Raw genomic sequence first — 57,671 nt, forward strand, 5'->3', positions numbered from 1 at the left:
TGTCGCCAGTGGCGACACTTAGTTCAAAATTCATACAAACTGTCGCCTGGGGCGACACTTAGTTCAAAATTCATACAAACTGTCGCCAGTGGCGACACTTAGTTCAAAATTTACACAAACTGTCGCCAGTGGCGACACGGGTTAATTTTTGTACACGGTTCAAAAATGACACAAATTACGTTCTTACCATCTGTGCCAATTTTTTAATAAAATCCTGAGATACCTGAGTATTCTTATCAGGAATCGTGCTACTTAAAACTCGTTTAGCAGGATGAGACACCTCTCTCATACTCCCTGGATGCTCAATCTGTGGCGATTTGTTTATCAAGTAGGGTTTAAATAGCCCTGCTTTTGCTTTGTAAATCAAGCTTGTTAAATATCCCACGGGTTTTTTCACACTACCTTGAGAAATTCGCTGTTCGGCTTCAAACAGTACCGCTTTACGCAATTCATCGCTTAATCCCTCCAACTCTTTCGCAATAGTATTTTTTTCTAAAATACTTAATTGCAAATTCTCTAATGATAAATCTGTACTTGTACTGTACTTAATACTATTAGTACTAGTACTGTACTGGCAATCTACTGAGTTCCAATTTGGAACTTCTTTTGAAATCAATGAGTTATAATTACTCCTCTTACTGAGTTCCATATTGGAACTCGGCGATTTATCTGTTTTTTGACTGAGTTCCATATTGGAACTTGGTAAATTGTCTATTTTTTGACTGAGTTCCATATTGGAACTCAAGATGTCTTTCTGAACATTTTCTATTGCTTCAGCGATATTTGGGGTCAGCTCAGTTATTTGTCTCGGTTTCACAAATCCTTCTTTAAAATGTAAATAACGCTCTGTAATGACTCCTAAATGAGAAACAAAGTGACTTAATGACTGTTGTGCTTCAATTTCGCCTATGATTGCATCTGCCACTTCTTTAATGAGTGGATCACTATGTTTTTTCGATTTTTCAAGTAGTCGTAAATAATCACCATTAATTTGCAAACAATCCGAAATACTTAATGGTTCATCATTCATTACATAAACATTACCAAGAATTTGTCCTCTCTCGTTACGTACCGTCTCACATAAAGTAAGCCATCGAGTGAGTCTTAATAGTAAAAGTGTTTGGCTAATTGTTTTACGAGATAAGGTTTTATTTTGAAACGCTCTATCTGATAGCCAATATCCAAGCTCCTCATAAGAGGGAAATGCAGCACCTTGAAATTGTTGTGCATTTAGCTTGATCATTTGCCAAGCAGTCTTCGCTCTAGGCGTCAAATATTTATCCGTCAATAATCTTAATGGAACCGTTTCGTGGCGATTACCGATAAAGAGTAATCCCTGAAACTGTCCATTTTCTTCAGAATTCTGTTCTTTCCTTTCAGATAATTTTTTTCTTGCAAATTCTGTTTGATGATTTATACTTTTCTGCAATTCCATTCTGGTTCTCCAAAGAAGAGTTCGGTTGGATATGTAAAGGAACATCAAAAGCGAGAATTCGTACTTCTCGCTTTTTTATTGGTATTACTTCACGCTATGTAATCGACGTTCTTTTTCCCATTGTGAAACAAGACGATAAATTTCGGTTAAACTTGTGTCACTTTCTTCCGCTATCAGTATTAATAGATCTAATGATTCGCTTGAATCCTCTTCAGTCTTATGGCGTTGCCAGAGTTCCCAAATTTTTGCTTCTTCTTCCTCATTTGCATTGGGTTTTCTACCCATATTTTCTTTAATACCTAATAACTTCCGTCTTGCAGACACTTCTGCAGAACTCCAGCCAAAGAATATATGGATCATCTCGGAAGAAATGCCTAGAGTCAGTGCTCGGTCAATTTGGTTCCGTTGTCGAGAAGCCTCACGTACTGTTTCCAATAATGACCAAAATACAGAGTGATCAATTTGAATTTTGGCGAAAGACGCTTTACTTTCACTCATATCAAGAATTTCTTGTGTTGATAAATTCGTAATCTCTGCAAGTTCGGATTCATCAAAACCAAATTGTTGGCAATAATTAACTTCCCCTCTTCTGATACGAATTAGGATCTCTGAGAGAATAGCTTGATTTAACGTTGTATTAAGCATTTTGTCCTCCTTGATGAGATTCTTGTTTTAAATGACGAACTAGGCGAATTAAACGAAATATTCGCACTAACATTAAATCTGAAATAGCTGCTGAATGAGATAAATCACCCAATAATAAATCTGATGATAAGATACATTGGTGATTTTCATTATTTTCTATAGCAACCCTATTCGTTGCTAACATTGAAAGAAGACTATGAATAGTTTTCTGTAGTGGTGAGGGTTCACTAATATCTAGCGGTAGCACATCAAAGCTATAATCAACAGGTTCATAAACAATGTGTTGTACGAGGTGAGCTAAACCACATTCTTCAGCAATATCTAAAGCGATAGAATAAGCATCCATTTTATGCTTACGGCTAGGGTGAATTTTCCAAAGATTAGTAATTGGTTGACGTCCCGTATTGGCAAACTCTAATGCATTTGTAACCGCTTCTTCCATACGTTTCGCTTCAGGCACAATACCAAATCCAGCTAAATGGTTGGTAATTGCATTTTCCATTTCTACCGCAGAAATGTTGCCAATGCCTAATGGTGGTAATTGATCTTCTTGATGAATGTTAGTAATGTTGTTGTGTTCAATATTTTCTTCATCCATTGTTTCTATCGAATGCAATTCAGCAGGAACAGAAATGCTAGATGGATTATGCTCTTCGTTGCTAGTTGCTTGTCTAGGCTGCTGAGTTTTCGCTACTGCTTTACTTTCTAACAGTTCGTGGTGCTCTTGGATATGCTGTTCACACTCCGCTGCTTTTTGAGTGATCTCAGCTTGTTTCTCTATCAATTTTTGGAGTTTACGCTCTTCAAGATCAATCTCGAGTTTTAATGCATCATAGGAAACTTGATAATTTAAGTCTTCGACCATTTTGCCAATAAGGTTATCTTGCAAGTCACTGATGGAGAAATTAGCAACATCCTCATCAAAAGGAGATAATGTATCCATCCAAATCTCATCAAAAGATGGGGAACTAGAAGATTCTACTTGATACTTATCCCAAGAAATTTTTGCTTTATTATGAATACTGACTAGTTTATCAATCTGAGGTTTCCCTAACCCATTCAATAGAATATTGGGAATATGAGGGTATAGATATGTTAAGCATTGCTCCATTCGAGCAATAATTTGATGTGAAATCGGATACCCATTTTCACCCAATTTCTCTGCTAGTTTTCGATGTGAAAAATACTCTTGATATTTTTCCTCATATAGTTTTTTAACTTCCCGAATACCCAATGCTTTCTCAATGAAAGTTAGATCACCTCGGATATCATTTTCAGCCAAATGCCCAATCAAAATATTTAACTTGGAGTTAATATCATCAATATCACCATTCCAAGGCTTGAACACACACTCAATAGACCAAAAACGACTATCTTGTGTTTCTTGGAATAGTTCTTTGAGAGCTTGTAAACGAGTATTACCACCATCAGCAATCGTATAGAAATCATCACCAGGTCGCTGAGTTACATTTGGAGCGTGATCTAATCCTCTTGCTTTAATTGAGGCTTTTATCTCGTCAAATGCAGGGTTTTTAGTTCTTCGAGGATTGCCTTCATACGGACGTAACTTATCCAATGTCACAACAATCAGTTGTTTCTGTGTCGGCATTGACGGCATTGTTTGGTTATAACTTGGTGAAATATTTTGAATAGCGGGCTTCAATAATTGCTCACGCATATTATTTCTACGTTCTTCAGTGGAACGATGGCTAATTAAAGGATTTTTATTATTTTTCATATCTATTTACTCTTAATTCGTTCATATTCATCTTCTGGAATACTGTCAAAGCGAGAATATTCGCCACGAAAGCGGGAAAATATTGTTCCAATTGGACCATTACGTTGTTTACCAATAATGATTTCAGCGATACCAGGGAGATCTGAGTTATCGTGATAAACTTCATCTCTATAGATAAAAAGCAACACGTCAGCATCTTGTTCTAATGAGCCTGATTCTCTTAAATCTGAATTTAATGGGCGTTTATCTGCTCGCTGTTCTAAATTTCGATTTAATTGAGAAAGGGCAATAACAGGGCATCCAATTTCTTTCGCCAAATTTTTCAAGGAACGAGATATTTCGCTGATTTCTAAATGACGGTTTTGGCTGTTTTTAAGTGAGGGTACAGACATTAATTGAAGATAATCGACTATCACAATGGATGGCTGACCATATTTACGCATATTCCGTCTAACACGAGTACGGAGCATCTGAGGAGTAAGATAACTACTGTCATCAATCAATAGTTTATCTTCCCAATTGTCTCGGATGTATTCCATCGACATTGCCACACGAGCCCAATCTTCATCATCCATTAATATGGCTTGACGAATTTTGGTTAAACTTAAGTTTGCTCTCATCGCCAAAAACCTTTCCATTATTTGCTCTGCAGGCATTTCAAGACTGTAGTACTGGACTGGTTTATTGATAGTTTCTAATGCACTATTAGCAAAACAGAGCGATAGAGCTGTTTTTCCCATAGAAGGGCGAGCGGCAAGAATAATTAGGTCCCCTGATTGAGCACCTGATGTATTTGAATCAAGCTGAGTAATACCGAAAGGGACACCTGTCACAAGACTTTTATCTTGGCAACATCTCTCCATCTTAGTTACAACAGACTGCATTGCTTTAATAACCGATACGTTTGTTAAATCTGCATCAACATTAAGCGTAATTTCCGTTAATGCTTTCTCTGTTTGTTCAATGAGATCATCTAAACTCTCTTGCGAATAGATTTTGTTTGTCTCTGCTCGCAATGTGTTACCTAATGCATTTAACTGTCTGACTTGGCTATCTCTTTTTACAATATGAGCATAGCTTTCAATACTCGATGTACTAGGCGTATTTTTGACAAGTTCAGCGAGATAGGCTAGCCCTCCGACTTTTTCAAGCAATTCTTTATCCTTGTCTTTTAATACTTGCTCCATCGTAATGATATCTACAGGTACATTTCTTTCACATAAAGACTGGATAGCAGAAAAAATGATTTTATGTGCAAAAAGGTAAAAATTGCTTTCATTGACAATAGGCGTAATTTCATCCCACTTTTCGTTAGCTAATAACAAGCCACCGATAACAGCTTGCTCAGCCGATAAAGAATAATGAGATGATTCGGGCAAGGTTGTGACCATTCTTTTCTCCTTACTCGTTCTCTAATTGAGCGGACCATTGAGGAAATAAAATCGAACAAAGTTTACGAATATTTTCACTCTCAATTTTACTGTGACGATGTACAGGTAAAGCACGACTCGCAGCCTCACGATAGGCAACTCGGTTTGGGATTTCAAAGTTAATTAATTCAATATGAGGGTTTTCATCGGATAGCTTCGAAAAAATATCATAAAGATTTGTCACAATATCTTTAGCATCACGAGTATGATCAAGACAATTGATAACAGCTTTTAATGGTGGAAGGCTAATCCCATAGTTAGTGAAGATACTGAGTGATTCATAGAGATTAATTGTTCCTCTCACAAATTCTCTCGCTGAAACTAATTCAGGTTTGATTGGGGAAATGACAAGATCACTAGCAAGAACAGTCATATCGACAGTAATCCCCCGAGTACCTCGAGTATCTATGATGATAAGATCATAGCCTTTAATGTTTTTAATCAACTCTCTAAATTTAAGTACTCCTCCAGGAAGTCCGTTTAACTCTGTCGTTAAGCGGTCTCTAGGGTCATTGGATTGGATAATATCAAGATTCTCAAATTCTGTTTGAGTAATAATTTGTTCAATCGGTAAATCAGGGCGATTAAAGAGTTCATAAACACCGAATAGCGATTGATTGGAAATGTGGTAATAAGACGATAAGGTTGGTTGTATGTCAGTATCAATCATTAGTGTTCTAATACCGTGATCAGCACAAAATGCCCCGATATTTGCCACATTAGTTGATTTTGTTACTCCACCTTTAGTTGAAATCATAGATACAACAAAAGGATTTTTTTGATTGGAAGATAGATTTTGCATAAGTGGTCCTCTACCAGTTAAAAAATTAATTAACTTAATAGAGCCTATGCTCTTGGACATTAGTAATTTCACTCTTAATTGGTGCCTGAGGTCGGACTCGAACCGACACGATTATTCATCGGCGGATTTTGAATCCGCTACGTCTACCAATTTCGTCACTCAGGCGAGTGTCTTTACTAATTTTGTGATTACCAATATGACTAAATCACGCAGATGATTTTGAATCCGCTACGTCTACCAATTTCGTCACACTGGCTTTAAGAAGTGATAACGGATGCAATTATAGAAACCTAACTATCTTTATGCAAGCAAGAAATGTCGAGAATAATTCAGTTGTAGTTATTTTCGACATTATTGAGTAAAAATCCCGATTAAAATAGAGATAAAGATTCCTAACCCCACATAATTATTATTCAAAAATGCTTTAAAACAAGCATTTCGTTCACGCTGTTTAGTCAATTTACATTGATAAATAAAAAGAGTCGCTGTAAATGCGAGCGCAATAAAATAAGCGGTTGGATAGCCTTGACATTTTCCAAATAAAGTTAAGAGAATTAAAGTAATGAACTGCAATAGTGCAATAACTTTATTATCATATTGTGCAAATAAAATAGCCGTAGATTTTACGCCAATGCGTAAGTCATCATCACGATCAACCATTGCATATTGCGTATCATAAGCCACTGTCCAAGCTAAATTAGCAAAAAAGAGTAACCAACATTCAAGGGGGAGGCTCTGATTTACTGCACCGAAAGCCATCGGGATAGACCACCCAAATGCCATTCCTAACACAAACTGAGGCAAATGCGTGTAGCGTTTCATAAAAGGGTAAATAATAGCTAGTCCTGCGGCAATAAAAGATAATACGATAGTATAAAAATTTAATTGTAAAACTAATAAAAACGCAATAAAAAGTAATGTAGCAAACAATATCTTAGCTTCTTTTGCTGTGGCTCGCCCTGTGGCAAGTGGGCGTTGAGATGTGCGTTTAACGTTGCCGTCAATATGTCTATCAGCGTAGTCGTTGATAACACAGCCAGCTGCACGCATCACAATCACGCCTAATATGAAGACAATTAAAATAGATAAAGGGGGAATACCTTTAGCAGCGGTAAATAAAGCCCATAACGTTGGCCATAATAGTAATAATGTGCCAATAGGCTTATCTAAACGCATTAGCTGAGCGTACGCAAGCCACTTATCTCGAGTAAAATGATTTTTCATTATTGTTCGTTACAGATATAAACTGCCACATCACTATGGCTTAAATAATGTTGTAATTCTAAAGGTAACGGGCGATCAGTAAATAAATAATTTACCTCTTTGATATCGCCTAATCGCACAATTGCATTGCGTGTAAATTTAGAGTGATCAGTGACTAATACGATATTGCGAGCATTACGCATTAAAGCTCGTTTAACTTGCACTTCGTGGTAATCATAATCCATCATTGAACCATCTGACTCCACTGCACTAATGCCTAAAATACAGTAATCTAAACGAAATTGATTGATAAAGTTTACTGTCGCTTCGCCAATAATACCACCATCAGCACGTAATTCACCGCCAGCGATAGTGACTTGGCAATCATCTTTTTGTAATAAGATATGTGCGGCATTTAAGTTATTAGTCACTACTCTTAAACCTTTATGATTAAGCAATGAGTAAGCCACCGCTTCAGGCGTTGTGCCAATATCAATAAACAGCGATGCACCATTTGGAATCATATCAGCAACCTTTTTCCCGATTCGACTTTTTTGCTCTGAGAAAAATTGTTTACGCTCACTATAATCGCTATTTTCTGTATTAGATGGAGAGGCTGCTCCACCATGATGACGACGAATAAGATTCTTTTCTGCTAAATCATTTAAATCACGACGAATAGTCTGTGAACTCACATTTAAAATATTAACAAGTTCTTCAGTGCTGACATACCCTGATTGATTGACCAGTTCAATAATCTTTTGATGACGAATAGACTGTTTCATTTTCTTCACCTGCTTGTAATTTGCAAAATTTTGCCTAAATCAGACCGCTTACAAGCGGTCTGATGACAGCGAAATTTTACAATTTTTCGACTAATTCCACAGCATAGCCAATATAGCTTGCAGGAGTCATCTGTTTTAAACGATCTTTTTCGTGCTGTGGTAGTTCTAAGCCATCAATAAATTGACGCATTGCTTCGCCATCAACACGCTTACCACGAGTCAATTCTTTTAATTTTTCGTATGGTTTTTCAATACCATAACGACGCATTACGGTTTGAATTGGCTCTGCTAACACTTCCCAGTTTTGATCTAATTCATCACGTAAGTGCTGTTCATTTACTTCTAATTTGCTGATACCTTTTAAGGTTGCAGCATAAGCAATTAGCGCATAGCCTAAGCCAACCCCTAGGTTACGCAATACCGTTGAATCCGTTAAATCACGTTGCCAACGTGAGATTGGTAATTTCTGTCCTAAATGGCTCATTACAGCATTCGCTAAACCTAAATTCCCTTCTGAGTTTTCAAAATCAATTGGATTTACTTTATGTGGCATTGTAGAAGAGCCGATTTCACCTGCGATTGTGCGTTGTTTGAAGTGATTTAAAGCAATATAGCCCCACATATCACGGTCAAAATCAATAATGATCGTATTAAAACGAGCTACGCAATCGAAAAATTCGGCAATGTAATCGTGTGGTTCAATTTGCGTGGTATATGGGTTCCAAGTTACCCCAAGCGATTCAATAAACTCTTGGCTGAAAGTATGCCAATCAATTTCAGGGTAAGCAGAAAGGTGAGCATTGTAGTTACCTACTGCACCGTTGATTTTCGCTAAAATTTCTAAGTTTTCGAGCTGTTTATATTGACGTTGTAAACGATATGCTACGTTCGCCATCTCTTTACCGATGGTACTTGGGCTGGCAGGTTGTCCGTGTGTACGAGAAAGTAATGGAATATCTTTATAGCGGATTGCTAATTCTTTGATTGCATCAATCACTTTCTTCCATTCTGGTAATAACACTTCTTCTTTCGCTGTTTTGAGCATCAGCGCGTGAGATGTATTATTTATATCTTCTGAAGTACAAGCAAAGTGAATAAACTCACTTACTTTCGCTAATTCAGGTAAGGCTTCGCTTTTCTCTTTTAAGAAATACTCCACCGCTTTTACATCGTGGTTAGTGGTACGTTCGATAGTTTTGATACGTTCTGCATCTTCAAGAGAGAAATTCGCAACAATTTGGTTTAAGTAATCGTTTGCTTCTTGAGATAAAGCTGAAACTTCTTGAATTTGAGCGTGAGATGCCAGTTTTTGTAACCAGCGAACTTCCACCGTAACGCGGAATTTGAGTAAACCAAATTCACTAAAAATAGGACGTAATGCCGTTGCTTTATCTTGGTAACGACCATCAATCGGGGATAATGCAGTAAGTGCATTGAGTTGCATAAAATGTTCTCCAGTTATAACGATGAATATAAAGATTGAGTTGCATTAAGAATTTTTTTACGAGAGAAGAATAACTGCCAACGACTTCCCCCGACTTGTTGCCACAGAATAGCTGCACGAATACCAGCTAATAATGTGGCACGAATGCGATTTTGAATATCAGGGCGAGAAAGCAGATCTTGACGACCAAATACTTGAATTCGAGAGCCTAGCGGACTAATCAAATCGCTATAAATACTCGCCATATTTGCAATCATCTGCTCGTGTAAAATATCATTGTCATATAATGATAATTGACGCTCAAGTTGGAGCAAACGCTGTGCTAGTTCACTTTTAGTTTGGGGATTTTTATCTAGTTTTTGACTTAATGCTAGAATGCCAACCCAATAACGCCCAATTTCAGTATCTAACTTCCCTTGTTTACCACCAAATTGAGCTATTACAGTTTCAAAACCAAGCTTTAAATGTTTGAGGTCATTATCAAATACGGCAACGGTTGAATCTGGTTGTAAAACGAGTAGACTTTTTAAAGATTGAGCAAGACTTTCTCTGTCTGCACTACCTTGATGTGCAAAATTTTGGACTAAACTCGCCGCTTGGCAAACACCTGCTAGGGCAATACTAATATCTGAATAATTCGCCATTTTCTATGTAATTTTCTTTGTGGTTTTATTTATCGCTATGTTGATAATTGTGTTTAAAAACGATCACTAGATGTTATAAATTGCTAAGGAATATAGCATTTTTTCAAGTCTTTTTGAATGCTTTTATTTTATTATCAATTCTCTCCTATTTTTCCCTTGTATTTCCAAAATAAGCCCCCATAATGAGCGAATTACATTTTTCGGAGAGTAAAGAAAATGGCAAGAAAAAAGAAACCGATTGAATTACCGTTATTACCATTGCGTGATGTTGTGGTGTTCCCATTTATGGTAATGCCGTTATTTGTAGGACGAGATAAATCTATCCAAGCCTTACGAGCAGCTATGGAAACCAATAAACAACTCTTCTTGGTTACACAAAAAGACCCTAATAAAGAAGATCCAACAGTTGAAGATATCTATGATGTAGGGGTAATGGCAAACATTATCCAAATGTTAAATTTACCCGATGGCACAGTAAAAGTCTTGGTTGAAGGGCAAGTAAGAGCGAAAGCTGAGCATATTCACGATGATGAAAATGGTTTTTGGGCGGGTGTTACACCGTTAATGTCTGAATCTCAAGAAGATAACGATGAATTAAAAGCGATTGCGAAAACAGCATTAACAGAATTTGAAAATTACGTTAAAAGTAATAAAAAGGTGCCGGCAGAAATTCTGCCAAAGCTACAAAAAATCACCTTTGAAGAGCGTTTGGCTGACACAATGGCTGCCAATTTAGTCGCTCAAGTAAAACAAAAACAAGCACTACTTGAAGAAGTAAACTTAATTGCTCGTTTTGAAGCTTTGTTGGTTGCAATGGCAACAGAGATGGATACGTTAGAAATGGAAGGACGTATTCGTAATCGTGTAAAACAACAAATGGAAAAAAATCAGCGTGATTATTATCTCAATGAGCAGATCAAAGCGATCCAAAAAGAGCTTGGCAATGGCGAAGAACAAGAACAGAGTGAATTAGATAAATTAAAAGCAAAAATTGAAGAAGCAAAACTGCCTGCTGAAGTAAAAGAAAAGGTAGAGAGCGAATTTAATAAACTCAAAGCAATGCCACAAAGTTCTTCTGAAGCGACTGTTGTGCGTGGTTACATCGACTGGATTTTGCAAATGCCTTGGCATAAGCGGTCAGTTGTGAAAAAAGATTTGCAAAAAGCCCAAGAAGTATTAGACAAAGACCATTATGGCTTAGAACGTGTGAAAGAACGTATTTTAGAGTATCTTGCGGTGCAAAGCCGTTTGAATAAGCTAAAAGGCCCAATTCTTTGCTTAGTTGGACCACCAGGAGTAGGGAAAACATCTTTAGGACAATCTATTGCCAATGCCACTGGGCGTAAGTATGTGCGTATGGCATTAGGTGGCGTGCGTGATGAAGCCGAAATTCGTGGACACCGCCGTACTTATATTGGCTCAATGCCTGGTCAGTTAATGATGAAAATGGCAAAAGTTGGCGTGCGTAACCCGCTCTTTTTATTAGATGAAATTGATAAAATGGCACAGGATATGCGTGGTGACCCTGCATCAGCGCTATTAGAAGTGCTTGATCCTGAACAGAACAAAGCCTTTAACGACCACTATTTAGAAGTTGATTACGATCTCTCCGATGTAATGTTTGTAGCAACTTCTAACTCAATGCATATTCCCCCTGCATTATTAGATCGTATGGAAGTTATTCGTCTTTCTGGCTATACCGAAGATGAAAAAATGCATATAGCGAAAGAGCATCTTATTGCAAAACAGAAAGAAAGTAATGGTATCAAAGACAATGAATTGACGATTGAAGACAGTGCACTTCTTGGTATTATCCGCTATTACACTCGTGAAGCTGGTGTGCGTAACCTTGAGAGAGAAATCGCTAAAATTTGCCGTAAAGCAGTAAAAGCGCTCGTGATTGATAAAAAACTCAAATCGATTACAGTAAATCAAGATAATCTTAAAGATTATCTGGGTGTACAGCGTTTTGACTACGGTAAAATGGATAACCAAAATCGTATTGGTGAAGTAACAGGCTTAGCTTGGACAGAAGTAGGTGGCGATTTATTAACCATTGAAACAGCATCAGTAACAGGTAAAGGCAAATTCTCTTACACTGGCTCACTAGGCGATGTAATGAAAGAGTCAATTCAGGCCGCAATGATGGTGGTACGAGCAAGAGCAGAAAAATTAGGCATTGCAGAAGATTTCTATGAAAAACGAGATATTCACGTTCACGTGCCTGAAGGTGCAACACCTAAAGATGGGCCAAGTGCAGGTATTGCAATGTGTACCGCATTGATTTCTAGCTTAACAGGCAACCCTGTGCGTGCTGATGTGGCAATGACAGGTGAAATTACTTTACGCGGAAAAGTGTTACCAATTGGTGGCTTAAAAGAGAAACTATTGGCAGCACATCGTGGTGGCATAAAAACAGTGATTATTCCAAAAGAAAATGAAAAAGATTTGGAAGAAATCCCTGAAAATGCTAAATCAGCCTTAGCCATTCACCCTGTTGAAACTATTGATGAAGTGTTAGCGATAGCATTAGAAAATCCACCAACAGGAATTGAAATTATTCCACCAAGTACAAAAAGTATTAAAGTGAAGAAAACCAAATCTTCATCTGTGATGCAGTAGTAAACTAGAAATATTAGACAGCCAAAAGGCGTATGGAACAAAATTAGTTGATAAAGCTGGTATTTTCAAAAATGTATCGCTTCTTTTCTCTTTATCTAAACGTTTTACGGCTTCTATTAGCAAGTTAGGTTTAATCGCGGTTACTGGCAAATTACCTAACTTGTTAAAAAATATTTATCCAATTACAACTAGTTATTTTCCATTCTCGAGATTCAGTTTCTAACTTCTTTTCAGCTTTTCTACCGTCAGATTTAATAAAACCTGTTTGCTAGCTTATACTGTTTCTCAAGGGATATTTGTTGGCAACGTAATAGTGCTTCGATATTTTGAGCTAAAGCAAGATGGGGGAATATAAAATTTAATAAATCAAATAGTTATATTGTATAAACACAACAAAAAATTCCCAGTCGTAAGACTAGGGATTGGAATTTGGTGCGACTAGCTGGACTCGAACCAGTGACCCCCACCATGTCAAGGTGGTGCTCTAACCAACTGAGCTATAGTCGCATTTGGTAACTAAAAACGAGGCTAATTCTAATGAAAAAAGTAAACTTAGGCAATAGTTTACCTTTTCATTTGCTTGTTTTTAATCCATATTTAGCGAGTTAAACGCGGCTGTGTGTAGATAGCTTTATCTTCCCAACGTAATAGAGTGAGATGATTCCCCCAAACACAGCCTGTATCTAGTGCATAAATGTTTGGTGGTGTTGCATAACCAATTAAACTCGCCCAATGCCCGAAAATAATAGGGTATTGTTGGTAAAGTGGGTTATCTAGTTCAAACCAAGGTTTTAATTCGCTAGGAGCTTGTTCAACAGGTAATTTACATTCAAAATCTAACCGCTTGTCTGGGTAACAAAAACGCATGCGAGTAAATGCGTTGATAATATAACGCCAGCGTGCTACCCCAGTTAAATTATCGTTCCAGCTATCGGGTTGGCTATCATACATTTGGGCGAGAAGCTCAACATAATTCTCACTCTTTAATATATCTTCGACTTCATTAGCACAAGCAAAAGTCGTTTGAAGATCCCATTCAGGACTAATCCCAGCGTGAGCAATAATAAATTTATGCGCTGGGTGTTGAGCAACAAGCGGTCGGTTTCGCAACCAATTTTGTAATTCCTCGCGATCTTCGGCCATAAAAATGGCATCGACGTTATCTTTTGGTTTTACCTTTTTAATGCCTTGTAAAGTTGCCAATAAATGCAGATCGTGGTTGCCTAATACCACTGTGGCTTTTTCACTTAAATCTTTGACAAATCGTAGGCAAGCAAGGGAATTTTCACCACGAGCAATTAAATCCCCGGTTAGCCATAATTCATCGTGAGTGGGTTCAAAATTAACTTGTTTCAGTAATGCTTGAAATTCATCAAAACAACCATGCAAATCGCCAATAAGATAAGTAGCCATAATGTAATAAGAAAAAAAGAGATAGAGCGGAGTATTTTAGGCAACAAGCGGTAAGATAGATAGAAAAATTTTCAAAATTTATTGAGATAAGATTGCAATTCACTTAAATTTAAATAAGAATACTTATCGTTTATTTTAAAAGGAAAAGTTCAAAATGATGTTAAGAAAAAAGCAAATTGCTGTTTTTATCGCTTCCGCTTTGGCTCTAAATAGTGCCCTTGCAGAGCAAATGGGAGTATTACCTGAAATCAAAGTGACTGAAAGTGTTGTAGATACAGAAATTACTAATACTCAGATCAACAAACAAGCTATTCAACGTAAACAGCCAAGTGATCTTAAAGCTTTATTTGCTAACCAACTCGATGCGCAAGTTAACGATTTACAAAATAGTCGTGCAGGTAATGATGGTGTGAATGTGAGAGGATTACAAGGAAATCGAGTTGCGATGAGCATTGATGGTGTTCCACTCCCTGAAACTCAAGAAAACAAATTATTTGTTGCACTAGGACAAGATTTTGGAGCAGGGAATAGTGTTGAACCTACATCACTACGTTCTGCGACAGTACAACATAGTGGTTCTTTCCAGTCATTGTCAGGCAGTGTAAGTTTTGCAACATTAGAAGCAAACGATGTTATCCAATCTGGTAACGTTGGTGGTTTCGTAGCAACGGGTTATGATAGTTCAGATAGATCTATTTATGGTTCTGTTGCAGGTGCAGCCAAAAATGAAAATTATCAAGGTCTTGTATTAACCACTGCTCGTTGGGGAAATGAAAAAGGGAACAATGGTAAAGTTGGTGGAGAGGGTGATACTCGTACCAAGCCTAATCCTGTAGATTACAAAAATAGTTATGTTCTAGTTAAAAACGCTTATCGTTTGAATGATCAAAACCAATTCAAATTAACTTTCGAGCATCAACAAAAAATTAAAGACACCTCTCTATTATCTAACAATGGTTCTTCTATTGATAGGGCAGCAGGTGAACAGCTTTCAGGCTTTACTGAAGATAAGACTCGTCGTTCTAGAATATCTCTAGGACATCAATATCAAAATGATAGCGGTTTTATCAATACAATAGATAGCAATATTTATTATCAAAATGCGATGACACAAAATTATCGTGAACGTGAATCTATTCGCTCTTCTCGTGTTGAAAATGGTAAATATAGTAATAAAAACTTTGGAATAAGTTCTAATTTTATCAGTTTAGTGGATGCAACTATTCCAAATGCTATTCGTTATGGATTTGCTTATCATTACTCACATATTAAAAGTGATTTAGTTTGTTCAACTTGCTCAAAATCACTAACTTTTGATCCTGTTGCAGATACAAAACAATCTAAAACACACTTCTACATTGAAGATGAAATTGCATTAAATAACTTCACTATCATTCCGCATTTAGGCGTATTACATTATCGTTTAAATCCATCTAAATCAGGTTATGTTCAAGCTGCTGCACAACATACTGAGGTAAAATCACAGAAACAAACAGTATTCCTACCAAAAATCACGCTAGCTTGGAAAATGAATGAAATATTCCAACCATATTTCCAATATTCTCGAGGCGTTAAAACACCGTCTGCTCAACAATTAACCTCATCTTTTGGTAATACGGTGGTAGCTGGAGGGCGTATTATTCGTCAATATGCTGTGGTAGGTAATGCAAATCTACGTCCTGAAACAGCAGATAACTTTAGTTTAGGTGTCAAAGGTAAATCAGATAATATTCAATATCACGTTGTAGGTTATTACAATAAATATCGTAATTTTATTGATTCGATGTCTAGTGCAGTTGGTAATTTTAATCCGTTTATTCAATACCATAATTTAGATAAAGCTCGTATTTATGGTGTTACTGCAGATGCAAAATGGTCTTGGAATAATTTCTTTATTTCAGGTGGACTGGCTTATGCAAAAGGTAAATCTGATCAGAAGGGTAAAAAATCACCAATTAATACCATCCAGCCGTTGAAATTAAAAGCAGGCTTAGGTTATGAAGGTCAACAATTTGGTACAGATATTCAACTTACTCACATTAGTGCGAAATCGAATAAAGATATCAATGGTAAAATTTATAATCCAACTACTTCGGTTAATATTATTGATTTAGGTGCTTACTGGAAACCAGTTAAGAATTTAACTTTATCAGCTAATGTGAATAACGTTTTCAATAAAAAATATTGGAATTGGTCTGATATTTCATATTTTGCAGTTCAAAGCTCTTCTGCATCAGCAGATCGTACAGCAACTTTAAATAAACAAAATGTGGATACCTATTCAGCATTGGGTCGTAATTTTAATGTCGGTGTACGTTATGAATTTTAGTTTTGCTTAATTATAAAATAAGGCTTTCATTGAAAGCCTTATTTTTTAGGTACAAGCGGTAAGGTAGATAGAAAAATTTGCAAAATTTTAAGCCTATCTGACCGCTTGTTAGGTTAAATCACTAATTCACCGACGATAGAACGAGTTTCAATACGGACTTCTTTAAGTTTAATTTTAACCTGTTGTCCGATTTGATAGCTTTTTTCGCCTTTGATGTAAAGCGCGATTTCTTCTGGGTTATAGAGCATTTCTTCTTTATTTGGGTGGATAGTCGAGAATGGCACAAAAATAGATGCCCCATTTTCGAGTACTTTTACACGCAATCCACCACGAGACACATCGTGAATTTCTCCTTCAAATTCAATGTTTTTCTCAACCATTGGGGCAAGATAACGAGCATATAACCAATCCGCAATATCTCGCTCAACCATTCGGTTTTGTTTACGGGCTTCTTGTAAACGCACTAAAATGCTTTCATCAACCGCAGTTGGATTTTCTTGAGCTAATACTTGTTTGATTAAGCGGTGATTAACCATATCGCCATATTTACGGATAGGCGATGTCCACGTCGCATAGTGGCTAATTCCTAAGCCTAGGTGTGGAGCACATTCTGTTTTAAATTCCGCAAAAGTGAGATAGCGGCGTAAACGCATTTCTAAGAAATTCTCAGGGAACTGTTCAATATCACGACGCATTTCACAATAGCCTTCTAGAGTAGCAAGACTCTCAGGGGCATATCGTTGAGATAGCTCTTTATAATTTTGCTCATTACCAAGGGTGTCCAGTAAGAATTTCTGCACTAATTCAAGGTTTTTAATATCAAATCCAGAGTGAGTATTGAATACGCCAGTGTGAGCATATTTATCCAAATACTGTGCGGCACAAATATTGGCTAAAATCATTGATTCTTCAATCATTTGATTTGCGATGCGGCGATATTCAACGTGAATATCACGCACAGAACCATCTTCGTTGAGCTCAAAATAGTAGTCGCCTTGCTCTTTGAATAAGAGGGCATTTTTACTACGCCAATCAATTCGAGCGAGAGTAAACTGATGTAACCAGTTAATTTGTTGTTCAATTTGCTCAGTTTCTGGTCGCCAGTGGTTATCGACTTTCTCAATAAAATCAGAAACATCGTTGTAGGCCAATTTTGCTTTTGATTCTACCCAAGCAGATGTAAAGCGAGTTTCGCCTGAGATATTTCCTTGTAAATCGACTTCAATATAAGCCACTAATGCAGGGCGTTTCTCATTTGGCACTAATGAACAAAGTTCGTCAGAAAGCTCGCGTGGTAACATTGGGATATTAAACCCGGGCAAATAGTTGGTAAAACAACGTTGGCGAGCGGCTTTTTCAATATTGGAATCAAGCGGAATATAAGCGGTTGGGTCGGCAATCGCAACTACTAAACGCCAGCCGGTTTGTTCTCCGTTTTGTTCGATCGGCTCGATGTAAAGGGCATCGTCCATGTCTTGCGTACTTGGCGAGTCGATTGTCGTAAAGTAAAGATCAGTGAGATCTTCACGTTCTAAGCTATCCGCTAAAGTGTAAGATTTCTCGCCAGCAACGGGCTCTCTAGGTTGCTCGTGGCGAGCTAAAGTTACCCACCAAGGTGCGAAGTTATCATCGGCTTTACAAATAAATTGAGTCACTTGAGCGAAGAAGAAACGATCATCACGCAGTGGGTGTGTTTTTAATTGTGCGACAACCCAATCATTTTCCGCTAATTTATGCTCAACTTTTTTGTGAGTGTTGGCAGGAATAAGAGATTTAATGCTTGGGTGATCGACAGCAAGTTGTAGTTTGCCATCTTTATTAAATTTTACTTGGGCAATAAAGCGATCTAGCATCGGTTCAAGGAGAGAATCCACTTCAACTTGTTCTTTATCGCCATCACGTTTTACCACGGCACGAATTTTATCGCCGTGCATAATTTTTTTCATTTCTTGGGGCGGAATGAAATAGCTGTTTTTATCACATTCTAAAAAACCGTAGCTTTTATCTGTAGTTTTAACGACACCTTCAACATATTCTTTACTTGCTTCAATTTGTTGTTTTAATTGGGCTAAAAGGGGGTTATTTTGAAACATTTTGTATTTATCCAGAAAATAATAAACCACGGAAACTCTAACGTACTTTTACAAAAAAATCGCTCAATCGGACCGCTTGCAAAGGTTAAATTTTCCGTGGTAAAAAAATGGCAGATTATTCTGCGTCTAAATCGCCCATTGCGACAATGCTAAAACCTGCATCAACGTGAACAACTTCACCTGTAATACCGCCTGCTAAATCAGAGCATAAGAATGCAGCAGAATTACCTACATCTTCAATGGTTACTGTACGGCGTAATGGTGCTGTTTTTTCAAAGTTAGATAACATTTTTTTGAAGTCTTTAATACCTGATGCCGCAAGCGTGCGGATTGGACCTGCAGAAATCGCATTAACACGAATACCATCTTTACCTAAAGTTGCTGCCATTACACGAGTACTTGCTTCAAGTGATGCTTTAGCTAAACACATTACATTGTAGTTTGGAATTGCACGCTCTGCCCCTAAGTAAGAAAGGGTTAAAAGTGCTGAATTTGGGTTTAACATTGCACGAGCTTCTTTTGCCATTGCAACAAAGCTATATGCACTGATGTCGTGGGCAATTTGGAAACCTTCACGAGTTGCAGCATTCACATAATCGCCATCTAATTGATCTGCTGGAGCAAAACCAATTGAGTGAACAAAACCATCAAATTTTTCCCAATGTTTGCTTAACTGCTTAAAACATTCTTTAATGTTTTCATCCGTTGCAACATCCATTGGTAGTACAATATCTGAACCAAATTCTTTCGCAAATTCTTCAACTCGACCTTTTAATTTATCATTTAAGTAGGTAAAAGCTAATTCCGCACCTTCACGTTTCATTGCACTTGCAATACCGTAAGCGATAGAACGGTTGCTTGCTAATCCTGTAATTAAAATGCGTTTGCCTGCTAAAAAGCCCATAAATAATTCCTCTATATTAGTGATAAAATAGCTCAAAATGAGCAAAACGGACAAATTATAACGAAATTTTACCCTTTCGGGAAATATAAGCGGTCAGATCGGAGTAGTTTTTTGCAAAGCGAATCATTTGTTCTATTACTTATTTACAAAAATTTCACTTTTCCCTTGAAATCAGGGATTTCGGTCTTATTATACTCAGATCAAAGAAATGAAAGAGAAAAAGAATGGGAAAAAAACGGAGTGCAAGTTCATCACGTTGGCTTGCAGAGCATTTTAAAGATCAATTTGTGCAAAAAGCACATAAACAAAAATTACGCTCAAGAGCGTATTTTAAGCTAGATGAAATTCAACAAACCGACCGCTTGTTTAAAAATGGAATGACAGTCGTTGATTTGGGCGCTGCTCCTGGCGGTTGGTCGCAATATGTGGTTACACAAATTGGCAGTAAAGGGCGAGTGATTGCTTGTGATATTTTGGATATGAACCCGATTGCTGGGGTTGATTTTTTACAAGGCGACTTTCGTGAAGAAAGTGTATTGAATGCCTTATTAGAGCGAGTTGGGGAAGATAAAGTTGATGTGGTAATGTCAGATATGGCTCCGAATTTTAGTGGTATGCCATCGGTTGATATTCCTAGAGCAATGTATTTGGTTGAGTTGGCGTTAGATATGTGTCGCCAAGTATTAGCACCAAAAGGCAGTTTTGTGGTCAAAGTATTCCAAGGCGAAGGTTTTGATAACTATTTGCGTGAAATCAGAGCGTTATTCAGCGTGGTAAAAGTGCGTAAACCTGAAGCATCTCGAGACCGCTCGCGTGAAGTTTATATTGTCGCTACAGGCTATAAAGGATAGGTGGAATATCCTTTCATTTTATAGTAATCTTTACAGAATTTTTTAATCCTAAAAAGAGGTAAAACCTTGAACGATATGTTTAAAAATATTCTACTTTGGGTAGTGATTGGCTTAACGCTAATGACTGCATTCCAAGGTTTTAATACGAATTTTGGCAGTACAAACACTGTCGAATATTCGACATTTATCAATGACTTAAAAGAAAACCGTTTAAAATCGGTCAACTTTAAGAATAATGATGAAGTAATAACCGTAACCAAATCGAATGGTTCAGAATATCAAACCGTAATGCCGATTTATGATCGAGATTTATTAAACGATCTTTTAAATAAAAATATTACGGTTGTAGGTGAGCCAGCAGAACGTCGTGGGTTGTTATCTCAAATCTTGATTTCTTGGTTCCCGATGTTATTGCTTATCGGTTTCTGGGTCTTCTATATGCGTCAAATGCAAGGTGGTGGCAGAGGCGGTGCGATGAGCTTTGGTAAGAGCAAAGCGAAAATGATCGCACCTGATCAAATTAAAACCACTTTTGCTGATGTGGCAGGTTGTGATGAAGCAAAAGAAGAAGTTGCGGAAGTGGTCGATTTCTTGCGTGACCCAAGTAAATTCCAAAAACTTGGTGGACGTATTCCGAAAGGGATTTTAATGGTTGGACCACCGGGAACAGGTAAAACCTTATTAGCGAAAGCTATCGCAGGTGAAGCCAAAGTACCTTTCTTCACAATGGCAGGTTCAGATTTCGTTGAAATGTTTGTTGGGGTCGGTGCATCTCGTGTACGTGATCTTTTCGATCAAGCGAAGAAAAATGCGCCTTGTATCATTTTCATTGATGAAATTGATGCCGTAGGACGTAAACGTGGTGGTGCGGGTTTTAGTGGCGGACACGATGAACGTGAACAAACATTAAACCAAATGCTGGTGGAAATGGATGGTTTTGAAGGCTCAGAAGGGATTATCATTATCGCAGCAACTAACCGAGCGGATGTGTTAGATAACGCATTAACTCGTCCAGGGCGTTTTGACCGTCAAGTGATGGTTGGATTACCTGATGTGAAAGGGCGTGAGCAGATCTTAAAAGTTCATATGAGAAAAGTACCTCTTGCGCCTGATGTTGATCCGATGATTATTGCTCGTGGTACTCCAGGATATTCTGGTGCAGAGTTAGCAAACTTAGTGAACGAAGCAGCTTTATTCTCTGCTCGTGCTAACCAACGAGTTGTTACAATGAATGACTTTGAAAAGGCTAAAGATAAAATCAATATGGGTCCAGAACGCCGTTCAATGATTATGACTGACGAGCAAAAAATCTCAACAGCATATCACGAGGCAGGACACGCTATTGTAGGTTATTTGATGCCTGAACATGATCCAGTGCACAAAGTAACAATTATTCCACGTGGACGTGCGTTAGGTGTCACATTCTTCTTACCTGAAGGCGATAAAATCAGTATTAGCCAAAAACAATTAGAAGGCAAATTAGCAAGCACCTATGGTGGACGTTTAGCCGAAGAGCTTATCTATGGCAAAGAGAATATTTCCACTGGTGCATCAAGTGATATTCAAGTTGCATCGAATATTGCTCGTAGAATGGTGACTGAATGGGGCTTTTCTGAAAACCTTGGACCTATCTTATATAAAGAAGAAGAGGGTTTTGGTGCACCAAAAGTGGTATCAGAAGCGACAGCAAAACTGATTGATGAAGAAGTGCGTAAAATTGTTGAGCGTAACTATGAACGTGCAAAACAAGTATTGATTGATAATATGGATATTTTACACGCAATGAAAGATGCGTTAATGAAATATGAAACAATCGATATGCCACAGATCAAAAACTTAATGGAACGCAAACCTGTTGGTGAACCAGCGGGTTGGAATGATAGTAGCGATAACACGCCACCATCTTCTTCCGATGAAAAACCATCAGAAACTAAAGTTGATGATACTTTCTCTGAAGCAGAACCTACCGATAAGAATGTCGGTACTGTGTCAGACAGTGAAGCTGATGTTAAATAATCAATAAATGAACATAAAACCGAAAACCGAGCAGATAAATTGCTCGGTTTTTTATTTTTAGTCAGTAGAAATTATCTCTATTTTAAAATGTGATCTAATCAGCAAATTTACAAAAAATTTTACTAATCGTACCGCTTTTCATTGACTTACCGAGTAATACAAATTACCTTTGGTTAAAGATTTGTTAATAAAATGTTATTTACAATAGTGATAGAATAAGGGGGAACTATGTCATTTCACGTTACACAACCAAAAGCTGGAGAAGCCATTCAACTAAATGAAGATGGCTCTTTAATTGTGCCCGATCATCTAATCATTCCATTTATTGAAGGTGATGGTATAGGCGTAGATGTTACACCAGCTATGAAAACGGTGATTGATGCAGCTGTTGAGAAAGCATATCAGGGTAAGCGTAAAATTGAATGGTTAGAAATTTATGCAGGCGAAAAAGCTAATCAAAAATATGGTGAAAACGTTTGGTTGCCTGATGAAACATTAGATTTAATTAAACAATATCATATTGCGATTAAAGGCCCTTTGATGACACCAGTCGGTGGTGGTATTCGTTCATTAAATGTGGCAATGCGTCAAGGGTTAGATCTCTATAATTGCTTGCGTCCGATTCGTTATTATGAAGGCACGCCAAGCCCTGTGAAGCACCCTGAATTAGTTGATATGGTGATTTTTCGTGAAAACTCCGAAGATATTTACGCGGGTGTAGAATGGGTGGCTGCTTCGGCAGAAGCAGATAAAGTGATCACATTTTTACAACAAGAAATGGGGGTGAAGAAAATTCGTTTCCCTCAAGAGTGTGGCATTGGTATTAAACCTGTTTCTAAACAAGGTACGCAACGTTTGGTGAGAGCTGCATTACAGTATGTTATTGATAACAATAGAGATTCACTTACTCTCGTGCATAAAGGTAATATTATGAAATTTACCGAAGGAGCATTTAAAGAGTGGGGCTACCAAGTTGCAAAAGAGTTTGGGGCAGAGCCTATTGATAATGGACCTTGGCATCGTTTAGTTAATCCGAAAACAGGCAAAGAGATTATTATTAAAGATTCTATTGCTGATGCATTTTTACAAGAAATTCTGTTACACCCGACAGAGTATGATGTTATTGCTACCTTAAACCTAAATGGCGACTATATTTCCGATGCGTTAGCTGCTCAAGTAGGCGGAATTGGGATCTCGCCAGGGGCGAACATTGGTTTTGAGGCAGCTATTTTTGAAGCAACACACGGTACAGCACCTAAAATTGCGGGGCAAAATAAAGCAAACCCGGGGTCAATTATTTTAAGTGGTGAAATGATGTTACGCCATTTAGGTTGGACAGAAGCAGCGGATCTTGTTGTGAATGCGGTATCTAAAACGATTGCTAATAAAACAGTTACCTTTGATTTTGCAGAAACCTTAGACGGAGCAACATTACGCTCTACATCGGAATTTGCACAAGATATTGTAAATAATTTATAAAATCTGACCGCTTGAAAATAATAAGTTCATACAAAGAAATAAAATTTCTAGTGTATGAACTTTTTTATTACTCAATGCTCTTATAGAGTAATTTTACTTTATAGGAGTTATTATGTTTTCTATTTTCAAACGCTTTAGTTTATCTTCAACCCAATTAGTTATTATCCTTTCTCTTTATTTCGCAACAATTTTGAATTATGCATTTTATAGAGAAGTTATTTCATTACAATCTTTTAATGTTAACTTACCTGAAACTTATTTTGTTCTAACTATTCCATTAGTTTTATTCTGTGCTTTAATTATTGTTATTCAAATACTATCGTTGCCAATACTTCACAAAGTAATTATTCCTTTTTTATTAATTATTAGTTCCGCTATTAGTTATAATGAGATATTTTTCAGTATCTTTTTTGATAAAGATATGCTTGATAATGTATTGCAAACCAATACTGCTGAAAGTATGCGTATGATGACAACTTCATATATTAGCTGGATTGTTATCTTAGGGATTATTCCATCATTATTGTATATTGCTACAAAAGTTAAATATAAATCTTTTTTAAGAGAAATAATGACAAGAATTGCTACCATTCTATTAAGTATGTTAATTATTTTAGGTGTGGCAAAATTCTTTTATCAGGATTATGCATCTTTTTTTCGTAATAATAAAAATGTAGCACATTTAATATTACCTTCAAATTTCGTTGCATCAAGTATTAAGAAAATACGTCATTTACAACGTGAGAATATTCCTTATACTCAAATTGATGTTGATGCTCAGCAAGAGAAACCAGATAATTATCGTCACGTTACCGTCTTAATTGTTGGAGAAACGACTCGGGCTCAAAATTGGGGGTTAAATGGCTATAAACGTCAAACTACACCGTTATTAGCTAAACGAGGAGAGGAAATTTTTAATTTCTCAAAAGTATCTAGTTGTGGTACAGCGACAGCAATATCAGTACCTTGTATGTTTTCGGCATTTACTCGAGAAAATTATGATGCTGCAAAAGCAGCGAAACAAGATAATATTTTAGATATTTTACAACGATCTAATATTGATTTAATGTGGATTGATAATAATAGTGATTGTAAGGGAGTATGCGAGAGAATTCCGAATAAAACAGTTATTAACCTAAATTTACCTGAATTTTGTCGTAATGGTGAATGCTTAGATAATATTATGTTACCAGAATTAGATAAAGTTTTAGATGAGCAGAATGAAAAAGATTTAGTCGTTATTCTTCATACAATCGGAAGTCACGGTCCAACTTATTATGAACGTTACACTAAAGAATATAGACATTTTGAACCAACTTGCGATACTAATGAAATTAACCGTTGTAATGATCAGCAATTAGTGAATACTTATGACAACACCATTGTGTATCAAGACCAATTTATTGATAAAGTTATTCAGCGTTTAGAAAATAAAGATAATTGGGAAAGTGCTGTATTCTATGTTTCAGATCACGGTGAGTCTTTAGGGGAAAGTGGCATTTATTTACACGGTGCACCTTATTCTATTGCGCCAGATTATCAAACAAAAGTTCCTATGATAATGTGGTTTTCAAAAGCATTTTTAAAGAATGAACCTTTTGATTTTGAGTGCTTAAGAGAAAATAGCCAAAAACAAAATTACTCACACGATAATCTATTTCATACAATGTTTAGTTTAATGGATATGGATACTGATTTAGGATCTTATAATGTGCATTTAGATATATTAGCTCAATGCAAAAAATAGTATACTTTTAAAGTAGTTTTGAAGCCATTCACATCATTGAATGGCTTTTCTTTTTGAACAAATTTGCCAAATGTTACAAAATTTTGTGATTTTGTTATCAAATTGTAAAATTTAATCTTGCCTTTTTATTTTCTAGCATTATGATGAAGACATCTCTCATAGATTATTTTTGAAGTGGAGATTTTCTTATGTCTTTCTTAAATGATTACCGTAAACTTGTGGCAGAACGTGAAGCATTGGGGGTTGTACCTTTACCACTCAATGCAGAGCAAACTGCTGAACTTATTGAATTACTCAAAAATCCTATTCAATCTGAAGCCACTTTTCTGCTTGAATTATTTGAAAATCGTATTCCAGCAGGGGTAGATGAAGCTGCTTATGTTAAAGCCTCTTTTTTAGCATCTATTATCAAAGATGAAGTGCAATCGCCCTTAATTTCACCGCAGAGAGCGGTTGAATTACTTGGCACAATGCAAGGTGGTTATAACATTCAACCTTTATTAGATGCGTTAGATAACCAAAGGTTAGCCCCTTTTGCTGTTACTGCATTATCTAATACTTTATTGATGTTTGATAATTTCCACGATGTTGCAGAAAAAGCGAAACAAGGCAACCAATTTGCACAGCAAGTCTTGCAGTCTTGGGCTGATGCTGAGTGGTTTTTATCTCGTCCAAAATTAGCTGAAAAACTAACGCTAACTGTATTTAAAGTAACAGGGGAAACCAATACGGACGATTTATCGCCAGCTCAAGATGCGTGGTCTCGCCCTGATATTCCACTGCACGCTTTAGCAATGCTAAAAAATGAGCGTGATGGTATTGAACCTGATCAGGCTGGTGTTGTAGGTCCAATGCAACAAATTGCACAGTTAAAAGAGAAAGGATTTCCGCTTGTCTATGTGGGAGATGTAGTGGGAACAGGCTCTTCACGCAAATCAGCAACTAACTCAGTACTTTGGTTAATGGGGGATGATATTCCTTACATTCCAAATAAACGGGCTGGTGGCGTGGTCTTAGGCGGTAAAATTGCTCCAATTTTTTTCAATACAATGGAAGATGCAGGCTCTTTACCGATTGAAGTTGATGTTAGCCAACTTAATATGGGCGATGTGATCGACCTTTATCCCTATCAAGGCAAAATTTGTAAACACAATAGCGATGAAGTATTGGCGACCTTTACTTTAAAAACAGACGTTTTGCTTGATGAAGTGCGTGCTGGTGGGCGTATTCCGTTGATTATCGGACGTGGTTTAACACATAAAGCAAGAACTGAATTAGGCTTACCTGAAAGCGATGTTTTTGTGAAACCAAAAGCAACGCAAGACTCGACTAAAGGTTATACCTTAGCTCAAAAAATGGTAGGAAGAGCTTGTGGTGTAGAAGGTATTAGAGCAGGGCAGTATTGCGAACCAAGAATGACAAGCGTTGGTTCTCAGGATACCACAGGGCCAATGACGCGTGATGAATTAAAAGATCTCGCTTGTTTAGGGTTCTCCGCAGATTTAGTAATGCAATCTTTCTGCCATACAGCAGCTTATCCAAAACCTGTTGATGTAGTAACGCATCATACATTACCTGATTTTATTATGAACCGAGCGGGTGTTTCGTTACGCCCTGGCGATGGGGTTATTCATTCGTGGCTAAATCGAATGTTACTACCAGACACAGTGGGGACAGGTGGCGATTCTCACACTCGTTTTCCTATTGGGATCTCATTTCCTGCTGGTTCTGGCTTGGTTGCTTTTGCCGCTGCAACAGGCGTTATGCCACTGGATATGCCCGAATCTGTCCTTGTTCGTTTCAAAGGCGAATTACAAGCAGGCATCACATTACGCGATTTAGTTCACGCCATTCCTTATTATGCCATTCAACAAGGTTTACTAACCGTTGAAAAAGCGGGTAAAAAGAATATTTTTTCGGGGCGAATTCTTGAAATTGAAGGGTTAGAGCACCTGAAAGTAGAACAAGCCTTTGAATTATCCGATGCATCAGCTGAACGTTCTGCCGCGGCTTGTACCATTAAATTAGATAAAGAGCCTGTGATCGAATATCTCAACTCAAACATTGTGTTACTCAAATGGATGATTTCGGAAGGTTACGGTGATGTGCGTACTTTAGAACGCCGTATCAACGCAATGCAGGCTTGGATAGATAACCCACAATTATTGGAAGCAGATGACGATGCAGAATATGCAGCGGTTATTGAGATTGATTTGAATGAAATCAAAGAACCGATTGTCTGTGCACCGAACGATCCTGATGATGCGAGAAAACTTTCAGATGTACAAGGCGATAAAGTTGATGAAGTCTTTATTGGTTCTTGTATGACAAATATCGGGCATTTCCGAGCAGCAGGTAAACTATTAAGTCAATCTACGGCAATGTTACCGACACGCTTATGGGTTGTGCCACCAACAAGAATGGATGCAGCTTTGCTAACGGAAGAAGGCTATTACAGCATCTATGGTAAAAGCGGGGCAAGGGTTGAAATTCCAGGTTGTTCACTTTGTATGGGAAATCAAGCAAGAGTGGCAGATGGCTCAACGGTTGTTTCAACTTCTACTCGTAACTTCCCAAATCGTATGGGAAAAGGAGCATTTGTTTATCTAGCATCAGCAGAACTTTCGGCGGTTTGTGCCTTACTGGGTAGAATTCCGACACTAGATGAATATTTAAGTTATGTACACAGTTTGGATAACGATAAAGAAGATACCTATCGTTATATGAATTTCAACGAAATCAATAGCTATATGAAAAAAGCTGATGAAGTTATCTTCCAGACTGTCGCATAGCAAATAAAAGACAAGGCAAGCGGTCGGATTATTGCAAAATTTTACTCATAACTTACCGCTTGAAAATAACAATAAACAGGGGGAATGAATATGCCTAAACTACATCCAACTTTAACCGCAGAGTTACAACTCAGTGATGGACGTAAATTTAGTTTGCCAGTGTATCAAAGTAACTTAGGTTATGATGCAATCGGAGTGGAATCATTACAAAAAGAGAAATTATTCACCTACGATCAGGGGCTAACTTCTACGGCGTTATGTGAATCTAGCATTACTTATATTGATGGTGATCAGGGGATCTTGTTGCATCGTGGCTACCCGATTGATGAATTAGCATTGCGTAAAAGCTACCTTGATGTTGCTTATTTATTATTAAATGGTGAATTACCAAATACAGAAGAGCTAGACGCATTTAAAAAAGAGATCAGCTCACATTATATGGTGAATGAACAATTTACCCGATTGTTTCAAGGTTTCCGCCGAGATTCGCACCCAATGGCGGTGATGTGTGCAGCAAGTAGTGCATTAGCGGCTTTCTATCACGATATTTTAGAAGATAGTCAAAAATCTCGTGATAAAACTGCGATTCGTTTGTTGGCTAAAATGCCAACATTAGCTGCGATGTGTTATAAATACAGCATCGGTCGTCCATTTATGTATCCGCAAAATAATCTCTCTTATGCAGGAAACTTCTTGTATATGATGTTTGCGACCCCTTGTGAGCCTTATGTGGTAAATCCTGTATTAGAACGTGCGATGGATCGTATCTTTACCTTACACGCAGACCACGAACAAAATGCCTCGACATCTTCAGTGCGAAGTGTGGCATCATCTGGCCCTAATCCATTTGCTTGTATTGCTGCTGGTATTGCATCTCTTTGGGGACCTGCACATGGTGGTGCAAATGAAGCCTGTATCAAAATGCTAGAAGAAATTGGCACAGTTGATCGTATTCCAGAATTTATTGCTCGAGCTAAAGATAAAAATGATCCATTCCGTTTAATGGGCTTTGGGCATCGAGTGTATAAAAATTATGACCCTAGAGCGAAAGTAATGCGTGAAACTTGCCATGAAGTGCTTAAAGAGCTGGGTGTTACTACACCATTACTTGAAGTGGCAATGGAATTAGAACGTATCGCCTTAAGTGATCCATACTTTATTGAACGTAAACTTTATCCAAATGTCGATTTCTATTCAGGAATCATTTTACAAGCAATCGGTATTCCAACCTCAATGTTTACGGTTATTTTTGCTTTAGCAAGAACAGTAGGGTGGATTGCAAACTGGAAAGAAATGTGCGAAGAAAGCCTGAAAATTGTCCGCCCAAGACAAATTTATACAGGTTATACAGAGCGTCATATTGATAAATAACTAAATTAGAAAAGGCATAGTGGGAAACTATGCCTTTACATTACAAGTGGACTTATTTTTTAGTAATTGCCCCTAAAATTCCACGCATAATTTGTTTTGTGACTTGGTTACGAAGATTACGTCCAACAGACTGAGCAACGCTACCAACAACTTTTTCTGCAATAGATTGTTCGCTTTTCTTTTTCGTACCAAAAATGCTACCTAAAATGCCATTTAAGAAACCATTTTCTTCTTCCTTCGCTTCTTGTTCTGCTTGCTGTTGAGCCTGAACTTGTTGGTTTAATAGCTCAAAAGCAGATTCGTTATCAACAAATTGGCTATAATGAAGGTAGAGATCATCTTGTTTCACTAGAGATAGACGCTCTTGTTCCGATATTGGTTTAAGTTGGCTTTGTGGTGGGTAGATATAGGCAATTTCCACAGGCGTTGGCATACCTTTTTCATCTAAAACAGAGACTAACGCTTCTCCAACACCAAGTTGGGTAATGGCTTCCACCACATTGACAGATGGATTTGCTCGGAAAGTTTCAGCCGCAGATTTTACTGCTTTTTGATCTTTCGGTGTAAAGGCACGTAATGCGTGCTGAACACGATTACCAAGCTGTCCTAATACCGATTCTGGTAAATCTAATGGATTTTGTGTCACAAAATAAACCCCCACCCCTTTAGAGCGGATTAAACGTACAACTTGTTCAATTTTATCGACTAATACTTTTGGTGCACCATCAAACATTAAATGTGCTTCGTCAAAGAATAATACAAATTTAGGTTTATCAGGATCGCCGACTTCAGGAAGTTGCTCAAATAGCTCTGCCATAAACCAAAGTAAGAATGCACCATACATTCTTGGTGAGTTAATCAGTTTTTCGGAATTGAGTACGTTAATAACACCACGACCGTCACGCGTTTGCATCCAGTCATTCAAGTCTAGAGCAGGTTCGCCAAATAGATTACTTGCTCCTTCATTTTCCAGTGTGAGTAATGCTCTTTGAATAGCTCCAACACTTGCAGCAGAAACATTACCATATTCAACTTGGAATACTTTAGCGTTTTCCGCCACAAATTTTAGCATGGCACGCAGATCTTTGAGATCAATTAACAGTAATCCTTTGTCGTCGGCAACGCGGAATACTAAATTTAACAAGCCTTCTTGAGTGTCGTTTAGGTTAAGTAAACGAGCTAATAACATTGGTCCCATTTCGGAAATGGTGGTGCGTAATGGAATACCACTTTGACCAAAAACATCCCAAAAGGAAACGGGGAAACCGCTTAAGTAATCTTCGCCACCAAGTTGGAATTGCTCAATACGTTCTGCAATTTTCCCTTGGAAACTGCCCGCTTGTACTAAACCTGAGAGATCGCCTTTTACATCAACAAGAAAGACAGGAATGCCAGCATTACTGAATGATTCTGCTAATTTGCGTAAGGTAACGGTTTTACCTGTTCCTGTTGCTCCTGCAATTAAGCCGTGGCGGTTTGCCATTTTGGCAACGAGCGATAACTCTTTGCCTTCTTTAGATTGAGCGATTGGGTAATTCATAGAATTGCTCCTTGAGCGTTATAAAAATTAAGTTAGGCTTTTTTCTTTTTAGCCTGTCTTTTTGAAGGCTGCTTATTATCATTAATACCGATGTTAAAGCCACGTTCCCAGTTTGATTTAAAGTGGCTTGGTAATTGTTTGATGCTAAATTGGCAATAATTTACTCGTTGATTAAACATTTCATTTTTTTGCTGTGTAAAAGATTTCCCAACGCGGTAGCCATCTAAATACCAATCATCAGAATCCTTACAGTCAGTTGTATTGATTCGTTTTGTTGGGATATTATTAGATAAAGACTGGTTATGTGTAGCGACCCCTACGTTTTGCTTTTCAGTGTTGCTATAACAAGCGGTTAGTAAGCAAGTAAAGGTTGCAATTAAAGTCGTTTTAAATTTATTCGTCATATTGTGGTTGTATTTAAGATAAAGAAATAGCCACAGAGATAAAATATCTCTATGGCTTAATAGCATTATTTTTTCCAATTATTCGATTTTGATGAGCTTTTATTTCGTGTTGGTTTTGGCAATGCAAGTAAAGCTTCTTTATCGTATTGACTAACAGGAATACGATGTCCGATATATTCTTCAATTGCAGGTAAATTCATCGCATAGCGTTCGCAAGCAAAACTAATTGAAGAACCGCTTTCCCCAGCACGCCCCGTACGCCCGATACGATGTACATAATCTTCACGATCATCAGGTAAATCATAATTGAAAACGTGGGTAACATCAGAAATATGTAAGCCTCTTGCTGCTACATCTGTTGCGACTAAAATATCTAAATCGCCTTGGGTAAAACTATCAAGCAGTGCAAGGCGTTTTTTCTGTGGAATATCGCCAGTCAATAAGCCAACACGATGTCCATCTGCATTTAAATAGCTCCAAATTTCTTCACATTTATGTTTAGTATTAGCAAACACAATACAACGTTCTGGCCATTCTTCTTCCATCAACGTGAGTAAAAGAGCCATTTTATCTTCATTAGAAGGGTAAAATAGTTCTTCTTTAATACGATGGCCTGTACGTTGAAGGGGTTCAATTTCTACATATTCAGCATTGTGCATATCTTCAAACGCTAATTCTCGTACACGATGAGAAAGTGTCGCAGAAAAGAGCATTGTCAGGCGATTTTCAGGAGAAGGGCATTTTCGCATTAGATAGCGAATATCTTTGATAAACCCAAGATCAAACATACGATCTGCCTCATCTAGCACCACAACTTGTACATAATTTAGGTCAATAATACCTTGTTTGACATAATCAATAATACGTCCAGTCGTACCGACTAAAATATCAACACCTTTTTCAATTGCTTGAATTTGTTTATCGTAACCATCGCCACCATAAGCTAGTGCCAGTTTAAATTCAGTATGACTAACAAGAATTTCTGCATCTGATGCAATTTGCACTGCTAATTCGCGTGTAGGTGCTAAAATCAATGCTCGTGGTTGGTTTGGTTTTGTTGGAATATATTGAGAAAGCAAGTGGTGAAAGGTTGCCACAAGAAAGGCAAGAGTTTTTCCTGTCCCTGTTTGTGCTTGCCCTGCAATATCTTGCCCTACTAATGTGTAAGGTAAGGTTTTGGCTTGAATTGGTGTACAAAATTCAAAGCCTTTATCATCAAGTGCTGCAAGCACTCGATCGTGAATAGGGAAATCAATAAAACGTTGTTCTGTAAGATGTTTAGACATCGTATTCTCCCGTTGTGATAAGCGGGGAGATTTATCGAAAATTTTGCAAAAAATCTCGCTAAACTCACCGCTTAAAAACACTGATTTTAAGGATAAAAAATTTTTGAGAAGATACCATAAATGCGTTAATTTTAGTAGAATCTTTAATAATTTCTCACGCAATTTCAATAATCAGGAGCTTTTATGACTGCAAACACACAACCAAATCTGAAAAATCGTCATTTTTTACGTTTGATGGATTTTACACCAGATGAAATTCTTTATTTACTTGAACTTGCCGCAAGATTGAAAGCAGATAAAAAAGCGGGAACGGAAAAACAGACATTAAAAGGCAAAAATATTGCATTAATTTTTGAAAAAAGCTCAACTCGCACTCGTTGTGCTTTTGAAGTTGGGGCATTTGATCAAGGGGCAAACGTGAGTTATATCGGGCCAAGTGGATCACAAATTGGGCACAAAGAATCAATGAAAGATACGGCTCGTGTATTAGGTCGAATGTATGATGGTATTCAATATCGCGGTTATGGACAGGAATTAGTCCAAACATTAGCGGATTATTCAGGTGTACCTGTGTGGAACGGTTTAACCGATGAGTTTCACCCAACTCAAATTTTAGCGGACTTTTTAACAATGCAAGAACATTCAACTAAACCGCTAAATCAGATTAAACTCGCTTATTTAGGCGATGCTCGTAACAATATGGGGAACTCTTTTGTAGAAGGGGCTGCATTGATGGGGGTTGATCTTCGTTTAGTTGCTCCAAAGCAATTCTTCCCAGAACAAGCGTTACTTGATGAAGTCACAGAAATGGCCGCAAAAACAGGAGCAAAAATCACTTGTACGGAAGACGTGGCAGAAGGGGTTAAAGATGTCGATTTCGTTTATACCGATGTGTGGGTATCTATGGGCGAGCCAGAATCGGTGTGGGAAGCTCGTATCAATCTAATGAAACCTTATCAAGTTAATAGTGAATTGATGCAAAAAACGGGTAACCCTGATGTGAAGTTCTTACATTGCTTGCCAGCGTTCCACGATGATCAAACTACAGTTGGGAAAGAAATTGCGCAAAAATATGGGATGAATGGCTTAGAAGTAACCGATGAAGTGTTTGAATCTGATGCCTCTATCGTCTTTGACGAAGCAGAGAATAGAATGCATACCATCAAGGCTGTAATGGTAGCAACATTAGGTAATGAGTAGTTATTCGGAAAATTAGTATATTTCGATTATACTGGTGCATATTTTTAATAGGACTACATATGAAAAAACTCACTAAACTCCTTTCACTTACTACTTTGATTGTACTTACAGGCTGTAACTCTATCTATAACGCTCCAACGGAAGTAGCAAAACCAGAGGTTGCGATTTCTCACAGCGATCCTCAATGGCAACAACATTTAGCTCAATTACAGAAAATTAAAGGTTATTCAGCCAAAGGGCAATTTGGTTATATTTCGCCCGAAGAGCGTTTTTCATCGCATTTTGACTGGCAATATAAAACACCAACGAATTTTGGGCTGACGATGTCATCAAATCTTTCAAGTAAATCGTTAAAATTGCAACGTAATGAATTGGGAATGACGGTTTCAGATAGCGAAGGGCGTAGCCGTACTGAATCGGATATTGATCTGTTAATGAAAGAAATCATCGGCGTGTCTTTTCCTATCGATCAATTTGCCTACTGGGTGAAAGGTCAGCCTGAAAAACATTCTAACTATATTGTCAATGAAAAACGTCAGCTATCGCAATTTGATTATCCTGTGAATGGTTCCGTTTGGAAAGCCACTTTTGTTGAATATCACGAAGATCGCCAACCTAATCTGCCTAAGCTGATTGTGCTCCAAAATGGTAAGCAAACTTTAAAAATTCGTATTGATAACTGGGCCTACTAATGACCGAACGTTTTTCTTTTCCTAGCCCAGCTAAACTCAATTTATTTTTATATATCACGAGCAAGCGGGCAGATGGCTATCACGAATTGCAAACGCTATTTCAGTTTTTAGATTTTGGTGATGACATTGAGATTGAGATTAGTCAAGATCCTGAAATTGTTCTTACCGAAATACTTGAGAACGTGCCTGTTGAGCAGAATTTAATTTATCGAGCTGCAAAACTTTTGCAACAACAGACCGCTTGTTCTCTTGGGGCAAAAATCCGCTTAACCAAGCGATTACCGATGGGCGGAGGCGTTGGTGGTGGATCATCAAATGCTGCCACTATTTTGGTCGCACTAAATCAATTATGGCAAACCGGGCTATCCTTAGAGCAACTGGCTGAAATTGGCTTATCTCTAGGGGCTGATGTGCCGATTTTTGTACGAGGTTTTGCCGCTTTTGCTGAAGGCGTAGGGGAAAAACTGACACAGTGCAATCCTGTGGAAAAATGGTATCTGGTGCTTAAACCCGATGTGTCTATTTCAACGGCCTTAATTTTTCAGCACCCAGATTTACCGAGAAATACACCGAAACGAAGTTTGAGCGAATTATTATCGACAAATTGGGCAAACGATTGCGAAAAAGTTGTCCGAGATCATTATTCAGAGGTTGATGATCTACTCGCTTGGTTGGTACAATATGCACCATCTCGGCTGACGGGCACAGGTGCTTGTGTCTTTGCCGAATTTGATAGTAAAGAAGAAGCATTAAACGTTTTCGATCAGAAACCAAAACATATTCAAGGTTTTGTCGCAAAAGGGCAAAATATTTCTCCTTTACACCAAAAACTGAATTTATTTCCTAATGCTTAATTTATAACCTAGAGGTTCCCCAACAATGCCTGATATTAAACTCTTCGCAGGAAACGCTACACCAGAATTAGCAAAACGAATTGCTGAACGTCTTTATATTTCCCTTGGCGATGCAACCGTTGGTCGTTTTAGTGACGGCGAAATCCAAGTACAAATCAATGAGAATGTACGCGGTGGGGATATTTTTATTGTGCAATCAACCTGTGCACCAACAAATGACAATTTAATGGAACTCGTCGTAATGGTTGATGCACTACGACGTGCATCGGCGGGTCGTATCACTGCGGTTATTCCCTATTTTGGTTATGCTCGACAAGATCGTCGTGTTCGTTCAGCACGTGTGCCGATTACCGCTAAAGTCGTTGCTGATTTCCTATCAAGTGTTGGTGTGGATCGTGTTTTAACCTGTGATTTACACGCAGAACAAATCCAAGGTTTCTTTGATGTTCCTGTTGATAACGTATTTGGTTCACCTGTTCTACTTGATGATATTTTGAAAAAAACCGATCTTGTGAACCCAATCGTAGTATCTCCTGATATTGGTGGTGTTGTTCGTGCAAGAGCGGTCGCTAAATTATTAAATGATGCAGATATGGCAATCATTGACAAACGTCGTCCAAAAGCAAATGTGTCACAAGTTATGCACATTATTGGTGATGTTGCTGGACGTGATTGTATCTTAGTTGATGATATGATCGATACAGGGGGTACATTAGTCAAAGCGGCAGAAGCATTGAAAGAGCGTGGTGCAAGACGTGTATTTGCGTACGCAACGCACGCTGTATTCTCTGGGGCAGCTGCGAAAAATCTTGCAAATGAAGCTTTAGATGAGATTGTGATTACGGATACGATTCCACTTTCAGCAGAAATTCGTGCATTAAATAAAGTACGCGTATTAACCCTTTCAGGAATGCTTGCTGAAGCAATTCGCCGTATTAGCAACGAAGAATCTATTTCAGCAATGTTTAGTCATTAATTGCTATTTGCTAAGCCCAGTCGAATGATTGGGCTTTTTTACATCAAGCGGTCAGATATTGAGAATTTTTTGCAAATGATTTATCCCTTAATTCGTAAAGCGCTGTTTGCAATAGACGCAGAACAGGCGCATCGTTTTTCCATTCAAGCGTTAAAATTATTGAGACATCTCCCAAATTGTCGTAAGCTCCCTGATAATCCTGTCAATGTAATGGGATTAACCTTTAAAAATCCGATTGGTTTGGCTGCAGGTGCTGATAAAAATGGAGAAGCGATTGATGGGTTTGCCCAATTAGGTTTTGGATTTATTGAAGTCGGCACGGTTACGCCAGTAGCACAAGATGGAAATCCACGCCCACGCCAATTCCGTTTACCTGAGGCAGAAGGCATCATTAATCGTAATGGTTTCAATAATTTAGGCGTTGATGTACTCGTTGAGAATGTTAAAAAAGCAAAATATAACGGCGTATTAGGGATTAACATCGGTAAAAATGCGACAACACCTATTGAAAATAGCCTTGATGATTATCTTATCTGTTTACGCAAGGTGTACTCATATGCAAGTTATATTACTGTAAATATTTCATCACCGAATACGAAAAATCTACGCTCACTCCAATACGGTGAAGCTCTTGATGATTTACTGCAAGCCTTAAAAGCAGAACAACAGGCGCTTTCGCAAAAAAATGGGGCTTACAAACCGCTTGTATTGAAAATTGCACCTGATTTGAATAATGATGAAATAGCCTCAGTTGCTGATAGTCTTGTCAGACACAAAATTGACGGGGTCATTGCTGGCAATACCACCTTATCTCGTGAAAGCGTAGCGGGTTTACCTAATGCGGAACAGCAAGGTGGACTAAGTGGAAAACCACTTTGTCAATTAAGTACTCAAGTTATTCACCAACTTAGCCAAGAACTACAAGGAAAACTCCCAATTATTGGCAGTGGTGGGATTCACTCCGTTGCATCGGGACAAGAAAAAATTGACGTCGGGGCAAACTTATTGCAACTTTATTCTGCGATGGTTTATCAAGGGCCGAAATTGATTGAGCAGTTGGTAAGGAATATCCAACTAAAAGATTAAAGACCGTATTACCCCGAATAACTCGGGGTAATATCATTTTGCTAAATATCTGTCTTTTCTTTAAATTCACAAAGATCTTCAATAATACAAGAGCCACAACGAGGTTTTCTTGCAATGCAAGTATAGCGACCGTGTAGGATTAACCAGTGGTGAACATCAACTTTAAATTCATCAGGAACTACTTTAAGTAATTTTTCTTCGACTTTTACCACGTCTTTTCCTGGAGCAAAGTTAGTGCGATTGGAGACTCGGAAAATATGGGTATCTACCGCAATAGTAGGCTGACCGAAGGCGGTATTTAAAACCACATTGGCGGTTTTTCTGCCTACGCCTGCAAGTGCTTCAAGTTCTTCTCGTGTTTGTGGTACTTCACCATTATGTTTTTCCAATAAATCACGACAGGTTTTAATAATATTTTCTGCCTTACTGTTAAATAGCCCAATGGTTTTAATGTATTCTTTTAGCCCATCTAAGCCAAGATCTAAAATAGCTTGTGGCGTATTCGCCACAGGGTAGAGCTTTGCAGTGGCTTTATTCACTCCCACATCAGTGGCTTGTGCGGAAAGTATAACCGCAATCAATAATTCAAAAGGGTTGTTGTAGTTTAATTCGGTTGTCGGGTGTGGATTTTGTTCTCGTAATCTTGTTAAAATTTCTACACGTTTTTCTTTATTCATTAAAAATATCCCTGATCCCACAGCATTTTGCAGACCATAATAAATGACATTGTTACAATAAGCGGTCGGATAATGTGTTTACCTTTCGTTACCACCATTCTTGCACCAATGTTCCCACCAATAAATTGCCCAACTAACATCACAAAGCCGACTTTCCATAAGATAGCCCCACCTAAAATAAAGAAGATCAGCGATGCAAAATTAGAGGTAAAGTTAAGAATTTTAGCGTGAGCCACGCCTTTTGTTAAATTAAAACCAAGTAATAATACAAAAGCTAAAGTAAAAAATGAACCTGTTGCAGGCCCAAACATACCATCATAAAAGCCAATACCTAATGCAGCAGTAAAAGCAAATAATGGATAGCTAATTCGTTGTTTGCGATCTTCATCGCCCAAACTTGGGCTAAATAAAAAATAGCCACCGATAATAAAAACTAAAAAAGGTAAAATCGTTTTAAGCTGTTCCACATCTAGCATTTGTACAAAAACAGCACCGAGTGATGCCCCAAAAAAAGTCAGCAAAATAAGCAAACGAATCTGTTTTACTTCAACTGCTTTTTGACGAATAAAATAGAGAGATGCTGAAAAAGAACCGCCACAGGCTTGTAGTTTATTTGTGCCTAATGCCATTGCAGGCGGAACGCCTACGGCAAGCAAGGCGGGAATGGTAATTAAACCACCTCCACCAGCGATCGCATCAATAGTACCTGCCACCAATGCCGCGGTAAACAGTAGAGCCAAAACATCAAATGTGAGTTCCATTTTCTCTCCTTATTTTACTTTTATCTAAGCATAAACGACCATTTCATCACGATGAATCGCTACTGAACCAAATTCATAGCCTAAAATGGTTTCGATTTCATTAGATTTTTTACTCTTAATACGTTGCAACGCATCACTGTTATAGCGACTAATGCCTAAGGCTAATAATTTACCATTACGGTTGGTGATTTTAACTACTTCACCACGCGCAAATTGTCCGTCAATATGCTGAATACCAGCAGGAAGAAGGGATTTATGTTGAGCTAATAGGGCATTTTCTGCACCTTCATCAACTATAAGGATACCTGCTGGTGGTGCACCAAATAACCACTGTTTTCGTCCTTCTAATTTATCCTGTTGAGCGAGAAAACGTGTGCCGATCCCATCTCCTTGAGCCAATTTAACAATCACATTCTCCAGCTCGCCAGAGGCAATCAAAGTTTCAACGCCAGAACGCGTTGCAATATCTGCGGCAATAACTTTTGTGCTCATTCCTCCTGTGCCGAGTGTTGTTCCACTACCACCTGCCATTTGGCGAATTTCTGGGGTGATTTTATCCACAACCGCAATACGTTGAGCATTTGGATTCTTTCTCGGATCACTATCATATAGCCCTTGTTGATCCGTTAATAAAATTAACTGTTCCGCTTGAGCAAGAATGGCCACTAATGCCGACAAATTGTCGTTATCGCCAATTCTAAATTCTGCCGTAGCGACTGCATCATTTTCGTTGATAATTGGGATAATTTGCTGATCGAGTAGGACATTTAGCGTATCTCTTGCATTCAGAAAGTGCTCTTTGTTTTCAATATCTGCCCGAGTTAATAGCACTTGACCAATTTTGATGTTGTAGATAGAAAATAAACTTTCCCACACTTGAATAAGCTGGCTTTGTCCAACAGCAGCTAATAGCTGTTTAGAAGCAAGGGTTTGAGGAAGTTCCCGATGGTTGAGATAATCACGTCCAGCCGCCACCGCCCCAGAAGAGACAACAATCAAGCGAAAACCTTGTTGATGTAATGTCGCCAGTTGTTTAACAATTTCTAACATATGTGGGCGACTTAAACTTTTTGTACCGTGAGTGAGCGTGCTTGTTCCGAGTTTAATAACGATAGTTTTATTCATAACAATTTGTAAAAAATGAAGGAAACTAACCGCTATTATCAGATAAATCGCCTTATTTTGCTATGAGTATAAAAGATTATTTATAACAATGGGTTATATTGACAGAGAGAATGTGATGTTTCAGTACATTATCTCGACTTATAAAGCCACTATTACTGCTATCGGTTCAGCCGAGGAGATAGAGGCGAAATTTGCTAAATATTTCGGTATAATGAGCCTAAATTGTTATTATTGAAAGAGATCTAAATGGCTACTATCGCACAAAACCCACTCGTTTTAGTGGACGGTTCGTCCTATCTTTATCGTGCATTTCACGCATTTCCACCATTAACCAATAAACAAGGTGAGCCAACCGGGGCAATGTATGGCGTATTAAATATGTTAAAAAGTTTGATTGCACAGGTTGAACCTAGCCATATTGCTGTGGTTTTTGATGCGAAAGGGAAAACATTTCGAGATGAATTATTTGAACAATATAAATCTCACCGACCACCAATGCCTGATGAATTACGTTCTCAAATTCAACCTCTACACGCAATGATCAAAGCCTTAGGCATTCCTTTGCTTTCTATTGAAGGCGTTGAAGCTGATGATGTGATTGGTACATTAGCGGTACAAGCCGCTCAAACAGGTAAGAATGTGTTAATCAGCACAGGCGATAAGGATATGGCACAACTGGTGAACGATCATATTATGTTGATCAACACAATGAACAATACGTTACTTGATAGAGATGGCGTTATTGAGAAATATGGTATTCCGCCAGAGCTAATTATTGATTACTTAGCCCTACTTGGCGATTCATCGGATAATATTCCCGGTGTAAAAGGGGTGGGTGAGAAGACCGCTATCGCTTTACTGCAAGGAATTGGCTCAATGCAAACAATCTATGCCAATTTAGATAAGGTTGCAGAACTCTCTTTTCGTGGAGCTAAAACCTTTGCACCGAAGTTAGCCGCAGAAAAAGAGACTGCCGATCTCTCATATCTACTGGCTACGATTAAAACTGATGTTCCCCTTGATGTGACTCACGATCAATTACTCACACAGCCACAACAGCGAGATCAGCTTGTGGAATTGTTTGGTCGTTACGAATTTAAGCGTTGGTTAAACGAAGTGATGGATAATACTAATCCTGTTACCCAAACAGCACCCGAAAAAATACCAAACCAATATCAAGCCACTCAAGCGGTCAGTTCCGAACAGCAATTTGCAAAAATTGAGATTGATCGTACCGCTTATCAATGTGTCAAGACAGAAACGCAGTTTGCTCAATGGCTTGAAAAATTACAAAAAGCGAAAGTGATTGCGGTCGATACCGAAACCAATAGTTTAGATCCAATGTCAGCGGAATTAGTCGGAATCTCTTTTGGGCTAGAAAATGGCGAGGCTTGCTACATTCCTCTTGCCCATAAAGGTATTAGCAAGCCAGCACAAACTGATTTATTTGGTGATGAAAGCCAAGCAGAGCAGAGTGAATTGGCTTTATTACCTGAACAACTGGATAAAAAACAGTGTCTTGCTCAGTTAAAACCTATTTTAGAAAACCCAAGCATTCAAAAAGTGGGACAAAATATTAAATACGATTTAACTATTTTTGCACGCAATGGTATTGAACTACAAGGCATCGCATTCGATACAATGTTAGAATCCTACACCTTAAATAGTACAGGCAGACATAATATGGACGATCTTGCTGAACGTTATTTAGGGCATCAAACCATTCCTTTTGAAGAGATTGCAGGAAAAGGCAAAAATCAGAAAACCTTTGATCTGATTTCATTAGAACAAGCCACAGAATATGCTGCTGAAGATGCGGATATTACAATGAAATTGCATCAAGTACTTAGTCAGGAACTGAGCAAAGAACCTGAATTATTGAAACTATTTGAACAGATTGAAATGCCATTAGTTGCGGTATTATCTCGTGTTGAACGCAATGGCGTATTGATTGATCCGCAATTGCTTCGCACACATTCTATTGAAATTGAACAACGTTTAGCCGAATTAGAACAACAAGTGCATAAAGAAGCAGGCGAAATTTTCAATCTAGCTTCCACCAAACAATTACAAGAAATTCTGTTTACTAAGTTAGGCTTACCTGTGTTGAAGAAGACCCCGAAAGGTGCACCATCAACTAATGAAGAAGTTCTTGAAGAATTAGCACAAATGGGGCATCAAGTACCCGTATTATTGATGGAACATCGTGGGTTAAGTAAATTGAAATCCACTTATGCCGACAAATTGCCACAGATGATTAACGCCACCACAGGACGAGTACATACTTCTTATCATCAAGCGGTAACGGCAACAGGGCGACTTTCTTCTAGTGATCCGAATTTACAAAACATTCCAATCCGCAACGAACAAGGCAGACGTATTCGCCAAGCCTTTATTGCTCGAGAAGGCTATGTAATTTTAGCGGCAGACTATTCGCAAATTGAGCTACGCATAATGGCTCATTTGGCAAAAGATGCCAATATGATTAAAGCCTTTGCGGAAGGGAAAGATATTCACCGATCCACCGCAGCGGAAATTTTTGATGTGCCATTAGAACAAGTAACAAGTGAACAACGCCGTAGTGCCAAAGCAATCAACTTCGGCTTGATCTATGGAATGAGCGATTTTGGTTTATCTAACCAACTGGGTATTGGGCGAGCAGAAGCGAAAAAATATATGGAACTCTATTTCCAACGCTATCCTGCGGTACAGCAATTTATGATGGATATTCGTGAAAAAGCTGCTGAAAAAGGCTATGTCGAAACCTTATTTGGACGTCGTTTATATTTACCCGATATTCAATCAAGTAACCAAATCCGCCGTAAAGCTGCCGAACGTGTGGCAATCAATGCTCCAATGCAAGGAACAGCAGCCGATATTATCAAAGTGGCAATGATCGGTATTGATAATGCAATTCGAGATTGTGATGATATAAAAATGATTATGCAAGTACACGATGAACTTGTATTTGAAGTCAAAGCAGACAGAGTAGAGCATTACAGCCAGCTTATTAAAATTGAAATGGAAAAAGCAATTGCCCTAGAAGTCCCACTAATCGCCGAAGTCGGTATCGGGAAAAACTGGGACGAGGCTCATTAAGCCTTAAATAGCGGTAAGATTGTCATAAATTAAGCTGATCTTACCGCTTGATACACCCTCGATAACGCCCGTGTCCACACGGGTGTTTTCGGATTCTTACAAGCGGTTTAATATGTTCAATTTTTTGCAAAAGATTTTTTGGCACGAGTTTGGAAACTCATGGGGTAGAGGGATTTAATTACATTACCGATTTCAATGGTTTAACTCTGTATCGGATTAACTTGTAAAAATAACCTAAGATCTAACCGCTTATAAGCGGTCAGATATTGAGATAATTTTGCAAGTTTATTTATTCCAAGGCATTTTGGCTAATAGGCGAGCCATTCCACAAAATCCAGTTACCCCTGCAAAGACTAAGCCAGCTCCAATAAATGCTGAAATAGAATAGAACCAAGGGTGGATAAATGTACCCAGTATCATACCTAATAATACGAATGAACCTGCTGTAATGTGTACTTGTCGCATTAAGTCAATAGGTTGCGTGCGATCTAGTATGGTTTCTAGCCCTGCTTGTTTCCAACCATCAATACCATTTTCAAGTAGATATGCATCACAATTATGCTTCTGGGCAACTTCATAAAGTTGTGATTGTGACTGTTTTGTTCTTACGCCTGATTTGCAATGGAAAATAACTACTGCATTTTGGGGAAAATTAGTAATACTTTTTGTTTGTAATTGAGATAAAGGGAAAGAAATTGCTGCCGATATATGTTCACGCTTGTGTTCAGCACTTTCACGAATATCAATCAATATCGCTCCTTGCATACACATTTCTTTTGCTTCTCTTGATGGAATAATTTTCATTTTTTATCCTTTTATATGATTTATTGTTATGATTGATTTATTTTAAATGTTGTTTTGGAATATGTGAATAGGGGGATAAGTTGATAGCGGGTGATTTTTATGTTTTGTGCTCTTACTCACATGTTTTTTATGCATGAATTAGATAATCAATATTTACAAACAGATTATTGAATTTATTGTAAACAAAAATTTCCAAAATGTGAATTTGGCGTTATTATAGTTGTCCATAAGCGGTAAGATTTAGCTTAAAACTTGCAAAAGGATAAACAATGAGACTAGCGATAACTTGTGTAGAGAGAGTAGGCGTAGCCCAAGATATTTTAAGTTTATTAGTAAAAAATCAGATAAATTTAGAAGGTATTGAACTGCAAAAATTTGCGGATAAAGGGGTAGTATATTTACGCACCGAAGCTGTAGATGAAAATGTACAGCCTAAATTACTCAAAGAAATTGCCAAAATCTCAGGCATAACGAAGGTTCAGCATATTCATCATTTACCTCAAGAGCGTAAAAATTTAGAGCTACAAGCGGTATTGGGTGCTTTACCTAATCCTGTTTTATCCATTGATTTACAAGGGAATATTGAGTTTGCTAATCAACAGGCGATCAACTCTTTATTGCCAGCGTATAAACAAAATTTGTCTAAACGTAAGCAAGAAAAATTACAGACACTCAATGGAATCCCCCTAAATGACGTATTAGCCAATTTAAATAAAACAAAGTGGTATAAAGCTTTCCTTGAGCAAGGTGCTACTGCACAGCAAGATACCTTACAGCCGATTTCGAACCCAATTCAATTTGATAATCAGATGTGGCGTATTGATTTACTTCCTATTGAATTATGGGAAACGGATCAAAATCGCCCGTTAGGTTATGTGGTGGCTCTACAATCACAACAAGCAATGCAACTCGATTTACATCAGTTTATGGCTAATCAAACCAGTGAATTTGATGCAATGATCGCAAGTAGCCCTAAAATGAAACTCGTTATTGAACAAGCCAAGAAATTTGCCATATTGAAAGCACCTTTACTGATTCAAGGTGAAACTGGAACAGGTAAAGATTTATTTGCGAAGGCTTGTCATCAATTTAGTTTTAGACGAGATGAACGTTTTATTGCCGTAAACTGTGCAGGCTTGCCCGAAGAAGATGCTGAAAGTGAAATGTTTGGTTACAGTGTTGAAGGCAAAGAAAGAATGGGCTTTTTTGAATATACCAATGGTGGCACTGTTCTGTTAGATAATGTGGCTGAGCTATCCTTAGATATGCAAGCCAAGCTATTGCGTTTTTTAAATGACGGCGTATTTCGTAGAGTGGGTGAAGAGCGTGAAATTCAGGTTGATGTAAGGGTGATTTGTACTACACAAAAACCATTAGCTCAGCTTGTCAGTGAAGGAAAAATACGAGAAGATCTTTATCATCGCTTAAATGTTCTGACATTAAATTTACCGCCATTGCGTGAGCGACAAGCTGATTTGCCTTTACTTGCCGATCATTTTATTAGCCAAATTAGCCAACAACTCGGTATTAAAGAACCGAGCTATGACGAATTTTTCTTGCAAGCGTTACAGCGACACCGTTGGGCAGGAAATTTGAGAGAACTTTATAATGCCATTTATCGTGCTTGTTCATTGGCAAATCAACAACTTCAAGTCAAAGATTTAGATTTGCCTGAAGAGTCCTTGCCGGATGCGGAAATGTTAGATTTAGAACAAGCATCGCTCGATGAATTAGTTAATCAGTTTGAGTCTTCATTATTACGCAAATTCTATGCAGAGTATCCGAGTACGCGGAAACTCGCTCAGCGTTTAGGCATTTCTCACACTGCGGTGGCGAATAAATTACGACAATATGGAATTGGTAAATAATGAGATGCTATCGACAAGCGGTTGCTTTATGCAGTTTTTTTGCAATATTTAGCTTAAATCAAAGCGCTTATTCAGCGCCAAGTATTCCTCAAGAATTGCTCAATAACAGCGTGGTTTATTGTACGGATGGTTCAGATTTTTCGTTTAACCCGCAACGTGCAGAAGTGGGGAGCAATATGAATATTGTAACGGAACAGCTTTACGATAAATTGGTTGAGTTTGACCCAGTTAGCAATAAATTAAAACCCGCACTAGCAGAGCGATTTACGATCAGCGATGACGGTTTAACCATTACATTTTATTTGCGTAAAGATGTATCGTTTCATCATACCCCTTGGTTTACACCAACCCGTAAGCTAAATGCAGAAGATATTGTATTTTCGTTAAATCGAATGATGGCGAAGGAGTTTGAATTACCAGAATTAAGTGCCGAACAGCAAGCGACTTTAGCACGTTATCGTATCAATAATGAAATTGCTGAACGAACCTATTTCCCTTATTTTGACAGTGTGAGGCTAAAACATCGCATTCAAGAAATTACTGCACTTAATAGTCACACTGTAATGATTAAATTGGCGGCTGCGGATAATTCTTTATTGCACCATTTGGCTAGTCAGTATGCCGTTATTTTGTCGAAAGAGTATGCTTTACAACTAAACGCTGATGAAAATCTCGCGCAATTAAACCGCTTTCCTATTGGCACAGGGGTATATCAAGTTGAACGCTATGAGCAAGATGATCACGTTCGTCTCATTCCAAACCCACATTACTGGGGGAAAAAAGCGCATATTGGGCATATGATTGTGGATTTTTCAACGACAGCAACGGGGCGAATGGCAAAATTCTTAAATAAAGAGTGTGATATATCAGCGTTTCCTGAGCCAAGCCAGTTATCCGTTTTAACCGACAAGCAAGCGATTGTGCAAAGTGATGGGGCAAACTTAGCCTATTTAGCCTTTAATTTCCGTCAAGAAAAGATGCGAGATGTTACCTTTCGTCAGCAAATTGCACAAGCCATTGATCGCAAGCGGTTAGCAAAATTACTATTTTATTCAATGGCGGACGTTGCCGACAATGTATTACCTAAAGCGATTTTTCCTGAAACAAATCCAGATGGTTATCTTTATCCGCATATTATTCGCAAAAAATCAGATGAAACTGACCGCTTGAATTTATGGGTGGTGGACGAGAAAAAAGTTTATAATCCCCATCCATTAAAAATGGCGGAGCTAATTCGGGCAGATTTGGCTAAAGTGGGGATTACTGTTAAGGTTCGTCAAGTTAGCCGGGCTTATCTAGTCCAGCAATTAGAGAATAATCAAGCAGACTACGATCTCATTTTAGGTGGTTGGTTGGCGAATAATTTTGATGCTGATGCGTTTTTATCACCTATCCTGAGTTGCGATGCACAAAATGCAGTGACGAATTTATCAAATTGGTGCGATCACGATTTTGATGCATTGTTACAAAGTGCAAGGTTAAGTGAAGATCACTTTGTACAACGGCTACTGTATCGTCAAGCACAAGAATTATTGCAACAGCAATTGCCAATCCTACCGCTTGTGAATACTAAACGGGTATTATTAGTTAGCCCGAAAGTTGCTAAGGTCAATATTAGCCATTTTGGGCAAGTTAAATTAGCAGAAATTCATTTAGCGTTACCTACACATTAGCAGAATATGCCACGAGAAAATTGAAGAATGTTATTTGCATTGATTAGAAAATTATTTTTAACTTTGATTACGCTGATTATTTTATCTTTTATCAGCTACCATATTTTATTACGAGATCCGTTAAATAACTTAGTGGGTAATGATTTCACTGCATATTTCAATTATGTTCAGGCTTTATTACAAGGGGACTGGGGGATTAACCACAACACGGGTGAGCCACTAGCTAAACAGATCTTAAATGTGTTTCCAGCGACGATTTCACTCTGTTTATCGGCAACTTTTTTATCCTTATTGCTAGGCATTCCCTTAGGATTTTTTTCGGCAACACAACGGCAACATTTGGTTGGAAAATTACTTTCAACACTAGGCTCACTCAGTTTAGCAGTGCCTGTGTTTTGGTTAGCAATTTTATTACTCGCTTATGCTTCAATAAATCATTGGGCAATTTCGGCAGTGGGGGAAATTCATCCAATTTATGCGGTGCCAGCAGTTACGGGAGTGACTTTTATTGATATTTTACTCTCTGATTCCCCTTATAAATTAAAAATGATGCAAAGTGCGTTACAACATTTGGCGTTACCTACTTTAATCCTAGCATTACCTGCAACCCTAGAAACGTTACGCATTACAGAGCAAAGGACACTATATGTAATGAAACAGAATTACGTCAAAGTGGCTCGTGTGCGAGGCTGGTCACCATTAAAAATTTGGTGCAATCATATTATTCGCAATACGCTTCCTGCCTTAATTCCAATGATTGCACGCAATGTAACGCTTATTTTTGCTTTTGGAATGTTAATTGAAAATGTAGTGAGCTGGGACGGCGTTGGACGCTGGATGATTAACGCATTATCTATTCAAGATTATCACGCCATTTCTGCAGGGGTAGTGGCAATCGGTTTATTCGTATTATCGGTGGATTTACTAGCAAGCTTAATCACCACGTTATTAGACCCTTCACAGAAGAAAGATTGGTATGCTAAATAATAAAGATCCTGAACAATTTAGAGAGTCTGCCTATTTTACTCAATTTTGGGCGGTGCTGCGCCAAGATACTATTGCATTGGTTAGTGTTAATCTATTTTTTGCATTACTTGGTTTAACATTATTAGGCTACTGGATAGCCCCGTATTCTGCTGAACAACAGTTTGTCGGTTTAGAATTGATGCCACCGTCTTGGAACGATCAAGGGCAAATTAGTCACTTCTTTGGTACTGATGATTTAGGGCGAGATATTTTTAGTCGAATTTTATCGGGGTTCTATTACACTGTAGGCTCAGCTTTGACAATTACGTTGGCGATTGCTGTTATTGGCGGGGTAATTGGTATTTTAGCCGGAGCAAAAAAAGGGAGTTCTTTTTTTATTCTGTCGCATTTGTTTGATACCTTTTTATTTACCCCTATTCTGTTAATTGCGATTATTATCGCCACGCTAATGGAGCCAAGTTTACCGAATGCTATGTTAGCTATTTTTTTGGCGATGCTACCACATTTTATCCATAAAATTTATCAAACTACCCAGCAGGAGCTAAAACGAGAATATGTTGTGACTCTTCGTTTAGAGGGAGCAAAATTTAAAGATTTAGTCAAGGAAGTGATCCTACCAAATTTAACAGTGATTGCAGTGAAAGAGCTGTCTCATATTTTTGTGATCGCAGTATTGGATATTAGTGCATTAAGTTTTATCTCACTGGGGGCAAAAAGTCCAACACCTGAATGGGGTACAATGATTCGAGATTCAATGGAATTAGTTTATATTGCCCCTTGGACAGTGATTCTACCTGGGCTTGCAATCGTCTTTGTGATTTTAATTATTACTCTACTCGGTAATAGTATTGTGCGTGTTTTAGAAAAATATCGGTATTAATTATGGCATTGTTAGATATTCGTCATTTAAGCATTGAAATTGAAACACCAGAAGGGCGAATCAAAATGGTGGACAACGTCAATCTCACCCTTGACAGCGGTGAGATTTGTGGCTTAGTTGGCGAATCAGGTTCAGGTAAGAGTTTAATTGCCAAAGTTATCTGCGGATTGGTTAAAGAAGAGTGGATTATTACCGCTGATCGATTTCGTTTTAATGATGTTGAGCTTTTAAAACTCTCACCATCACAACGTAGGAAGCTAGTGGGTGATGATATTTCAATGATCTTCCAAGATCCACTTTCCTGTTTAGACCCAAGTTTGCCTATTGGTAAACAATTAAGCCAAACTATCCGCTTTAAAGGCAAATGGTGGCAATGGTTCGGCTGGAAAAAACGTAAAGCCATTGAGTTACTACATCGTGTGGGCATTAAAGATCACCAAGATGTAATGCGTAGCTACCCAACGGATTTAACCGAAGGGGAAGCCCAAAAAGTGATGATTGCAATGGCTGTGGCTAATCAGCCCCGTTTATTAGTGGCTGATGAGCCAACAAATACAATGGAAGCCACAACGCAGCTACAAATTTATCGATTGCTTTCCAGTATGAATAAGAATTTAGGCACATCAATCATTTTAGTCAGTAACGATATGTTGAGTATTCAAAAATGGGTTGATTCCTTTAATGTGCTTTATTGCGGTCAAACAGTGGAAATTGCCACGAAAGAAACCATAATGGAAACGCCATTTCACCCTTATACTTCGGTGTTATTACATAGTGTTCCCGATTTTTCTCAGCCTTATCCATTTAAAGGACGACTCAACACCCTAAAAGGTTCTGTGCCAATGCTCAAAGATATGCCAATTGGTTGTCGTCTTGGGCCACGTTGCCCTTTTGCTCAGAAAAAATGTGTGGTGAAACCGCCATTAAGAAAGTTCCGCCAACACGAATTTGCTTGTCATTTCCCGATTAACTTTCGTGAGCAGAATTTCTTGAAGAAATCCGAATTTATTCCTGTGATGGTAAATAATAAGCCTGAGATGAGTGGGTAAAATGATGCCTTTTGCGAAGATTGAAAGCGGTGACTTTATATAAAAATTTTGCAAAATTCTTTGTATATTACACCGCTTGTATCAGGCATAAATTATAAATACGCTTTTTGTTCTTTCATTAACGTGCTAAAAAATTCCATAGCCACTTTAACTTTCGGGGATAGATAGCGGCGGTGTGGGTAGAGCAAACTAATATCCAGTTTTTCCTGTTCCAAATGATTTAAGATTGGAATCAGTTCGCCTGATGCTAACTCGTCTTTTACTAAGAATTTTGGGATCTGAATAATACCCAAGTGTGCTTTTGCAATTTGCACTAGAGCATAACCATTATTGCTATATAGTCGGCTTTGCGGTTTAAATTTAATATGATGTCCGTTCTCATTAAATTGCCAAGTTTGTTGTCCTTCGTAGAGCAGACATTGATGTTGTTGTAATTCTGATGCTGCTTGGGGTTCGCCATATTTAGCTAAATACTGAGGAGAGGCGACAATTAAATGCTCTGCTTGAGCAATACGTTTTGCCACAATAGAACTATCTTCTAGCTTGCCAATGCGTAGCACCAGATCATAACCTTCAGCCACCACATCAACTCGGCGATCATTAAATTCCAAGTTAAGTTGAAGATGGGGATAAGTTTCAATAAATTTGCCTAAATGGGGGGCAATAAAGCGAGAGCCGAAATCCATTGGTACAGAGATCGTAAGCTTGCCTTGTAAGGTGGACGTAATATCGGTTACACAGGCTTCTGCCTCTTTGAGTTCATTTAAAATAGGTAAACAGCGTTGGTAAAATAGTAGTCCAGCTTCTGTCGGGGTAATTTTGCGAGTGGTGCGTTGCAGGAGTCGGACATTCAGATGTGCTTCAAGCTGTGCCACCAATTTACTTGCCATTGCGAGCGAAATTTGTTCTTGTTGAGCAGCTTGGGTGAAACTTTGGGTTTCAATTACTCGACAAAATAAGTTAATTGCGTGTAGTTTATCCATTTTATCCCTTTTGATATTGTATTTTGTAGAAAGCCTTGCTATTGTCTTCATCATTTTATTTTAAAAAGCAATAAATATAAACGAATGAGAAACAATAGTTAGTCTATTGTGTTCATTATTTCTAATTTTGAGAGTATAAACAATTTAGGTGTAACAATGGGAAAATCATTAGTTATTGTTGAGTCGCCAGCCAAAGCCAAAACAATTAATAAATATTTGGGTAGCGATTTTGTGGTGAAATCAAGTGTGGGGCATATCCGAGATTTGCCAACAAGCGGTGCGGAAAAGGAAGAAAAAACCGAAAAAGCCAAACCGATTTCAACCAAAGGAATGAGTGCAGAGCAAAAGGCACGAGTAAAATCTGAAAAAGAACGTACCGCTTTAGTTAAGCGAATGGGGATTGACCCTTACCACGACTGGAAAGCACATTACCAAATTCTACCAGGTAAAGAAAAAGTGGTGTCTGAACTGAAATCACTTGCGAAGAAAGCTGATCATATTTATCTCGCAACCGACTTGGATAGAGAAGGGGAGGCGATTGCGTGGCACTTGCGTGAAGTGATTGGGGGCGATGATGCACGTTTTAGTCGTGTTGTATTTAATGAAATTACCAAAAATGCGATTAAACAAGCCTTTGAAAAGCCAGAACAACTGAATATTGATCGCGTGAACGCACAACAAACCCGCCGTTTTTTAGATCGTGTTGTTGGTTTTATGGTATCACCATTACTATGGAAAAAAGTTGCTCGTGGCTTATCTGCTGGGCGAGTACAATCCGTTGCAGTAAAACTATTGGTAGAGCGTGAGCGAGAAATTAAAGCTTTCCAACCTGAAGAGTTTTGGGAGATTGTAGCAAAAACCACCGCTAAAAATGGTGAGCTTGCTCTTGATTTAACTCACGCTAAAGGTAAGAAATTCTCTGCCAAAAATCAGAAACAGGCAGACCAAGCGGTCAGTTCATTACAAAATTCTGCATTTATTGTCACAGATATTGAGAAAAAACCGACTTCATCAAAAGCCAAAGCGCCTTTTATTACTTCAACGTTACAACAAACTGCAAGTACACGTTTGGGCTTTAGCGTGAAAAAAACAATGATGCTAGCTCAACGCTTATATGAAGCGGGTTACATTACCTATATGCGCACGGATTCAACCAATCTCAGCCAAGATGCACTGACGATGGCGAGAGGGTATATTGAACAAACCTTCGGCAAAGCCTATTTACCAACCAAACCGAATTTCTATGCAAGTAAAGAAAAAGCACAAGAGGCACACGAGGCTATTCGTCCGTCAGATGTTAATGTAAAAATCACTGACTTAAAAGGAATGGAAAAAGATGCAGAGCGTTTATACGATCTAATTTGGCGACAATTCCTTGCTTGTCAAATGACTGCGGCAGAATATGATTCAACGAGTCTTACGGTTACAGCAGGTGAGTATGAATTAAAAACAAAAGGGCGAGTGTTGCGTTTTGATGGTTGGACAAAAGTCTTGCCTATTCAAGGTAAAACTGCTGAAGATCAAGAATTGCCTGAAGTTGCACTAAATGAGGTTTTAAGTCTAAATCAAGTTATTCCAAGCCAACATTTTACTAAACCGCCAGCACGTTATTCAGAGGCGGCATTAGTAAAAGAATTAGAAAAACGGGGGATTGGTCGCCCATCAACTTATGCTGCAATTATCTCAACTATTCAAGAGCGAGGTTATGTGCGAGTTGAAAACCGCCGCTTCTATGCGGAGAAAATGGGGGAGATCGTTACAGATCGTTTAAATGAATCCTTCCAAGATTTAATGAATTACGATTTTACCGCCAATATGGAAGATACTCTCGACCAAATTGCATCAGGAAATAGTAATTGGAAAGAAGAATTAAACCGCTTCTTTAGTGATTTTTCAGAAAAACTGACAACGGCGGAGCTAAACGAATTAGAAGGTGGAATGCGTCCAAACAATTTAGTGGAAACGGATATTCACTGTCCAACTTGCCAACGTTCAATGGCAATTCGTACCGCAAGCACAGGGGTATTTTTAGGCTGTACAGGCTATGCCTTACCACCAAAAGAGCGTTGCAAAACCACAATCAATTTAATTCCAGAAGCCGAATTATTGAATGTGTTAGATGAAGATTCCGAAACTAACGCACTAATGCAACGTAAACGTTGCCCGAAATGTGATACAGCAATGGATAGCTATGTAATTGATCCTGCTCGTAAAATTCATATTTGCGGTAATAACCCGAATTGTGATGGCTATTTAATTGAAGAAGGGACTTTCAAAATTAAAGGCTATGATGGTCCAGTTGTTGAATGCGATAAATGCGGTGCAGATATGCACCTAAAATTAGGGCGTTTTGGAAAATATATGGGCTGTACGCAATGTGATAATACTCGTAAAATTCTGAAAAATGGTGAAGTTGCTCCACCACGAGAAGAGCCCGTTGCTTTCCCAGAATTGAAATGTGAAAAATCAGATGCCTACTTTGTACTGCGTGATGGGGCAAGTGGCGTTTTTATGTCGGCACATAATTTCCCAAAATCTAGAGAAAGTCGCGCACCGAAAGTGGTTGAATTAGCTAAATATCGTGAACGTTTACCAGAGAAATTACAGTATCTTGCAGATGCACCACAAAGAGACCCAGAAGGGAATGAGGCAATTATTCGCTTTAGTCGTAAAGAAAAACGCCAATACGTTACCTCAGAAAAAGAAGGCAAAGCAACCAAATGGATTGTGGATTACCTCGATGGAAAATGGGTAGAACGCAAGAAATAATCTCATTAAACGGCACAATATCTGTGCCGTTTTTTGTTGATCGCGAATGTGTTTTTAAGTTAATAGTTCAACAGTTTGTGCTAAAGCTTGCTACCGTATGGCGTTAGTGTAATTTTTATCAAGATTTTTATTCACATACGTATAAAAGATTTCACCATTCAAAGCATTTCATATTCTCAATTTTCATTCGGTGCAGTTAGTGGTACAATCCTCAACTATTTTTATTAACCGAAGAAGACTTATGAGTCGTACAAAAAAAACACGTCGAATTACCGATATTATGCCTGCAAGAAAAGCAGATAAACCTTTTGAACAGCAAAAAGCCAGCCCCTCAAAGAGCCGAAAACCCAGCCGTTATGAATTGGATCTACAAGCTCGTGAAGAAAAGAAAAAGCGTAAACATAAAGGGTTGCCGTCAGGTTCTCGTGCTAACGAAGGTCTAGAACAGAAAAAAGCAGTTGCAAAAGAAGTTAAAGATCCTCGAATTGGTAGCCGTAAAAAAGTTCCTTTGATGGTGGAATTTGTAAATCAGCCAGAAAAAGGTAAAACGATCAAACCTGTAATATTAGAAGTGGAAAAACCACGTCTTTCACCCGAGTTAGAATTAGAGCAGTTAGAAAATAATGAATGTCTAAATCAATTATTAGATGATTTGGAAGCAGGAAAAACATTATCTGCCGAAGATCAAAAATTTGTTGATGAATGTTTAGATAGAGTTCACGAATTAATGACAGAGTTAGGTATTGAAGACGAAGAAGATGATTCTGAAGCTTTATTACGTCAATTTGAAACAATGGATATAAATAAATTCCGCTAATTTATTAGCATCTAATGTAGAGTTTAACCAATGATGCGTTTTTTCTTAATTATTTTGGCTGTTTTAATTCTTATCTCAATGGCGGGTTATGCGATTTCATTATTGATGAAATTAAATCGTCAGCAAAAGCAATTAAAACAGGCGAAAAATGCTCGTTATATTAATATTTTAGAGAGCATAGATGTAATTGCTCGAGCAATGCTTGTTGAACAGTGTGATTTTTCCGAAGGTGTCTTACGAATAAAGCCTTTACTTGATGTATTAGGCAAGAAATTATCTCAATTTCCTGCGATGTGGGAGTTATATCAAGTGGTGGAGTCAATGCCTATTCTGGAAGAACGTAAAACACTTAAGCGTAATGAACGAATGAAGCTTGATTTAGAGCGTGAAGCAAAAGAAGCGGAATTGGCTGAACAGATTAAAACAGAACTCCAACAGCTATTGGCTGAAATGGAGCAATTTAAACAAGAGTTGAAGTAGGTTATCAATGTCAGAAATTATTTGGGATCTTAATCTCATTCAAAAATATAATCAATCTGGGCCACGCTATACTTCTTACCCGACGGCATTGGAATTTAATGAATCTTATAATGATGATGATTTCCGAATTGCCGCGGCACGCTACCCAGATAAACCGCTTTCCCTTTATGTACATATTCCATTTTGTCATAAACTTTGCTACTTCTGTGCTTGTAATAAAATTATTACTCGCCACCAGCATAAAGTAGATATTTATTTAGATTATTTAGAGAAAGAAATTAAATATCGTGCTGAGCTATTTAAAAATCGCCGAGTAACCCAAATCCACTGGGGTGGCGGTACGCCAACTTATCTCGATGAAGATCAATCTCTTCGCTTAATGGCAATGTTGCGTAAACATTTTGATGTCAGTGAAGATGCGGAAATTAGTATTGAAATGGATCCGCGTGAGATTGAGTTGGAGATGTTAGATCACTTACGTCAAATCGGGTTTAACCGAATTAGTATGGGTATTCAAGATTTCAATAAAGAAGTTCAGAAACTCGTTAATCGTGAACAAGACGAAGACTTTATATTTGCCTTGATGAAACGAGCAAAAGAGTTAGGTTTTACCTCTACTAACATTGATTTAATTTATGGCTTGCCAAAACAGACGGTAGAAAGTTTTCTCTTTACATTAGAGAAAGTGATTGAGCTTAATCCTGATCGAATGAGTGTGTTTAACTATGCACACCTACCAAGTCGATTTGCAGCTCAAATCAAAATTAAAGATGAAATGTTGCCACCACCGCAAACTAAGTTAGATATTTTACAAAAGACAATCGAAACCTTAGGCAAAGCAGGTTATAAATTTATCGGTATGGATCACTTTGCCAAACCTGATGATGAATTAGCGGTTGCTCAAGAGCAAGGGGTATTACATCGTAATTTCCAAGGCTATACCACTCAAGAAGATGCGGATTTACTAGGAATGGGCGTATCTGCGATTAGTTTATTGGGCGATAGTTATGCTCAAAACCATAAAGAACTAAAACAGTATTATGCTGAAGTTGAAAATCGAGGGATTGCTTTGCAAAAAGGGCTTACGATGACAAAAGATGACTGTTTACGCAGAGATGTAATCAAAGCTCTTATTTGTAATTTTAAATTAGATTACGTTCCTTTTGAGCAAGAGTATCAAATTGATTTTAAAACTTATTTTAAAGAAGATTTAGAACTACTTGCTCCATTAGTACAAGATGGTTTATTGGAGATTGGCGAAACAGGGATTAAAGTTTCACCAAAAGGACGATTACTGATCCGTAATATCTGTATGTGTTTTGATATTTATTCAAGACAACAAGCGAGAAGACAACAGTTTTCACGCATTATTTAATTAAACAAGCGGTGAGATTTGTCAAATTTTTTGCAAAACTGACCGCTTGCTGTTCCACAAAATGATAGGACGATATATGAAACAGCACCATTACAATTTACTTTCACTTGCTGTAATGACGGCTTGTTATAGCAATTATGCAATGGCAGAAAAAGAGACAGAGAAACCAACCAATGCTTTACAAGCACAATGTTTGCTTGGTGTTCCACAATTTCACGGCGAAGTTGTGAAAGGTGATCAAACACAATTACCTGTCTATATTGAATCAGATAGCGCTTTAATCAATCAACCTAAAGATGCAACCTACACAGGTGATGTGAATATTCAGCAAGGTAATCGTACGATATCAGCTGAGCAAGTTCGAGTGGAGCAAGATGGTGATAATGCTCGTTATGCTTATTTACAAGGTTCATTTGATTATCGTGACAATATTATCAATGCCAAAGGGCGTGATGCGACAATTAACTTAATGAGTAAAGAGTCTAATTTGGCTAATGCCGATTACCAATTAGTTGGTCGCCAAGGTCGTGGAACAGCTCAGAA

44 protein-coding genes, 2 tRNA genes and 1 pseudogene (1 of these 47 running past the window's edge) are annotated in these 57,671 nt (G+C 38.0%); 25 read left to right on the forward strand and 22 right to left on the reverse strand.

The genetic code is table 11. The annotated features are described in order from the left end of the window. Positions 1–175 precede the first annotated feature (175 nt). The 10 genes from A1D26_RS09560 to hflD form a co-directional block, all read right to left on the reverse strand. The gene (locus tag A1D26_RS09560; protein ID WP_198303109.1) at positions 176–1,435 is read right to left on the reverse strand and encodes an STY4528 family pathogenicity island replication protein; all 1,260 of its coding nucleotides are present in this window, start codon (positions 1,433–1,435) and stop codon (positions 176–178) included. Between the two features lie 84 nt (positions 1,436–1,519). Further along, positions 1,520–2,080: a DUF2857 domain-containing protein gene (locus A1D26_RS05945; protein ID WP_157403144.1), complete on the reverse strand. Its 561-nt coding sequence runs from the start codon at positions 2,078–2,080 to the stop codon at positions 1,520–1,522. Next, positions 2,073–3,818 (reverse strand): ParB family protein, encoded by a 1,746-nt coding sequence (locus tag A1D26_RS05950; RefSeq protein ID WP_157403145.1) that lies wholly within the window; start codon positions 3,816–3,818, stop codon positions 2,073–2,075. Before A1D26_RS05950 ends, A1D26_RS05945 begins: the two co-directional genes overlap by 8 nt. 2 nt (positions 3,819–3,820) lie before the next feature. Then, entirely contained in the window at positions 3,821–5,209 is a 1,389-nt protein-coding gene (gene dnaB, locus A1D26_RS05955; protein ID WP_157403146.1) for a replicative DNA helicase, read from the reverse strand. 10 nt (positions 5,210–5,219) lie between these two features. Further along, the gene (locus A1D26_RS05960) at positions 5,220–6,050 is read right to left on the reverse strand and encodes a ParA family protein (protein ID WP_157403147.1); all 831 of its coding nucleotides are present in this window, start codon (positions 6,048–6,050) and stop codon (positions 5,220–5,222) included. Positions 6,051–6,129: 79 nt separating this feature from the next. Continuing rightward, a tRNA-Leu gene (locus A1D26_RS05965) sits at positions 6,130–6,215 on the reverse strand. Between the two features lie 186 nt (positions 6,216–6,401). Then, positions 6,402–7,274, reverse strand: a complete 873-nt coding sequence (gene ubiA, locus A1D26_RS05970) for a 4-hydroxybenzoate octaprenyltransferase (protein WP_157403148.1) — start codon at positions 7,272–7,274, stop codon at positions 6,402–6,404. Continuing rightward, positions 7,274–8,038 (reverse strand): DeoR/GlpR family transcriptional regulator, encoded by a 765-nt coding sequence (locus A1D26_RS05975; RefSeq protein WP_157403149.1) that lies wholly within the window; start codon positions 8,036–8,038, stop codon positions 7,274–7,276. The genes ubiA and A1D26_RS05975 overlap by 1 nt, the downstream gene beginning before the upstream one ends. Positions 8,039–8,114: 76 nt before the next feature. Further along, positions 8,115–9,482 carry an adenylosuccinate lyase gene (purB, locus tag A1D26_RS05980; protein ID WP_157403150.1) on the reverse strand — a complete coding sequence of 456 codons (1,368 nt, stop codon included), beginning with the start codon at positions 9,480–9,482 and terminating at the stop codon, positions 8,115–8,117. A gap of 14 nt (positions 9,483–9,496) precedes the next feature. Then, positions 9,497–10,126 carry a high frequency lysogenization protein HflD gene (hflD, locus tag A1D26_RS05985; protein WP_157403151.1) on the reverse strand — a complete coding sequence of 210 codons (630 nt, stop codon included), beginning with the start codon at positions 10,124–10,126 and terminating at the stop codon, positions 9,497–9,499. Positions 10,127–10,342: 216 nt separating this feature from the next. Between hflD and lon the strand changes: the two genes are divergently transcribed. Beyond that, the gene (lon, locus tag A1D26_RS05990) at positions 10,343–12,748 is read left to right on the forward strand and encodes an endopeptidase La (RefSeq protein WP_157403152.1); all 2,406 of its coding nucleotides are present in this window, start codon (positions 10,343–10,345) and stop codon (positions 12,746–12,748) included. Between the two features lie 430 nt (positions 12,749–13,178). Here lon and A1D26_RS05995 read toward each other — a convergent pair. Continuing rightward, positions 13,179–13,255 (reverse strand) — tRNA-Val (locus tag A1D26_RS05995). A 90-nt stretch (positions 13,256–13,345) separates the two neighbouring features. Beyond that, positions 13,346–14,161, reverse strand: a complete 816-nt coding sequence (gene apaH, locus A1D26_RS06000; RefSeq protein ID WP_157403153.1) for a bis(5'-nucleosyl)-tetraphosphatase (symmetrical) ApaH — start codon at positions 14,159–14,161, stop codon at positions 13,346–13,348. Positions 14,162–14,315: 154 nt separating this feature from the next. On the opposite strand from apaH, the gene A1D26_RS06005 reads away from it, so the two are divergent. Further along, positions 14,316–16,490 (forward strand): TonB-dependent hemoglobin/transferrin/lactoferrin family receptor, encoded by a 2,175-nt coding sequence (locus A1D26_RS06005; RefSeq protein WP_232516809.1) that lies wholly within the window; start codon positions 14,316–14,318, stop codon positions 16,488–16,490. 113 nt (positions 16,491–16,603) lie between these two features. Here the strand turns inward: A1D26_RS06005 and A1D26_RS06010 are convergent, their stop codons facing one another. Then, entirely contained in the window at positions 16,604–18,583 is a 1,980-nt protein-coding gene (locus tag A1D26_RS06010) for an exoribonuclease II (protein ID WP_157403154.1), read from the reverse strand. A 115-nt stretch (positions 18,584–18,698) separates the two neighbouring features. After that, complete coding sequence (gene fabI, locus A1D26_RS06015) at positions 18,699–19,487, reverse strand: enoyl-ACP reductase FabI (protein WP_157403155.1); 789 nt, start codon at positions 19,485–19,487, stop codon at positions 18,699–18,701. Positions 19,488–19,711: 224 nt separating this feature from the next. Here fabI and rlmE point away from each other — a divergent pair, with 224 nt between their 5' ends. The 6 genes from rlmE (at position 19,712) to A1D26_RS06045 (ending at position 29,743) form a co-directional block, all read left to right on the forward strand. Beyond that, positions 19,712–20,338 carry a 23S rRNA (uridine(2552)-2'-O)-methyltransferase RlmE gene (gene rlmE / locus A1D26_RS06020; protein WP_157403156.1) on the forward strand — a complete coding sequence of 209 codons (627 nt, stop codon included), beginning with the start codon at positions 19,712–19,714 and terminating at the stop codon, positions 20,336–20,338. A gap of 75 nt (positions 20,339–20,413) precedes the next feature. Next, positions 20,414–22,354 (forward strand): ATP-dependent zinc metalloprotease FtsH, encoded by a 1,941-nt coding sequence (gene ftsH, locus A1D26_RS06025; RefSeq protein ID WP_157403157.1) that lies wholly within the window; start codon positions 20,414–20,416, stop codon positions 22,352–22,354. A 228-nt stretch (positions 22,355–22,582) separates the two neighbouring features. Further along, a complete protein-coding gene (gene icd, locus A1D26_RS06030; protein WP_157403158.1) occupies positions 22,583–23,833 on the forward strand; it encodes an NADP-dependent isocitrate dehydrogenase in 1,251 nt (416 codons plus the stop codon). Positions 23,834–23,945: 112 nt separating this feature from the next. Beyond that, positions 23,946–25,580: a phosphoethanolamine transferase gene (locus A1D26_RS06035; protein WP_157403159.1), complete on the forward strand. Its 1,635-nt coding sequence runs from the start codon at positions 23,946–23,948 to the stop codon at positions 25,578–25,580. Positions 25,581–25,768: 188 nt separating this feature from the next. After that, positions 25,769–28,372: a bifunctional aconitate hydratase 2/2-methylisocitrate dehydratase gene (acnB, locus tag A1D26_RS06040; protein ID WP_157403160.1), complete on the forward strand. Its 2,604-nt coding sequence runs from the start codon at positions 25,769–25,771 to the stop codon at positions 28,370–28,372. A 90-nt stretch (positions 28,373–28,462) separates the two neighbouring features. Beyond that, complete coding sequence (locus A1D26_RS06045; protein ID WP_157403161.1) at positions 28,463–29,743, forward strand: citrate synthase; 1,281 nt, start codon at positions 28,463–28,465, stop codon at positions 29,741–29,743. Positions 29,744–29,795: 52 nt separating this feature from the next. On the opposite strand, the gene A1D26_RS06050 is transcribed toward A1D26_RS06045, so the two are convergent. The 3 genes from A1D26_RS06050 to rhlB all read right to left on the reverse strand — a co-directional run bounded on the left by A1D26_RS06050 (position 29,796) and on the right by rhlB (position 32,973). Continuing rightward, the gene (locus A1D26_RS06050; RefSeq protein WP_157403162.1) at positions 29,796–31,283 is read right to left on the reverse strand and encodes a helicase HerA-like C-terminal domain-containing protein; all 1,488 of its coding nucleotides are present in this window, start codon (positions 31,281–31,283) and stop codon (positions 29,796–29,798) included. Between the two features lie 32 nt (positions 31,284–31,315). Continuing rightward, complete coding sequence (locus A1D26_RS06055) at positions 31,316–31,687, reverse strand: hypothetical protein (protein ID WP_198303111.1); 372 nt, start codon at positions 31,685–31,687, stop codon at positions 31,316–31,318. A gap of 65 nt (positions 31,688–31,752) precedes the next feature. Next, entirely contained in the window at positions 31,753–32,973 is a 1,221-nt protein-coding gene (gene rhlB, locus A1D26_RS06060; protein ID WP_157403164.1) for an ATP-dependent RNA helicase RhlB, read from the reverse strand. 183 nt (positions 32,974–33,156) lie between these two features. Here rhlB and argF point away from each other — a divergent pair, with 183 nt between their 5' ends. From argF to pyrD, 5 genes are all read left to right on the forward strand, one after another. Further along, entirely contained in the window at positions 33,157–34,173 is a 1,017-nt protein-coding gene (argF, locus tag A1D26_RS06065) for an ornithine carbamoyltransferase (protein WP_157403165.1), read from the forward strand. A gap of 59 nt (positions 34,174–34,232) precedes the next feature. Further along, the gene (gene lolB / locus A1D26_RS06070) at positions 34,233–34,865 is read left to right on the forward strand and encodes a lipoprotein insertase outer membrane protein LolB (RefSeq protein WP_157403166.1); all 633 of its coding nucleotides are present in this window, start codon (positions 34,233–34,235) and stop codon (positions 34,863–34,865) included. Further along, positions 34,865–35,719: a 4-(cytidine 5'-diphospho)-2-C-methyl-D-erythritol kinase gene (ispE, locus tag A1D26_RS06075; RefSeq protein ID WP_157403167.1), complete on the forward strand. Its 855-nt coding sequence runs from the start codon at positions 34,865–34,867 to the stop codon at positions 35,717–35,719. Before lolB ends, ispE begins: the two co-directional genes overlap by 1 nt. A 25-nt stretch (positions 35,720–35,744) precedes the next feature. Next, on the forward strand, positions 35,745–36,695 hold the full coding sequence (locus A1D26_RS06080) for a ribose-phosphate pyrophosphokinase (RefSeq protein WP_157403168.1): 951 nt from the start codon (positions 35,745–35,747) through the stop codon (positions 36,693–36,695). 78 nt (positions 36,696–36,773) lie between these two features. Further along, positions 36,774–37,781 (forward strand): quinone-dependent dihydroorotate dehydrogenase, encoded by a 1,008-nt coding sequence (gene pyrD, locus A1D26_RS06085; protein ID WP_157403383.1) that lies wholly within the window; start codon positions 36,774–36,776, stop codon positions 37,779–37,781. A gap of 41 nt (positions 37,782–37,822) precedes the next feature. Here pyrD and nth read toward each other — a convergent pair whose 3' ends face one another. From nth to proB, 3 genes are read right to left on the reverse strand one after another with little or no spacing between them, the layout of a single operon-like run. Next, the gene (nth, locus tag A1D26_RS06090; RefSeq protein WP_157403169.1) at positions 37,823–38,458 is read right to left on the reverse strand and encodes an endonuclease III; all 636 of its coding nucleotides are present in this window, start codon (positions 38,456–38,458) and stop codon (positions 37,823–37,825) included. Continuing rightward, positions 38,458–39,219: a TSUP family transporter gene (locus tag A1D26_RS06095; RefSeq protein ID WP_157403170.1), complete on the reverse strand. Its 762-nt coding sequence runs from the start codon at positions 39,217–39,219 to the stop codon at positions 38,458–38,460. Before A1D26_RS06095 ends, nth begins: the two co-directional genes overlap by 1 nt. A gap of 24 nt (positions 39,220–39,243) precedes the next feature. Then, positions 39,244–40,344, reverse strand: coding sequence for a glutamate 5-kinase (proB, locus tag A1D26_RS06100; protein WP_157403171.1), 1,101 nt, complete (start codon positions 40,342–40,344; stop codon positions 39,244–39,246). 246 nt (positions 40,345–40,590) lie between these two features. On the opposite strand from proB, the gene polA reads away from it, so the two are divergent. Next, positions 40,591–43,443, forward strand: coding sequence for a DNA polymerase I (polA, locus tag A1D26_RS06105; RefSeq protein WP_157403172.1), 2,853 nt, complete (start codon positions 40,591–40,593; stop codon positions 43,441–43,443). A gap of 285 nt (positions 43,444–43,728) precedes the next feature. On the opposite strand, the gene A1D26_RS06110 is transcribed toward polA, so the two are convergent. Further along, the gene (locus A1D26_RS06110) at positions 43,729–44,247 is read right to left on the reverse strand and encodes a rhodanese family protein (RefSeq protein ID WP_157403173.1); all 519 of its coding nucleotides are present in this window, start codon (positions 44,245–44,247) and stop codon (positions 43,729–43,731) included. 269 nt (positions 44,248–44,516) lie between these two features. On the opposite strand from A1D26_RS06110, the pseudogene A1D26_RS09705 reads away from it, so the two are divergent. The 6 genes and pseudogenes from A1D26_RS09705 to A1D26_RS06135 form a co-directional block, all read left to right on the forward strand. Next, positions 44,517–44,696, forward strand: a pseudogene (locus A1D26_RS09705) (ACT domain-containing protein); the annotation flags it as partial. Positions 44,697–45,173: 477 nt separating this feature from the next. Then, a complete protein-coding gene (locus A1D26_RS09645; RefSeq protein WP_232516814.1) occupies positions 45,174–46,115 on the forward strand; it encodes a sigma 54-interacting transcriptional regulator in 942 nt (313 codons plus the stop codon). Then, entirely contained in the window at positions 46,115–47,788 is a 1,674-nt protein-coding gene (locus tag A1D26_RS06120) for an ABC transporter substrate-binding protein (RefSeq protein ID WP_157403175.1), read from the forward strand. The genes A1D26_RS09645 and A1D26_RS06120 overlap by 1 nt, the downstream gene beginning before the upstream one ends. Before the next feature lie 27 nt (positions 47,789–47,815). Then, on the forward strand, positions 47,816–48,775 hold the full coding sequence (locus tag A1D26_RS06125; RefSeq protein ID WP_157403176.1) for an ABC transporter permease: 960 nt from the start codon (positions 47,816–47,818) through the stop codon (positions 48,773–48,775). After that, positions 48,765–49,655 (forward strand): ABC transporter permease subunit, encoded by an 891-nt coding sequence (locus tag A1D26_RS06130; protein ID WP_157403177.1) that lies wholly within the window; start codon positions 48,765–48,767, stop codon positions 49,653–49,655. The genes A1D26_RS06125 and A1D26_RS06130 overlap by 11 nt, the downstream gene beginning before the upstream one ends. A 2-nt stretch (positions 49,656–49,657) precedes the next feature. Further along, a complete protein-coding gene (locus A1D26_RS06135; RefSeq protein ID WP_157403178.1) occupies positions 49,658–50,704 on the forward strand; it encodes a peptide ABC transporter ATP-binding protein in 1,047 nt (348 codons plus the stop codon). 92 nt (positions 50,705–50,796) lie between these two features. On the opposite strand, the gene A1D26_RS06140 is transcribed toward A1D26_RS06135, so the two are convergent. Next, positions 50,797–51,687, reverse strand: a complete 891-nt coding sequence (locus A1D26_RS06140; RefSeq protein ID WP_157403179.1) for a LysR family transcriptional regulator — start codon at positions 51,685–51,687, stop codon at positions 50,797–50,799. A gap of 156 nt (positions 51,688–51,843) precedes the next feature. Between A1D26_RS06140 and topA the strand changes: the two genes are divergently transcribed. From topA to lptD, 5 genes are all read left to right on the forward strand, one after another. Then, positions 51,844–54,456, forward strand: a complete 2,613-nt coding sequence (topA, locus tag A1D26_RS06145) for a type I DNA topoisomerase (RefSeq protein ID WP_157403180.1) — start codon at positions 51,844–51,846, stop codon at positions 54,454–54,456. Positions 54,457–54,697: 241 nt separating this feature from the next. Next, entirely contained in the window at positions 54,698–55,273 is a 576-nt protein-coding gene (gene yihI / locus A1D26_RS06150; protein WP_157403181.1) for a Der GTPase-activating protein YihI, read from the forward strand. A 30-nt stretch (positions 55,274–55,303) separates the two neighbouring features. Continuing rightward, positions 55,304–55,753: a DUF2489 domain-containing protein gene (locus A1D26_RS06155; RefSeq protein ID WP_157403182.1), complete on the forward strand. Its 450-nt coding sequence runs from the start codon at positions 55,304–55,306 to the stop codon at positions 55,751–55,753. A gap of 7 nt (positions 55,754–55,760) precedes the next feature. Continuing rightward, complete coding sequence (hemN, locus tag A1D26_RS06160; protein ID WP_157403183.1) at positions 55,761–57,128, forward strand: oxygen-independent coproporphyrinogen III oxidase; 1,368 nt, start codon at positions 55,761–55,763, stop codon at positions 57,126–57,128. Between the two features lie 76 nt (positions 57,129–57,204). Beyond that, positions 57,205–57,671, forward strand: the start of a protein-coding gene (gene lptD, locus A1D26_RS06165) for an LPS assembly protein LptD (protein ID WP_157403184.1). Its footprint extends 1,894 nt past the window's final position; the window shows 467 of its 2,361 coding nt (coding positions 1–467); the start codon lies at positions 57,205–57,207; its stop codon lies off the right edge, out of view.

Origin of the sequence: Ursidibacter maritimus, from assembly GCF_009761395.1 — a bacterium.
Classification (GTDB): domain Bacteria; phylum Pseudomonadota; class Gammaproteobacteria; order Enterobacterales; family Pasteurellaceae; genus Ursidibacter; species Ursidibacter maritimus.

Bases quoted from the DNA above. Each gene is read 5' to 3' on its own strand.
- A1D26_RS09560 (WP_198303109.1), bottom strand. From the start codon at position 1,435: ATGGAATTGCAGAAAAGTATAAATCATCAAACAGAATTTGCAAGAAAA.
- A1D26_RS05945 (WP_157403144.1), bottom strand. From the start codon at position 2,080: ATGCTTAATACAACGTTAAATCAAGCTATTCTCTCAGAGATCCTAATT.
- A1D26_RS05950 (WP_157403145.1), bottom strand. From the start codon at position 3,818: ATGAAAAATAATAAAAATCCTTTAATTAGCCATCGTTCCACTGAAGAA.
- dnaB (WP_157403146.1), bottom strand. From the start codon at position 5,209: ATGGTCACAACCTTGCCCGAATCATCTCATTATTCTTTATCGGCTGAG.
- A1D26_RS05960 (WP_157403147.1), bottom strand. From the start codon at position 6,050: ATGCAAAATCTATCTTCCAATCAAAAAAATCCTTTTGTTGTATCTATG.
- ubiA (WP_157403148.1), bottom strand. From the start codon at position 7,274: ATGAAAAATCATTTTACTCGAGATAAGTGGCTTGCGTACGCTCAGCTA.
- A1D26_RS05975 (WP_157403149.1), bottom strand. From the start codon at position 8,038: ATGAAACAGTCTATTCGTCATCAAAAGATTATTGAACTGGTCAATCAA.
- purB (WP_157403150.1), bottom strand. From the start codon at position 9,482: ATGCAACTCAATGCACTTACTGCATTATCCCCGATTGATGGTCGTTAC.
- hflD (WP_157403151.1), bottom strand. From the start codon at position 10,126: ATGGCGAATTATTCAGATATTAGTATTGCCCTAGCAGGTGTTTGCCAA.
- lon (WP_157403152.1), top strand. From the start codon at position 10,343: ATGGCAAGAAAAAAGAAACCGATTGAATTACCGTTATTACCATTGCGT.
- apaH (WP_157403153.1), bottom strand. From the start codon at position 14,161: ATGGCTACTTATCTTATTGGCGATTTGCATGGTTGTTTTGATGAATTT.
- A1D26_RS06005 (WP_232516809.1), top strand. From the start codon at position 14,316: ATGATGTTAAGAAAAAAGCAAATTGCTGTTTTTATCGCTTCCGCTTTG.
- A1D26_RS06010 (WP_157403154.1), bottom strand. From the start codon at position 18,583: ATGTTTCAAAATAACCCCCTTTTAGCCCAATTAAAACAACAAATTGAA.
- fabI (WP_157403155.1), bottom strand. From the start codon at position 19,487: ATGGGCTTTTTAGCAGGCAAACGCATTTTAATTACAGGATTAGCAAGC.
- rlmE (WP_157403156.1), top strand. From the start codon at position 19,712: ATGGGAAAAAAACGGAGTGCAAGTTCATCACGTTGGCTTGCAGAGCAT.
- ftsH (WP_157403157.1), top strand. From the start codon at position 20,414: ATGTTTAAAAATATTCTACTTTGGGTAGTGATTGGCTTAACGCTAATG.
- icd (WP_157403158.1), top strand. From the start codon at position 22,583: ATGTCATTTCACGTTACACAACCAAAAGCTGGAGAAGCCATTCAACTA.
- A1D26_RS06035 (WP_157403159.1), top strand. From the start codon at position 23,946: ATGTTTTCTATTTTCAAACGCTTTAGTTTATCTTCAACCCAATTAGTT.
- acnB (WP_157403160.1), top strand. From the start codon at position 25,769: ATGTCTTTCTTAAATGATTACCGTAAACTTGTGGCAGAACGTGAAGCA.
- A1D26_RS06045 (WP_157403161.1), top strand. From the start codon at position 28,463: ATGCCTAAACTACATCCAACTTTAACCGCAGAGTTACAACTCAGTGAT.
- A1D26_RS06050 (WP_157403162.1), bottom strand. From the start codon at position 31,283: ATGAATTACCCAATCGCTCAATCTAAAGAAGGCAAAGAGTTATCGCTC.
- A1D26_RS06055 (WP_198303111.1), bottom strand. From the start codon at position 31,687: ATGACGAATAAATTTAAAACGACTTTAATTGCAACCTTTACTTGCTTA.
- rhlB (WP_157403164.1), bottom strand. From the start codon at position 32,973: ATGTCTAAACATCTTACAGAACAACGTTTTATTGATTTCCCTATTCAC.
- argF (WP_157403165.1), top strand. From the start codon at position 33,157: ATGACTGCAAACACACAACCAAATCTGAAAAATCGTCATTTTTTACGT.
- lolB (WP_157403166.1), top strand. From the start codon at position 34,233: ATGAAAAAACTCACTAAACTCCTTTCACTTACTACTTTGATTGTACTT.
- ispE (WP_157403167.1), top strand. From the start codon at position 34,865: ATGACCGAACGTTTTTCTTTTCCTAGCCCAGCTAAACTCAATTTATTT.
- A1D26_RS06080 (WP_157403168.1), top strand. From the start codon at position 35,745: ATGCCTGATATTAAACTCTTCGCAGGAAACGCTACACCAGAATTAGCA.
- nth (WP_157403169.1), bottom strand. From the start codon at position 38,458: ATGAATAAAGAAAAACGTGTAGAAATTTTAACAAGATTACGAGAACAA.
- A1D26_RS06095 (WP_157403170.1), bottom strand. From the start codon at position 39,219: ATGGAACTCACATTTGATGTTTTGGCTCTACTGTTTACCGCGGCATTG.
- proB (WP_157403171.1), bottom strand. From the start codon at position 40,344: ATGAATAAAACTATCGTTATTAAACTCGGAACAAGCACGCTCACTCAC.
- polA (WP_157403172.1), top strand. From the start codon at position 40,591: ATGGCTACTATCGCACAAAACCCACTCGTTTTAGTGGACGGTTCGTCC.
- A1D26_RS06110 (WP_157403173.1), bottom strand. From the start codon at position 44,247: ATGAAAATTATTCCATCAAGAGAAGCAAAAGAAATGTGTATGCAAGGA.
- A1D26_RS09645 (WP_232516814.1), top strand. From the start codon at position 45,174: ATGGCTAATCAAACCAGTGAATTTGATGCAATGATCGCAAGTAGCCCT.
- A1D26_RS06120 (WP_157403175.1), top strand. From the start codon at position 46,115: ATGAGATGCTATCGACAAGCGGTTGCTTTATGCAGTTTTTTTGCAATA.
- A1D26_RS06125 (WP_157403176.1), top strand. From the start codon at position 47,816: ATGTTATTTGCATTGATTAGAAAATTATTTTTAACTTTGATTACGCTG.
- A1D26_RS06130 (WP_157403177.1), top strand. From the start codon at position 48,765: ATGCTAAATAATAAAGATCCTGAACAATTTAGAGAGTCTGCCTATTTT.
- A1D26_RS06135 (WP_157403178.1), top strand. From the start codon at position 49,658: ATGGCATTGTTAGATATTCGTCATTTAAGCATTGAAATTGAAACACCA.
- A1D26_RS06140 (WP_157403179.1), bottom strand. From the start codon at position 51,687: ATGGATAAACTACACGCAATTAACTTATTTTGTCGAGTAATTGAAACC.
- topA (WP_157403180.1), top strand. From the start codon at position 51,844: ATGGGAAAATCATTAGTTATTGTTGAGTCGCCAGCCAAAGCCAAAACA.
- yihI (WP_157403181.1), top strand. From the start codon at position 54,698: ATGAGTCGTACAAAAAAAACACGTCGAATTACCGATATTATGCCTGCA.
- A1D26_RS06155 (WP_157403182.1), top strand. From the start codon at position 55,304: ATGATGCGTTTTTTCTTAATTATTTTGGCTGTTTTAATTCTTATCTCA.
- hemN (WP_157403183.1), top strand. From the start codon at position 55,761: ATGTCAGAAATTATTTGGGATCTTAATCTCATTCAAAAATATAATCAA.